Source organism: Streptomyces yongxingensis (assembly GCF_055597465.1).
In genome coordinates this window covers 8,844,301-8,901,971 of the sequence record NZ_CM145717.1, presented here as the reverse complement: position 1 = coordinate 8,901,971, position 57,671 = coordinate 8,844,301, and the positions used below count along the sequence as shown (strand labels likewise).

47 protein-coding genes and 2 pseudogenes (1 of these 49 running past the window's edge) are annotated in these 57,671 nt (G+C 70.6%); 27 read left to right on the top strand and 22 right to left on the bottom strand.

Annotation, left to right across the window (positions count from 1 at the left end):
* Together ACZ6TD_RS38195 and ACZ6TD_RS38190 are read right to left on the bottom strand one after the other, a co-directional pair.
* Positions 1–188, bottom strand: the 5' portion of a protein-coding gene (locus ACZ6TD_RS38195) for an SDR family NAD(P)-dependent oxidoreductase (protein WP_471345433.1). It extends 661 nt beyond the left edge of the window; 188 of the gene's 849 nt are visible here — the first part of the coding sequence; the start codon lies at positions 186–188; the stop codon falls past the left edge of the window.
* On the bottom strand, positions 185–814 hold the full coding sequence (locus ACZ6TD_RS38190; RefSeq protein WP_471345432.1) for a TetR/AcrR family transcriptional regulator: 630 nt from the start codon (positions 812–814) through the stop codon (positions 185–187). The genes ACZ6TD_RS38195 and ACZ6TD_RS38190 overlap by 4 nt, the downstream gene beginning before the upstream one ends.
* Before the next feature lie 305 nt (positions 815–1,119).
* Between ACZ6TD_RS38190 and ACZ6TD_RS38185 the strand changes: the two genes are divergently transcribed.
* On the top strand, positions 1,120–2,175 hold the full coding sequence (locus ACZ6TD_RS38185; RefSeq protein ID WP_471345430.1) for an LLM class flavin-dependent oxidoreductase: 1,056 nt from the start codon (positions 1,120–1,122) through the stop codon (positions 2,173–2,175).
* A 98-nt stretch (positions 2,176–2,273) separates the two neighbouring features.
* Here the strand turns inward: ACZ6TD_RS38185 and ACZ6TD_RS38180 are convergent, their stop codons facing one another.
* The 4 genes from ACZ6TD_RS38180 to ACZ6TD_RS38165 form a co-directional block, all read right to left on the bottom strand.
* Positions 2,274–3,200 (bottom strand): endo-beta-N-acetylglucosaminidase H, encoded by a 927-nt coding sequence (locus ACZ6TD_RS38180; RefSeq protein WP_471345428.1) that lies wholly within the window; start codon positions 3,198–3,200, stop codon positions 2,274–2,276.
* A gap of 286 nt (positions 3,201–3,486) precedes the next feature.
* Positions 3,487–3,759, bottom strand: a complete 273-nt coding sequence (locus ACZ6TD_RS38175; protein WP_471345426.1) for a hypothetical protein — start codon at positions 3,757–3,759, stop codon at positions 3,487–3,489.
* Between the two features lie 9 nt (positions 3,760–3,768).
* On the bottom strand, positions 3,769–4,239 hold the full coding sequence (locus ACZ6TD_RS38170) for a hypothetical protein (protein WP_471345424.1): 471 nt from the start codon (positions 4,237–4,239) through the stop codon (positions 3,769–3,771).
* Between the two features lie 8 nt (positions 4,240–4,247).
* Complete coding sequence (locus ACZ6TD_RS38165; RefSeq protein WP_471345423.1) at positions 4,248–4,634, bottom strand: SLC13 family permease; 387 nt, start codon at positions 4,632–4,634, stop codon at positions 4,248–4,250.
* A 318-nt stretch (positions 4,635–4,952) separates the two neighbouring features.
* On the opposite strand from ACZ6TD_RS38165, the gene ACZ6TD_RS38160 reads away from it, so the two are divergent.
* The 10 genes from ACZ6TD_RS38160 to ACZ6TD_RS38115 all read left to right on the top strand — a co-directional run bounded on the left by ACZ6TD_RS38160 (position 4,953) and on the right by ACZ6TD_RS38115 (position 12,973).
* Positions 4,953–5,669, top strand: coding sequence for a FadR/GntR family transcriptional regulator (locus ACZ6TD_RS38160; protein ID WP_471345421.1), 717 nt, complete (start codon positions 4,953–4,955; stop codon positions 5,667–5,669).
* Between the two features lie 235 nt (positions 5,670–5,904).
* A complete protein-coding gene (locus ACZ6TD_RS38155; protein ID WP_471345419.1) occupies positions 5,905–6,597 on the top strand; it encodes an aspartate/glutamate racemase family protein in 693 nt (230 codons plus the stop codon).
* Positions 6,594–7,430, top strand: coding sequence for a sugar phosphate isomerase/epimerase family protein (locus tag ACZ6TD_RS38150; protein WP_471345418.1), 837 nt, complete (start codon positions 6,594–6,596; stop codon positions 7,428–7,430). The genes ACZ6TD_RS38155 and ACZ6TD_RS38150 overlap by 4 nt, the downstream gene beginning before the upstream one ends.
* A gap of 37 nt (positions 7,431–7,467) precedes the next feature.
* Positions 7,468–8,553 (top strand): isocitrate/isopropylmalate dehydrogenase family protein, encoded by a 1,086-nt coding sequence (locus ACZ6TD_RS38145; protein WP_471345416.1) that lies wholly within the window; start codon positions 7,468–7,470, stop codon positions 8,551–8,553.
* 89 nt (positions 8,554–8,642) lie between these two features.
* Complete coding sequence (gene otnK, locus ACZ6TD_RS38140; protein ID WP_471345414.1) at positions 8,643–9,905, top strand: 3-oxo-tetronate kinase; 1,263 nt, start codon at positions 8,643–8,645, stop codon at positions 9,903–9,905.
* Entirely contained in the window at positions 9,905–10,540 is a 636-nt protein-coding gene (gene otnC, locus ACZ6TD_RS38135; RefSeq protein WP_471345412.1) for a 3-oxo-tetronate 4-phosphate decarboxylase, read from the top strand. The genes otnK and otnC overlap by 1 nt, the downstream gene beginning before the upstream one ends.
* A 123-nt stretch (positions 10,541–10,663) precedes the next feature.
* On the top strand, positions 10,664–10,792 hold the full coding sequence (locus ACZ6TD_RS38130; RefSeq protein ID WP_471345411.1) for a hypothetical protein: 129 nt from the start codon (positions 10,664–10,666) through the stop codon (positions 10,790–10,792).
* Positions 10,792–12,165 carry an NAD-dependent succinate-semialdehyde dehydrogenase gene (locus ACZ6TD_RS38125; RefSeq protein ID WP_471345409.1) on the top strand — a complete coding sequence of 458 codons (1,374 nt, stop codon included), beginning with the start codon at positions 10,792–10,794 and terminating at the stop codon, positions 12,163–12,165. The genes ACZ6TD_RS38130 and ACZ6TD_RS38125 overlap by 1 nt, the downstream gene beginning before the upstream one ends.
* A 26-nt stretch (positions 12,166–12,191) precedes the next feature.
* Positions 12,192–12,659 (top strand): cupin domain-containing protein, encoded by a 468-nt coding sequence (locus ACZ6TD_RS38120; RefSeq protein ID WP_471345407.1) that lies wholly within the window; start codon positions 12,192–12,194, stop codon positions 12,657–12,659.
* Between the two features lie 20 nt (positions 12,660–12,679).
* Complete coding sequence (locus ACZ6TD_RS38115) at positions 12,680–12,973, top strand: antibiotic biosynthesis monooxygenase family protein (RefSeq protein ID WP_471345405.1); 294 nt, start codon at positions 12,680–12,682, stop codon at positions 12,971–12,973.
* Between the two features lie 187 nt (positions 12,974–13,160).
* On the opposite strand, the gene ACZ6TD_RS38110 is transcribed toward ACZ6TD_RS38115, so the two are convergent.
* The 6 genes from ACZ6TD_RS38110 to ACZ6TD_RS38085 all read right to left on the bottom strand — a co-directional run bounded on the left by ACZ6TD_RS38110 (position 13,161) and on the right by ACZ6TD_RS38085 (position 19,332).
* The gene (locus ACZ6TD_RS38110) at positions 13,161–13,370 is read right to left on the bottom strand and encodes a hypothetical protein (RefSeq protein ID WP_471345403.1); all 210 of its coding nucleotides are present in this window, start codon (positions 13,368–13,370) and stop codon (positions 13,161–13,163) included.
* A gap of 81 nt (positions 13,371–13,451) precedes the next feature.
* A complete protein-coding gene (locus ACZ6TD_RS38105) occupies positions 13,452–14,480 on the bottom strand; it encodes an NADP-dependent oxidoreductase (protein WP_471345402.1) in 1,029 nt (342 codons plus the stop codon).
* A 121-nt stretch (positions 14,481–14,601) separates the two neighbouring features.
* On the bottom strand, positions 14,602–16,557 hold the full coding sequence (locus ACZ6TD_RS38100) for an oxidoreductase (RefSeq protein ID WP_471345400.1): 1,956 nt from the start codon (positions 16,555–16,557) through the stop codon (positions 14,602–14,604).
* 29 nt (positions 16,558–16,586) lie between these two features.
* Positions 16,587–18,233 carry a GMC family oxidoreductase gene (locus ACZ6TD_RS38095; protein ID WP_471345398.1) on the bottom strand — a complete coding sequence of 549 codons (1,647 nt, stop codon included), beginning with the start codon at positions 18,231–18,233 and terminating at the stop codon, positions 16,587–16,589.
* Complete coding sequence (locus ACZ6TD_RS38090) at positions 18,230–18,391, bottom strand: hypothetical protein (RefSeq protein ID WP_471345397.1); 162 nt, start codon at positions 18,389–18,391, stop codon at positions 18,230–18,232. Before ACZ6TD_RS38090 ends, ACZ6TD_RS38095 begins: the two co-directional genes overlap by 4 nt.
* Positions 18,392–18,627: 236 nt before the next feature.
* Complete coding sequence (locus ACZ6TD_RS38085; RefSeq protein ID WP_471345395.1) at positions 18,628–19,332, bottom strand: NTP transferase domain-containing protein; 705 nt, start codon at positions 19,330–19,332, stop codon at positions 18,628–18,630.
* Positions 19,333–19,615: 283 nt separating this feature from the next.
* Between ACZ6TD_RS38085 and ACZ6TD_RS38080 the strand changes: the two genes are divergently transcribed.
* The 4 genes from ACZ6TD_RS38080 (at position 19,616) to ACZ6TD_RS38065 (ending at position 35,565) form a co-directional block, all read left to right on the top strand.
* On the top strand, positions 19,616–20,821 hold the full coding sequence (locus ACZ6TD_RS38080) for a glycosyltransferase (RefSeq protein WP_471345393.1): 1,206 nt from the start codon (positions 19,616–19,618) through the stop codon (positions 20,819–20,821).
* Positions 20,822–21,455: 634 nt separating this feature from the next.
* The gene (locus ACZ6TD_RS38075; RefSeq protein ID WP_471345391.1) at positions 21,456–25,364 is read left to right on the top strand and encodes a non-ribosomal peptide synthetase; all 3,909 of its coding nucleotides are present in this window, start codon (positions 21,456–21,458) and stop codon (positions 25,362–25,364) included.
* Complete coding sequence (locus tag ACZ6TD_RS38070; protein WP_471345390.1) at positions 25,361–34,663, top strand: amino acid adenylation domain-containing protein; 9,303 nt, start codon at positions 25,361–25,363, stop codon at positions 34,661–34,663. The genes ACZ6TD_RS38075 and ACZ6TD_RS38070 overlap by 4 nt, the downstream gene beginning before the upstream one ends.
* Positions 34,664–34,692: 29 nt before the next feature.
* A complete protein-coding gene (locus ACZ6TD_RS38065) occupies positions 34,693–35,565 on the top strand; it encodes a TauD/TfdA dioxygenase family protein (protein WP_471345388.1) in 873 nt (290 codons plus the stop codon).
* Positions 35,566–35,604: 39 nt separating this feature from the next.
* Here ACZ6TD_RS38065 and ACZ6TD_RS38060 read toward each other — a convergent pair whose 3' ends face one another.
* The 4 genes and pseudogenes from ACZ6TD_RS38060 to ACZ6TD_RS38045 form a co-directional block, all read right to left on the bottom strand.
* Entirely contained in the window at positions 35,605–36,738 is a 1,134-nt protein-coding gene (locus ACZ6TD_RS38060) for a glycoside hydrolase family 53 protein (protein ID WP_471345387.1), read from the bottom strand.
* On the bottom strand, positions 36,735–39,140 hold the full coding sequence (locus ACZ6TD_RS38055; RefSeq protein ID WP_471345385.1) for a glycoside hydrolase family 44 protein: 2,406 nt from the start codon (positions 39,138–39,140) through the stop codon (positions 36,735–36,737). The genes ACZ6TD_RS38060 and ACZ6TD_RS38055 overlap by 4 nt, the downstream gene beginning before the upstream one ends.
* Positions 39,141–39,402: 262 nt before the next feature.
* Positions 39,403–39,752 (bottom strand): annotated as a pseudogene (locus ACZ6TD_RS38050) (3-keto-alpha-glucoside-1,2-lyase-like domain-containing protein); the annotation flags it as partial.
* A gap of 154 nt (positions 39,753–39,906) precedes the next feature.
* The gene (locus ACZ6TD_RS38045) at positions 39,907–40,944 is read right to left on the bottom strand and encodes an Lrp/AsnC ligand binding domain-containing protein (RefSeq protein WP_471345383.1); all 1,038 of its coding nucleotides are present in this window, start codon (positions 40,942–40,944) and stop codon (positions 39,907–39,909) included.
* Between the two features lie 116 nt (positions 40,945–41,060).
* Between ACZ6TD_RS38045 and ACZ6TD_RS38040 the strand changes: the two genes are divergently transcribed.
* The 7 genes from ACZ6TD_RS38040 to ACZ6TD_RS38010 all read left to right on the top strand — a co-directional run bounded on the left by ACZ6TD_RS38040 (position 41,061) and on the right by ACZ6TD_RS38010 (position 48,149).
* Positions 41,061–42,611 (top strand): AbgT family transporter, encoded by a 1,551-nt coding sequence (locus ACZ6TD_RS38040; protein WP_471345381.1) that lies wholly within the window; start codon positions 41,061–41,063, stop codon positions 42,609–42,611.
* A 33-nt stretch (positions 42,612–42,644) separates the two neighbouring features.
* Positions 42,645–43,799 carry a M20 family metallopeptidase gene (locus tag ACZ6TD_RS38035; protein WP_471345380.1) on the top strand — a complete coding sequence of 385 codons (1,155 nt, stop codon included), beginning with the start codon at positions 42,645–42,647 and terminating at the stop codon, positions 43,797–43,799.
* A gap of 235 nt (positions 43,800–44,034) precedes the next feature.
* The gene (locus tag ACZ6TD_RS38030) at positions 44,035–44,538 is read left to right on the top strand and encodes an RNA polymerase sigma factor (RefSeq protein WP_471358415.1); all 504 of its coding nucleotides are present in this window, start codon (positions 44,035–44,037) and stop codon (positions 44,536–44,538) included.
* Positions 44,535–45,353 carry a zf-HC2 domain-containing protein gene (locus tag ACZ6TD_RS38025; RefSeq protein ID WP_471345378.1) on the top strand — a complete coding sequence of 273 codons (819 nt, stop codon included), beginning with the start codon at positions 44,535–44,537 and terminating at the stop codon, positions 45,351–45,353. Before ACZ6TD_RS38030 ends, ACZ6TD_RS38025 begins: the two co-directional genes overlap by 4 nt.
* A 20-nt stretch (positions 45,354–45,373) precedes the next feature.
* On the top strand, positions 45,374–46,183 hold the full coding sequence (locus tag ACZ6TD_RS38020; RefSeq protein ID WP_470009002.1) for an ABC transporter ATP-binding protein: 810 nt from the start codon (positions 45,374–45,376) through the stop codon (positions 46,181–46,183).
* Positions 46,180–47,577, top strand: coding sequence for a hypothetical protein (locus ACZ6TD_RS38015; protein ID WP_471345377.1), 1,398 nt, complete (start codon positions 46,180–46,182; stop codon positions 47,575–47,577). The genes ACZ6TD_RS38020 and ACZ6TD_RS38015 overlap by 4 nt, the downstream gene beginning before the upstream one ends.
* On the top strand, positions 47,574–48,149 hold the full coding sequence (locus tag ACZ6TD_RS38010) for a hypothetical protein (RefSeq protein WP_471345375.1): 576 nt from the start codon (positions 47,574–47,576) through the stop codon (positions 48,147–48,149). The genes ACZ6TD_RS38015 and ACZ6TD_RS38010 overlap by 4 nt, the downstream gene beginning before the upstream one ends.
* A gap of 148 nt (positions 48,150–48,297) precedes the next feature.
* Here the strand turns inward: ACZ6TD_RS38010 and ACZ6TD_RS38005 are convergent, their stop codons facing one another.
* Positions 48,298–49,035 carry an NADPH-dependent F420 reductase gene (locus ACZ6TD_RS38005; protein ID WP_471345373.1) on the bottom strand — a complete coding sequence of 246 codons (738 nt, stop codon included), beginning with the start codon at positions 49,033–49,035 and terminating at the stop codon, positions 48,298–48,300.
* Between the two features lie 149 nt (positions 49,036–49,184).
* Between ACZ6TD_RS38005 and ACZ6TD_RS38000 the strand changes: the two genes are divergently transcribed.
* Positions 49,185–50,033, top strand: coding sequence for a LysR family transcriptional regulator (locus ACZ6TD_RS38000; RefSeq protein ID WP_471345371.1), 849 nt, complete (start codon positions 49,185–49,187; stop codon positions 50,031–50,033).
* Between the two features lie 115 nt (positions 50,034–50,148).
* On the opposite strand, the gene ACZ6TD_RS37995 is transcribed toward ACZ6TD_RS38000, so the two are convergent.
* Both ACZ6TD_RS37995 and ACZ6TD_RS37990 read right to left on the bottom strand, forming a co-directional pair.
* Complete coding sequence (locus ACZ6TD_RS37995; RefSeq protein WP_471345369.1) at positions 50,149–51,645, bottom strand: sensor histidine kinase; 1,497 nt, start codon at positions 51,643–51,645, stop codon at positions 50,149–50,151.
* Positions 51,632–52,312 (bottom strand): response regulator transcription factor, encoded by a 681-nt coding sequence (locus ACZ6TD_RS37990; protein ID WP_471345367.1) that lies wholly within the window; start codon positions 52,310–52,312, stop codon positions 51,632–51,634. Before ACZ6TD_RS37990 ends, ACZ6TD_RS37995 begins: the two co-directional genes overlap by 14 nt.
* 127 nt (positions 52,313–52,439) lie before the next feature.
* Between ACZ6TD_RS37990 and ACZ6TD_RS37985 the strand changes: the two genes are divergently transcribed.
* From ACZ6TD_RS37985 to ACZ6TD_RS37975, 3 genes are all read left to right on the top strand, one after another.
* On the top strand, positions 52,440–53,969 hold the full coding sequence (locus tag ACZ6TD_RS37985; protein ID WP_471345365.1) for a glycosyltransferase family 39 protein: 1,530 nt from the start codon (positions 52,440–52,442) through the stop codon (positions 53,967–53,969).
* 316 nt (positions 53,970–54,285) lie between these two features.
* Positions 54,286–54,606, top strand: a complete 321-nt coding sequence (locus ACZ6TD_RS37980; RefSeq protein ID WP_471345363.1) for a hypothetical protein — start codon at positions 54,286–54,288, stop codon at positions 54,604–54,606.
* 92 nt (positions 54,607–54,698) lie between these two features.
* Positions 54,699–55,076: a nuclear transport factor 2 family protein gene (locus ACZ6TD_RS37975; protein ID WP_471345361.1), complete on the top strand. Its 378-nt coding sequence runs from the start codon at positions 54,699–54,701 to the stop codon at positions 55,074–55,076.
* Positions 55,077–55,148: 72 nt separating this feature from the next.
* Here ACZ6TD_RS37975 and ACZ6TD_RS37970 read toward each other — a convergent pair.
* Both ACZ6TD_RS37970 and ACZ6TD_RS37965 read right to left on the bottom strand, forming a co-directional pair.
* Positions 55,149–55,915: pseudogene (locus ACZ6TD_RS37970) on the bottom strand (helix-turn-helix domain-containing protein).
* 226 nt (positions 55,916–56,141) lie between these two features.
* The gene (locus ACZ6TD_RS37965; RefSeq protein WP_471358412.1) at positions 56,142–56,786 is read right to left on the bottom strand and encodes a dihydrofolate reductase family protein; all 645 of its coding nucleotides are present in this window, start codon (positions 56,784–56,786) and stop codon (positions 56,142–56,144) included.
* Positions 56,787–56,928: 142 nt separating this feature from the next.
* Here ACZ6TD_RS37965 and ACZ6TD_RS37960 point away from each other — a divergent pair, with 142 nt between their 5' ends.
* The gene (locus ACZ6TD_RS37960; RefSeq protein WP_471358861.1) at positions 56,929–57,066 is read left to right on the top strand and encodes a hypothetical protein; all 138 of its coding nucleotides are present in this window, start codon (positions 56,929–56,931) and stop codon (positions 57,064–57,066) included.
* Here ACZ6TD_RS37960 and ACZ6TD_RS37955 read toward each other — a convergent pair.
* Positions 57,041–57,640: a hypothetical protein gene (locus ACZ6TD_RS37955; RefSeq protein ID WP_471345360.1), complete on the bottom strand. Its 600-nt coding sequence runs from the start codon at positions 57,638–57,640 to the stop codon at positions 57,041–57,043. The two genes, ACZ6TD_RS37960 and ACZ6TD_RS37955, sit on opposite strands and share 26 nt — an antisense overlap.
* Positions 57,641–57,671: the final 31 nt, after the last annotated feature.

The window sequence follows — 57,671 nt, the reverse complement described above, 5'->3', positions numbered from 1 at the left end:
AGGTCGGCGGTCGCGGTGACAGGTGCGGTGGCGCCGGACTTGAGGATCTCGGCGATGAGCCGTTCGAGCTTGGCGGGGTCGCGGCCGTGCAGGACGAGTCGGACGTCGTCTTCGGTCGCGAGGCGCAGGGCGAGGGCGCGGCCGAGGCCGTCGGTGGCGCCGGTGATCGCGATGGTCGTGGTGGTCATGCCGGTCCTTCCCGCACGGGACTGTGGGTGAGGAGGTTGATGAGGGCATCGACGAGGACCCGATGGGGCTCGCCGGTGGGATTCGCTCCGAGCGGCGGAGGCTCGGCGAGTACCTCGTACCAGAGGAGGCCGAAGACGATCCGAGCGTCGAGTGCCGGTGAACGGCCAGTCGGGAAATCCCCCCGCTCGACGGCGCGGTCCGCCAGGACCTCGAAGGCGGCGCGGCGGCGGGCGAGGAACCGTTCGCGGAAGCCCGCGCCGAATTCCGGGTCGATCTGGGCCTGGGCCATCAGCGTGCGCATCACGCGCATGATCGAGGGGTCGAGGGCCAGCGCGAACGACCGGTCGAGGAACTGGCGGAGGTCGGCCGCGTAGCTGCCGTGATCGTCGAGCCCGATCTGGATATCGGCCTTGAGTACCAGCGCGTCGAGCAGCACGTCGGCCTTTGACGGCCACCAGCGGTACACGGTCTGCTTGCCGGTGCCCGCCCGCGCGGCGATCCCCTGCACCGTCAGTCCCGGGTAGCCGAGCTCGACCGTGAGTTCCCAGGCGGCGGCGAGAATCGCGGTGCGGCTGTCCTCACTGCGCTTGCGGCCGGGTCGGACCGGTTCAGGTGCGGGCGGCATGGCTCCGAGGCTACATGAATCGAATCGAGACGCACCGTTTTAAAATGAGGCGTCCGCGGATCGCCACCGGCCAAGTCGGCCAGCCCACCTGGGCGGACCCGCCCGCTCCGGCACCCGGCGGATGGTCGCGGCACCGGGCGCGATACGCACCGCGCAGGCGTCGGCGACCCCAACGGTGCTTCGTTGCGTCAGGCACGGCCATCCGGTCTGCGCCGGTACGAGATCACGCGACTCCGCAACGGGCCTGCGCCGGGAACTGCCATGCTGAGCATGCTCGATCCCATCCGCACACCTTGGAGGTCTTGATGCGTACGGGCGTCATTGTCGCCGCGCACCCCGGTGTGGAGGACCTCGCCCTGCGGGCCGAGGAGATGGGCTTGCACAGCTTCTGGGTCTACGACACCCCGATGGTCCACGGTGACCCCTTCGTCGCCTTGAGCCTGTGCGCGAAGGCCACCAGCCGCATCAGGCTCGGCATCGGCGTGACCTCACCGGCGCTGCGCTCGGCCCCGGCCGCCGCGAGCGCGCTGGCCAGCCTCAACGCCCTGGCACCGGGCCGGATCATCTGCGGGGTCGGCACCGGAAACACCGCCCGGCGCACCCTGGGCATGCGGCCGACCACGGCGGCCAGGCTGGAGAACTTCACCGCCGCGCTGCAGGACCTGTGCGCCGGACGTTCGACGGAGTACCGCGAAGGTGACCGGGTCCGCGACATCCGGTTCCTGCACACCCGGGCGCATGTGAACACCGCCGACCCGATCGAGTTCGTCGTGGCCGCGCTGCTCGGACCCAAGGCCGCCGCCGTCGCCGGCCGCCGCGGCACCGGCCTCATCTCCTTCGGCCTGCTGGACCCCACCGCCTGGCACGCGATGCACGACGCCCGCCGTCACGCCGCCCAGGCCACACCCCATGACCCCGACTCCCACGCGGACTCCTACGTGGTCACCTCGCTCCACCTCCTCGACGAGGACGAGGACCCCCACGGCGCCCCGGCCCGGGACGCCACAGGCCACCTCGTCATGTCGCTACTGGCCTTCGCCGCCGACACACCCGCCTTCGCCGAGCAACTCGGCCCTGAGGAAGGCGAGGCGGTGCGGCGGCTCCTTGACCGGCGCGGCACCACCTCCACCGCACCGGACCGGCACACCAAGCTCTACCCCAACTACCTCGGACGCATCGCGCCGCAGGACCGCGACCTGGTCCTGCCCTCGTTGATGAACACCCTGGCCCTGGTCGGCACCCGCGACGACCTCCTCACCCGCATCACCGCCCTGGAACAGGCCGGCATCGACGAACTCCTCATCCAGCCGGTGATCGACCCGCCCACCGAGATGGCCCAGCTCGCCAAACTCCTCAGCTGAGCGGACCCGCCCGCCGCACGTCCATGACGTGCACACCTGCGCCGCCTGCCTGGGGAAACGGGCCGGCCGAGGCACGCGCGCCGGGGCGTGCGGTCGCCTCACGGCGTGTAGACGGCATCGCTGCCGTACAGCTCCCTGGTGAACGCGGAGACATCGGCGCTGCGATCGGCGCCGTCGAGGTTGTACGTCAGATAGACACCGTACCCCTCGCTGACGGTGCGGCGGGCGAGGCCGGCGGCCGTGCTCTGCGCGGTCCTGCCGATCTCGACAGCCGCCGGCGACAGCTTCGACTTGGGCAGTGCCACGCGGGGAACCTGCCAGGTGCCGTAGTACGGGTTCCAGGCGTAGTCGAACTTGGACGAGACGTCGACGCCGCCGTAGGAGAGGCGCGACGCGGCCGGGCCGATGTTGTAGAGGCTGATGATCTTGTCCGGCATGTTCGCGCGCAGTGCCGTCACCAGGTGCACGAACGAGCTGTCGTTGGGCTGGCCTGTGCCGTTGTTGCCGTAATCCGCGTACTCGTCGTCGAAGTCGATGCCGTCGAGGCCGTACTTGGCCACGGTGTCCGACAGTTTTTTCGCGAACGCCGAAGCCTCTTGCTGGGAAGGGAAGTTGGCGAAGCCCGCGCCCTGATGGTTGCCGAGCACCGAGAGGACGACCTTGATGCCCTTCTGCTGCAACGGCCGTATCTCCGTGGCGGCGTTGTCGAGGACGCGCTGCACGTTCTCGTTGAAGTGCAGATACGCCGCCTTCGTACCCGTGTCGTAGTTGATGTTCGCCGCGAAGACCACGGCGACGTCGAAGACGTTGCCGCCGCCCTTGGCGAGGGTGTACTTGCCGACGTTCAGCATGCTGTTGTTGTTCACCTCGACGTACGCCACCGAGGTCGGCCCCTGTTTCGCGGGAGCGGGGGCCGCTGCCGCGCCGGTCGTGGCGTTCGCCGCGGTCCCGCCGAAGGCGAGGGCCGCGACCGCCGAGAGCGCGAACGCGGCCGTCCGTACTCTGCTCCGTACCAGAGTGAACATCGTTGACCGGTCTCCCCTCGCATGGGTCGGCGCCCGACCTGTTCGAAAGCGCCGAGTGAGCCCTCCAAGTCTTCCGCTCCCGTAACCGAATCCCGAGAATCGCGCGAGAACTCTTCACGACTCCCACGCACATCACGCCGCACCCCGGCGCCTGGGCAAGGAAGTTGGTGCGTCCAGATCCCAGGATCCGGACCATTCTCGGGCCAGTAAGGGCACTTCCAGTGCCCGTAGAGGACAGCGTTGGGGACGGGGCGCCGCGCGGCCGGCCCTCAACGCGCCCGCACTCCTAGGCGATGGTGATGGCGCCGGTGACGAGCGCGAACACGATGTAGGCGAGCGAGACGGGCACGCCCCAGCGCATGGCGACCTTTTGGAAGTCCCCGAGGTCCGCCTTGACCAGGCCGAGGAGGACCCACAGCGGCGCGGAGGTGGGGCCCATACTGTGGAGGATCTGACCGATGGCGCCGACGCGGGCGATCTCGTTGGCGTGGATGCCGTAGTGGCTCGCGGATTCGGCCAGGCCAGGTACGACGCCGAACCAGTAGGCGTCGTTCGACATGAAGAAGCCTCACGGCAGGGCGAGAACGGCCGTGAAGAGGGGGACGAGGTTGCCCCAGGTGTCGGGGACGATCGACAGGGCCGCGTTCGCCATGGCCTTGATCATTCCGGCGTCGGTCATGATGCCGGTGAAGATGCCGGCGGCCAGGACGAGCATCATGACGGGCACGGCGTTGGCGGCCTGCCGCTTGATGAGTTCCTGCTGCTTCTCGATGGACGGGATGTTGAGGAGCAGCGCGATGACGAAGGCGACCATGAACAGGACGACCAACTCGGCGACTTCGAGGATGAGAAGGGCCATCAGGAGCACGGTGAGGGCGGCGTTGGCCCACATGCGCCATGTGACCTCGACCCTCGGGATCGCTTCACCGGAGGCGACCTCGAGCTGGTAGGCGGCCAGCTTTTCGGGGGCGAGCTTGCGGCGTTCACCCAGGCCGAGCCAGTAGGCGACGGCGATGATGGCCAGGCAGGTGAGCGCCATGGGGCCGATTAGATCGGCAGGAACGCCGAGCAGACGATCATGTAGCTGGTCGTGCCGTCGCCATCGAGCGCGACGAGGAGCGTGAGCACGGCGGTGCCGACGACGATCTTGACCGGATCGCCCTTGGAGGCGCGGATGATGAACGCCGAAATCGGGTCGAAGAGCTTGGCCTCCATCATCAGGCCGAAGTAGAGGACGGCGAACAGGAGCAGGGCCGCCGTGGGGGCGACGGTGTCCAGGCCGTTGATGATCATGTCGCCGAGCTTGGCACCCTTGCCGGCGGTGACGGCGGCGGCGATGGGCGTGAGCATGATGGCGGTGAACGCGGAGAGGTGCTTGCGCATCACGAGCAGCATGAAGCTGCCCGGTGTGGCGAAGCCGAGGACGGCGAGCATCGTTGCTCCTTGAGGCGGGACCGAGGCCACCGTCGAAGGCGGCCGGGTACGGCGCGAATCCGCGCGGGGCTGATGACCGGGCGTGCGGGAGGGCGAACCTGCGGGGGCGGCTCAGGGTTCGTGCGGCACGGCCAGTGGCGGCTAACCGGTTTACCGGTCGGCCGGTAGGTAACTAGACTCCTGGCTGATTCGTCAATACCGAAGTCCTGTCCACGTGCCGCCGACGTCCCGTGAAGACCCTCATGGGGGTGCCACCGAAGCCCTTCAGGACACCGCCGCCGGCCCGTCCCGGACCTGCCCGCCGAAGCGAGGAATGTCATGGCCGAACTCTCGAGGATCACGGTCGAGCCGCGGGAACCGCTGGCCGCCGAGGTCTCGCGCCGCCTCATCGAGTACCTGATGTCCGGCGCGGTCCAGCCCGGCGACCGCATCCCGTCGGAGCGCCGGCTCACCGAGATGCTCGGGGTCAACCGGCCGACCGTGCGCGAGGCCATCAAATCGCTCGGGTTCCTGGGCCTGCTGGAGATCCGGCAGTCCAGCGGCACCTACTTCCGCGGCACCGACTCCGACGTCCTCTACCGGCTCTTCGAACTCGGCCTGGTGCTCGGTGAGCGCGGCGCGAAGGACATGCTCCAGGCGCGCGCCGAACTGGAGGTCGTCGTCGCGGGACTCGCCGCCGAGGCGCGCGACGAGGCGGGCGTGGAGCTGCTGCGCGCCCGGCTCAGGGCGATGCGCGAGTGCCCGGACACGGAGTTCGCCGAAGCCGACACCGCCTTTCACGCAGCCCTGGCCGAGCTGTCCGGCAACTCGGTACTGCGTGACATGCTCAGGGGAATGCGCGCGATGATCCAGCGCGGCTGGGTCGAGCGCACCGGGGCCGTACGGACGCGCGAGGTCGCCTACGACGACCACGTGCCGATCTTCCAGGCGGTCGAGAAGGGCGACGGACAGGCCGCCCGGGAGGCCATGTCCCGGCACATGCGGGGCGCGTCCCGCCGTCTGCGCGAAGCGCTGGAGCAGCGCGCCGAGGACTGACCGGCGCGGGCCCCGGCCCGGCACCGTCCGGCACGGCCCGGCCCTCACCAGCACAGTCCGGCCCGGCCCGACGGGGCTCGCCTTCCCAGGGGTGACCTTGGAGGCGGCTCCCCGCACGCTCATCCGGTTAACCGGTTGACCGGTGAATCGGATGTGCTTAGAGTGGCGCCGCGGCACCGAATCAAGCAGTGCCGCCAACCGGAAGAGCCGGACGAACCGGTAGAGGGGAACCCCGGTGCACCACCCACCCCTGATCGCCATGATTCACGCCGTTCCGGATGCCGCCCGGATCGCCGAGGACACCTTCGCCCGGGAGTTTCCCGAGGCCCTGCTCTGGAACCTGCTGGACGACCGGCTTCTGGACGACGCCCGCGAGGCCGGCGGTCTCATCCCCGCCCTGCGCCGCCGCATGCTGCGCCTCATCGGCCACGCCGTCGAGGGCGGCGCCCAGGGCATCCTGCTGACCTGCTCCTCGTACGGCGAAGTCGTCGACGCGGCCCGCACATTGTGGGAGATCCCCGTCCTGAAGTCGGACGAATCGATGTTCCGTGCCGCACTCACCGGGCCCTACGGCCGGCTCGCCGTCGCCGCCTCCACTCCCCCGGCCGTTCCGGCCGCTGTCGCTCAACTCGACTCCCTGACCGCCCGGTTGAGGCCGGACCGCCCGGCCCGGATCACCGCCGTGCTGAGCGAGACGGCCACCACCGCCGCGACGCCGCGGGACGCGGCCCGCCACCTCGTGGACGCGCTGCGCACCTCCGGCGCGGACGGCGTCGAGGCCGTGCTGCTCGCGCAGTACTCCCTGGCCCCGGCAGGGCCCGCCCTGTCGGAATTTCTTGGCCTGCCGGTCCTGGACGGGGCCGGCGCCGCCGCCCGGGAACTGCGCGCAGCCCTGCTACCCGAGATGCCCGCGCAGGTCGCGCCGTGACCCGCCGGCTCGACGCCCTGCCCTGGCCGTTGGCGTACACCGTCTCGTCCGACGACTGCCGTACGCCGATGCCGCTCGGTTTCGACGCGCCGCTCGCCGAGGCAGCCCGCCAACTGGCCGAGCTCGGCTACGACGGCGTGGAGGTCCAGGTGCGGGACGTCGGCGCCCGTGACGCGGACCGGCTGCTCGCGGCGGTCGGTCCCACCGGGCTGCGGATCACTGCTCTGGGCACCGGACCGGTCACCGCGCAGGACGGTCTGAGCCTCACCGACCCGGCTCCCGACGTGCGCCGGCACGCGCTGGACCGGCTGCTCGGCGCGGCCCGGCTGGCCGCCGCGCTCGGTGTCCCGGTCACTCTCGGCCAGTCCCGCGGCACGTTTCTGCCGGGCCTGGAGAAACCGCAGCGGCACTGGGCGGAGCAGGCGGTGCGGCGTCTCGCCGCCGAGGCCGGCGCGCTGGGCACCCGGCTGCTGATCGAACCGCAGGCCCGGACCAACACGTCGCTGTGGCACACCCCGGACGAGGCACTCGCCTTCACCGCCACCCTCGACGGGCCCACCGGACTCGTCCTGGACACGCACCACCTGGAGGCCGAGGGCCTCGACCCGGTGGCCGCCGTCGCCGAGCACGTGACGACGACCGGCTGTGTGCAGCTCGCCTCCGCCGCCGGGCGCGGCCCGCTCACCGTCGGCGACCCCCGGCTGCCAGCCCTCCTGCGGGCGCTGCACAACGGCGGCTTCACGGGCTGGCTGACCTTCGAGCACGTACAGGACGGCGCCAGCGCCCGCGCGGCGGCCCGCTCCTGGACCGCCCTGCACGACGCCGCCCTCTGACATCACCGGACACCGACTCACCGCAAAGGAAACCCACATGAGCACCACCTACCGCCTCGGCGTCCTGGAGGGCGACGGCATCGGCCCCGAGATCGTCCCGTCCGCCGTGGAGATCGCCACCGCCGCGGCCCGCGCCACCGGCACCATGATCGACTGGGTCACGCTGCCCCTCGGCTCGTCCTCGATCGAGACCCACGGCACCCCGGTCCCGAACGAGACCACCTCCGCCCTCGCGGACCTCGACGGCTGGTACCTGGGCCCGCACGACTCGGTGTCCTACCCCGAGCCGCACAAGTCCGCGCTCAACCCCTCGGGCACCCTGCGCAAGCACTTCCAGCTCTTCGCCAACATCCGCCCGGCGAAGTCGTTCCCGGGCGCCAAGGCCGTCTGCGACAACGCCGATCTGGTCATCGTTCGCGAGAACACCGAGGGCTTCTACGCCGACCGCAACACCTTCGCGGGAACGGGTGAGTTCATGCCCACCCCCGACACAGCGATCATGCTGGGCATCATCACCCGCGAGGCCACCGAGCGCGTCGCCCGCGTCGCCTTCGAGCTGGCCCGCTCACGCCGCAAGAGGCTGACGATCGTCCACAAGGCCAACGTCCTGAAGCTGACGACCGGCCTGTTCCGGACCGTCTGCCGGGAAGTGGCGAAGGAGTACCCGGACGTCACGGTCGACGACTTCCACATCGACGCCATGACCGTCCACCTGGTGCGCCGCGCCCAGGACTTCGACGTCATCGTCACCGAGAACATGTTCGGCGACATCCTCTCCGACCTCGCCGGCGAGATCTCCGGCTCGCTCGGCACCGCCCCGTCCATCAACGCCTCCGCGGACCGCGCCATGGCCCAGGCGTCGCACGGCTCGGCCCCCGACATCGCCGGGCAGAACATCGCCAACCCGGTCGCCATGATCCTCTCCGCCGCGATGCTCTTCGAGTGGCTGGCCGCCCGCCACGAGGACCCTGCCCCGGCCCAGGTCGCCAAGATCATCGAGGCGGGTGTGGCGCAGGCCATCGCATCGGGCACCTCCACGCGTGACCTGGGCGGTTCCGCGTCCACGACCGAGTTCACCGCCGCCGCCGTCAAGGCGATCGAGGCGGGCGCGGGTCAGCACTGACCTCCCCCGACCGTGGGGCGGGCGCCCTCACCGCCCTGACCGGCGCCCTCCCCCGCACTGCTTCCCCCTGTGCCAGAGGAGCCCTACCCATGACCCTGCGCATCGGCTGCATAGCCGACGACTTCACCGGCGGCACCGATGTCGCAGCCGCCTTCCGACGCGCGGGCCTGCGCACCGCCCTCGTCTTCGGCGTGCCCGACGCCAGCACCCCGCTGCCCGCCGACTGCGACGCCGCGGTGATCGCCCTCAAGTCCCGCTCCACACCCGCCGACGAGGCCGTCACCGAGTCGCTGGACGTCCAGCGCTGGCTGTGGTCGAAGGGCGCGGCGCAGATCTACTTCAAGTACTGCTCCACCTTCGACTCGACGTCCGAGGGCAATATCGGTCCGGTCACCGACGCCCTCCTTGACGCCGCGGGGGCGCCGCTCACCTTGGCCTGCCCGGCCTCCCCGCCCAACGGGCGCACGGTCTACCAGGGCCACCTGTTCGTCCACGACCAGCTGCTCTCCGACTCGCCGCTGCGCCACCACCCGCTCAACCCGATGACGGACTCGTCGCTGCCGCGCCTGCTCGCCGCGCAGACCGAGCACCGCGTCGGCCTCGTCCCGCTGACCACGGTCCGGGCCGGCGTCGACGCCGTCCGCGAGGCACTGCTCGCCCATGAGCGCGGCGGCGTACGGCATGTGATCGCGGACGCGCTCACCGACGACGACCTCGCGGTCCTGGGCGCCGCCTCGCTCGAACTGCCCGTCGTCACCGGCGCCGCGGGCCTGGCCGAAGGACTCGGCCACGGCTACCCGGCCTCGGGCACGGCCGTCACCGAACCGCTCCCGGCCGGGGGCCGGTCCGCCGTCCTGGCAGGCAGCTGCTCGGCCCGCACGCTGGAGCAGATCGCCGACTTCTACGCCGCCGGACTGCCCTGTCTCCACCTGGACGTGCTCGCGGCCGCCGCCGGACGCGACGTCGTCACGGAGGCGCTCGACTGGTACGACGCCCAGGACCCGGGGCTGCCCGTCCTCGTGTACGCCTCCGCCTCACCCGACGAACTCGCCGCTGTCCAGAGGCAGTTGGGGGTATCCGAGGCCGCCGCCCAGGTGGAGGCGCTGCTCGGTGCGCTCGCCGCCCAGCTCGTCGAACGGGGCGTGCGCCGCCTCCTCGTCGCCGGCGGCGAGACCTCTGGTGCCGTGACCACCGCCCTGGCCATCCGTACCGTCCTGGTCGCGGACGAAGCGGACCCGGGCGTCCCGTGGACCCGCGCCACGACGCCCCACGGCGACCTCGCCCTGATGCTCAAGTCGGGCAACTTCGGCGCCCCGGACCTGTTCGTCCGCGCCCTGAAGGGGACCTCCTGATGTCCCCGTACGCCGATGAAGCGGCGGTTCGCTCCCTGATCGTGCGCACGGCCCGCTCCCTGTTCGCCCGCGGCCTCACCCACGGCTCCACCGGCAACCTCTCGGTCCGCCTCGCCGACGGCACCCTGCTCCTCACGCCGACCGGGTCGAGCCTGGGCAACCTCACGGAGGACGGCCTGTCGCGCACGGACGTGCGGGCCCGCCACCTCGACGGCCCGCGGCCGACGAAGGAAGCCTTCCTGCACGCCGCGTTCTACCGCGCCAGGCCCACCGCCCACGCCGTGGTCCACACGCACTCGACGCACGCGGCGGCGGTCTCCTGCCTCGCGGACGTCGACCCCACGGACGCCCTCCCGCCCCTGACCGCGTACTACGCGATGCGCATCGGGACGCTGCCGCTGCTGCCGTACCACGCACCCGGCGACGACCGCCTCGAACCGCTCGCGGAGCGGACGGCCCGCACCCACCACGCGGTGCTGCTCGCCAACCACGGCCCGGTCGTCGCCGGAGCCGGCCTCGAACAAGCCGCCGACGCCACCGAGGAACTGGAGGAGACCGCCCGGCTCCACCTCCTCCTCCGCGGCCACCGCACCCGCCCCCTCACCCCCGAACAGGCTGCCGCGCTCGCACCCTGAGGAGGGTGCGCCGTCTCCTGCCACGAGGACAACGGCCTGCTGCGCGACCTGGTCGTTCCGCTCCTCCGCCACCGCGACGGCGACGACCGCCTCGCCCGCGCCGCCGCCCTCGTCACCGGCGCCGTGGAGAGCGTCCTGGACAACCCGGCCACCCGCACCCGCGACATCGGCGGCACCCTCGACACCGCCGCCTTCGCCGCCGAGATCCGCCGCACCATCGACACCCTCGCGCACACCGGAGACAGCCTCTGATGATCACCTCCCACAACCCGGCCACCGACGCCGAACTCGCCCACTACGCCCCGCAGTCCGCGCGGGAGGTCGACGGCATCCTCGAAGCCGCCGCCACCGCCCAGGCCGCCTGGCGCCGCCACACGGTCGCCGGACGCACCCCGCTCCTCCGGGAGATGGCCCGCGTCCTGCGCGAGGGCCGCGACACCTACGCCGCCCTCATCACCGCCGAGATGGGCAAGCCGATCACCGAGGCGCGCGCCGAGATCGGCAAGTGCGCGCTCACCTGCGAGTACTACGCGGACCACGCCCCAGCCCAGCTCGCCGACCGTCCCGTCGCCTCGAACGCCACCGAGAGCGCCGTCGTCCACGACCCGCTGGGCGTGGTCCTCGCGGTGATGCCGTGGAACTACCCGTTCTGGCAGTTCTTCCGGTTCGCCGCACCCGCCCTGGCCGCGGGCAACGGCGCCCTGCTCAAGCACGCCAACAACGTGCCGCAGTGCGCCCTCGCCGTCGAGGGGGTCGTCCGCAAGGCCGGCGCCCCCGAGGGTCTGTGCCGGACCCTGCTCATCGACGTCGACCAGGTCGCCGGGATCATCGCCGACCCGCGCGTCGCCGCCGTCACCCTCACCGGGTCCACCGAGGTCGGCTCGATCGTCGCCGCGCAGGCCGCGGCCGTACTGAAGAAGCAGGTGCTCGAACTCGGCGGCTCCGACCCGTTCGTCGTCCTCGCCGACGCCGACATCCCGCAGGCCGCCGCGACCGCCGTCAAGGCCCGGTACGTCAACGTCGGCCAGTCCTGCGTGAACGCCAAGCGGTTCATCGTGGAGAACGCGGTGGCCGACGCGTTCGTGGCCGCGTTCACCGAGGGGGCGGCCGCGCTCACCGTGGGCGACCCGACCGACCCGGACACCGCGATCGGCCCGATGGCCCGCGCGAACCTCCGCGCCACCCTGCACGACCAGGTCGAACGCACCGTCGCCGCGGGCGCCGTCCTCAAGACGGGCGGGCGGATCCCCGACGGGCCCGGCTGCTACTACCCGCCCACCGTCCTCGACCGCGTCCGCCCCGGCATGGCCGCCTTCGACGAGGAGACCTTCGGCCCCGTCGCCGCCATCACCCGCGCCGCGGACGCCGACGAGGCCATCGCCCTCGCCAACCGCACCGAGTACGGTCTGGGCGCCGCGCTGTGGACCTCCGACCTGGACCGCGCCCGCCACCTGGCGAGGGTCCTCGACGCCGGCGCCGTCTTCATCAACGGCATGGTCGCCTCCGACCCCCGCCTGCCCTTCGGCGGCATCAAGCGCTCCGGATATGGCCGCGAGCTCGGCGCCGAGGGCATCCGCGAATTCACCAACACCAAGACGGTCTGGATCGGCCCCGCGGCCGACTGAGCACACCGGAAACGGAGCACCACCTCATGAGCACCACCGACACTCCCGACGACGCCGACCAGCCCTGCTGCGGCGCCTTCCCGCCCGCCGTCCTGCGCCCCGCCGAACTGCCCGCCTTCAGCCGCGGCGGCGGCGCCCGCACCATCCCCCTGGTCACCCAGGCGGTCGGCGCCGAGGTCTTCCTCACCGGCCAGACCCTCTTCGAGGGCGGCGCCGGCATCCCGCCGCACACCCACAACTGCCCCGAGAGCGTGACCATCCTCGAAGGCGACGCCATCGTCGAGATCGACGGGGTCGAGCACGAGGTGACCCGCTTCGACACCACTTACGTCGCGGCGGGCACCCCGCACCGCTTCCGCAACGCCTCCGCCACCGAGCCCATGCGGATCCTGTGGATCTACGCTTCGGTCGACGCCACCCGCACCCTCGTGGAGACGGGTGTCACCGCGCGCGTCGACGCCGAGCACAACAAGGCTGTATCGGCGCGCAGTTGAGAGAAGGGACAGACCACACCGTGATCATCGAGATCGCCCAGATAGAGATCCTCCCCGGCCACGAGGACGACTTCGAGAGGGCCTTCGCCGAAGCCCGCCCCCACTTCCTCGGCGCCGAAGGCTGCCACGGCGTCGAGCTGCACCGCAGCGTCGAACACCCCACCCGCTACCGCCTCATGGTCCGGTGGGAGACGGTCGAGCACCACACCGTCACCTTCCGCGGCTCCGACGGCTTCGCCCAGTGGCGGGCGCTCGCCGGGCCGCACTTCGCGGCTCCGCCGCAGGTCGAACACGTGTACTCCGTCGCTCCATGACGTCGGCGGCCGGGACCGGCTCCGGTCCCGGCCGACCCCGGCACCCTCGCGGAGGCACGCACCATGGCCCCGGACTCCGGGCCCACTCCTCTGACGCGCCGCACGGCGGCCCGCATCGTGGAGCACATCGCGACCGGTCAGCCGCCCGTCGGCACCCGCCTGGTCGAGCGCGCGCTCGCCGAGCAGCTCAAGCTAACCGATGCTCACCTCGCTCGACGCCTACCAGGACGGCTACCGCTTCCGCCTGGCCATCGAGCCCGCCGCCGTCCTCGAACCCGGCTTCGTCCTGGACCGCGACGCCGTAGAAGCGGTCCGCGCCCAGCAACAGCGCCTGGTCGACGGTGATATCCGCACCATCGGCAACGCCCAGCCGTACGACCTCAACAGCCGCTTCCACGAAACCGTCATGGCGTACTGCCGCAACACCTTCTTCATCGACGCGCTGCGCCGCGTCGACCGCCCCAGTCCCCCCATCGAGTCAGCCGAGGCTGACGAGCGTCTTTCCAGCCGTCCGGCCGGCGATCATCTCCGTCAGCGCATGCGGAGCCGACTCCAGACCCGCGAAAACCGTCTCGCGATAATCCAGCTCGCCGCTGCGCAGCCACCCGGTCATCCGGCGTCGCATCTGCCCCATGAGATGCAGGTTGCTGCTCCCGCGGAACCCACGAAGGGTCAGGTCCTTGGACACCGCGAGGAACAGGTTCCGCGGCCCGGCCGAGCCGGACTCGTACTCCGAGATCGAGCCACACATCGCTACCCGCCCACCCCTCCTCAAGTGGGACAGGGCGGCCTCGAGGTGGGTCCCTCCGACGGAGTCGAAATAGACGTCGATTCCGTCGGGCGCGATGTCGCCCAGCCTCGCCTCGATGTCCCCCACCCGGTAGTTGAAGGCGTCGGCGCCCAGGCGGTCGCGCAGCCAGTCGACCTTGTCGTCGGTGCCCGCGCTGGCCACGACCCGGTTGCCCATGAGCCGTGCGATCTGCACGGCCAGGCTGCCCACCGCCCCCGCGGCAGCCGAGACCCAGACCGTTTCCCCACCGCGCAACGCGTCAACGACGTGCAGACCGGCGTAGGCCGTCAGACCCATACCGCCCAGCGGGCCGAGATACCACCGTGGCTCGCATTCATCGACGTCCAGGCGTGTCAGGGTGCCGAGTCCGCTGAGCTGCTCGGCACCCGCGTCCACGACGGCGTACTCGCGCCAGCCCTGGGCGTGCCACACCACGTCACCCGGGGCGAAGCCCTCGGCCCGGGACTCCACCACCTCCCCCACTGTCATGATGCCGTCCATGGCGCGGCCGAGAGCGAAGGCGGCGAAATAGCCGGAGGGCGCGTCGGGACGCAGCCGCAGCCGAAGGCCGGGGTCCACCGATGTCCATGTGTTGCGTACGAGCACCTGCCCCGGCCCGGGCCGGGCCACGGGGACCTCGACCACCTCGAAGTCGTCCGGGCTGACGCCGCCGACCGGGTACGTCCTGACCCGGATCTCCCGCCCAGTACGCATCATGCCGGTACCACCGTGAGCTTCGACATCGCTCCGAGAATCACGACCTTCTCGCTGTCATCGTTCATGCATATGAGTGAACCACATTGAACCAATATCAGTTTGGTTCGATCGGGCGCAATGGTCAAGCACGTCTGCGCGGCATACGGTGTCGTACGGCGGTGGCGACCGTGACTGCGGCCTCCCGCCCCTCGGCGATCGCGTGCGCCACACGTCGCGGAACCACGGCGTCGCCAACCGTCAGTACCAGGGGGGCGGCGCAGTCCAGGGCGCCGTGCGGGCGGCGCTCCCCCACCACGACGACCCGGTCCGCGGGCACGGTGGTGGTCCCTCCGGAGGTGCGGTGAGCGACGGTGACGCCCTCGGGGCTGATGCCGGTCGCCGTGCACAGCGGCAGGATCTCGAGTTCGCAGGTGCCCGACAGACGTTCCAGCAACTGGACGCGGCTCTCGGGCGGGATCGCCCCGGCGAAGGCCGTTCCCGGGGTGACGAATGTGATGCGGGGAACCCCTGCGGCCACGGCCAGTTCTACGACGTCGCACCCCGGCCACCAGCCGAACCCGTCGTCGGCCACGAGCACCTGCGCGGCACCTGCCAGCGACGGAACTCCCCGCGCCAACGCGACCGACGAGGCCATGGCACCGGCCGCCAGCAGCGGCGATGTCTCCACCGCGCCCGTGGCCAGCACCACGGCGTCGAATCCTTCGAGTTCGGCGCCCGGCTCCACGGTCTGCCCCAGACGTACGTCGACACCCGCGGCGGACAGCCCCCGTTCGTAGAAGCCGAGCAGCGCGGCCCAACCGGTGCGGTGGGGCGCCAGAGCCGCCGTGGCGAGCTGCCCGCCCAGCCGGTCGGCGGCCTCGAAGAGAACGACATCCGCCACCCCGGCGTGGGCGAGACTCAGCGCGCACTCCAGGCCCGCGGGCCCCGCCCCCACGACGGCGACGCGCTGTGCGGTTGCCAGTGCCGGATCCCACGCGCGCACCAGCGGTGCGGCGGGCCGCCGCGGTTCGCCGGGCGGCGCGAGGTCCGGGTTGACCACGCACAGCAGCACCGGGTCGAACGTCCGGCAGTCCTCGTTGCAGGCCACGCAGGGCCGGACCTCCGCCGCACGGCCGGTGAGCACCTTGCGCGGCAGGTCCGGATCGGCGATGAGTGCGCGCGCCATCCCCACCAGATCGGCTCCGGCCGCCAGGGCGTCGCCGATCGAGGCCGCGGTGCGGAAGGCGTGGGACGCCACGAGCGGCCGGGTGACAAGTGGCCGCAGACGCGCCAGATCGTCCAGGACCGGGGGGCGTTCGGTGGCCATGTCACGGACGTACGTGGTTCGCACCCCGACGGTGACGTTGACGTAGTCGACCAGCGGATCCACGGCCGGCAGCAGCGCGGCCAGCTCGTCCGGCGTCAGCGCCACGTCCTCCGAGGCGTCGACGCTGAAACGGATGCCCAGCAATGCGTCGGCCGACAGCCCTCGAATCGCGGCGATCACCCGCTCCAGTACCTCGAGCCCGTCCCGGCGCGGGTTCGTGCGCGGCGAGAGGAACTGCTCCAGCAGATAGGCGTGAGCGGCGTGCAATTCGATGCCGTCGAACCCCGCCTCCAGAGCGTGGGCGGACGATACCCGGAACGCCTCCACCACCTCGTCGATCTCGCTGCCCAGCAGAGCACGCGGCGCCGTCGGCTCACGGGGAGAGCGCACGGCCGCGGGCGCGACCGGTGCGTAGTACGACTGCGCTCCGAGCGTCTCCCGGCCGAGGTGAACGAGTTGGCAGACGGCGACCGCGCCTTCGGCGTGCATGGCCTCCACCCGCTCCCGCAGCGGACCCACCGCCTCCGGACGATGGAGCTGAAGGATGTTCCCCTGCCGCGGCGCGGACTCCGGCGCCACCGTCGTACCGCCGCAGACCAGCAGCGCCGCGCCACCGGCCGCCAGACGGCCCCAGTACTCGGCGTCGCCGCCAACCGGCAGCCCGTCCCGTACGAAACCGCTGGCGTGGGCCGTGGCGACCAGCCGGTTCCGCAGCGTCGACGAACCGATGACCAGCGGTGCGGCGGCCAAGGGAAGATGTGATGCGGCCATGAGCCCTCCGGCATCGGTCGTGATCGTGACTACGCCGGGGTGACGGCGCTCTCGCCCGCGACGGGGCCGGCGAGGCGTCCGCGGATGAGGTCCGACAGCCGTTCCGCGGCGGCGATGGTCGGCAGGTTCGTGTTGGCCCGCGGCACCTCCGGGAACACGGAGGCGTCGGCGACCCAGAGCCCGTCGAGGCCGAGGACGCGGCCGGACGGATCGACCACCGCCCGGGGGTCGTCGGGCGCGCCCATGCGGCAGGTTCCGCAGATGTGGCCGGTGTCGCCGATGGTCTCCATCAGCCAGCGGTCGACCGTCGCGTCGTCGGACAGCGCGTCGAGGCCCCGGCCGGTGATGTCGATGGCGATGTGCTCGAAGGCGGTGTCGAACGGTCCGCTGCGCAGCAACTCCACGCAGTGCCTGACGCCGTCGCGCATCCGGACGAGGTCCGAACGGTGGCTCAGCAGATCCTGGTCCATCACCGGATGCACGTCGGGGTCCGCGGAGGCCAGGCGCAGCACACCGCGCGAGAACTGCTGGTTCGCCCACAGACAGAGCAGGCCAGGACCGCCCGCCGTGTGGCCGCCGCCTGCGCCGCCCCAGGTTCCGCCGGTGCCTTCCGCGACGAGATGCGAGTCGCCGAGGTCCGGAAGGGCGAGCGTCTGGTTGATCGAGACGATCATCATGTCGTTCTCACCCGCTCCCTCCAGTCCGGAGGAGTAGCGCAGACAGCAGTTGGTCTGCCGGGCATCGACGTCGGGATGGATCCCGGGCCGGGCGTACAGCCAGAACAGCGCCAGGGGATGTTCCTGCATCCCCTCACCGACCGGGAGCGCCGCCACCGGGCCGTCCGGCCCGATGCCGGACCGCAGCAGGATCGCCGGAGAGTGCACCGCTCCGGCGCACAGGACAACCCGCTGGGCACGGACTTCCGTCCAGTCGTTCCCCCGGCGCACTCGCACCCCAACGGCCCTGCCGCCCTCGATGAGCACCGTGTCCACCGTCGCGCCGCCGAACACCCGCAGGTTGGGGCGCTGTCGGGCCGGCTCGAGGTAACCGTCGTTGGTCGTGACCCGCGCGCCGTCGCGGGAGCTGATGGCGTACGGCGAGACACCGGTCCCCGTCGGCCCGTTGTGGTCGTCGCACCAGGGATGGCCACGTCCCAGCGCGGCCTCGGCGAGCGCGTGGTCGGCAGGGCCCCAGTCCTCGCGGCCGAGCCGCTGCACCGGTACGGGTCCGTGATCGCCGTGGTGAGGGCGGTCGCCGAAGTCCGCGTCGCTCTCCATGCGTCGCAGGTACGGCAGCATGTCCGCGTACGACCAGCCGGGACAGCCGTACGCCGCCCACCGGTCGTAGTCGTCCGGCATGGCCCGGAAGGCGATCATGCCGTTGACCGACGACGAACCGCCGAGGCCCCGTCCGCGCACATGCGGCCGCGGCGCCTGGGCGCGGCTGCGCCGTGACGTAAGACCTGGCCACTGGAACTCCGCGCAGGCCGTCTCGTCCAACGCCCGCCAGCCGTTCATACTGCGCAACTGCGGTGGAGCGTCGGCGGACCGCCAGTCGCGCCCGGCCTCCAGCAGCACGACCTCGCTGGCCGGATCCTCGCTCAGACGCGCCGCCAGCACGCTCCCGGCGCTGCCGCCACCGACGACCACCCAGTCGGCTTCCACTGTCGGCGTCATGGTGCTCCCACCTCGCTCCGCACGCTGGGCATCGTCGCCTCTTCGAGCGAGGCGACGGTCTCACTGGTGATGACGTGGCCGAAGAGCGGCCGTCGTAGACGCCTCGCCGCGGACTCGGACAGGCGGTACAGCGAAGGATCCGTCAGCTGGGTGGACATGTGCGGCTCCCCTCGGCGCGATGCCGCGCGTGGTCGGTCGGGTCGGACAGCCGTGAGGGTCGTCGTCCCACGGCGACCCGGGCGCCGGGTCGCGCACGAAAGACGGAGGTTGAACCAACTTCAATTCTGCGGGGAGCGTACTGCCCCGAAGGGAAGAGCGGCAAGACTCATGACGGACACACGACATCGCGCGTGCGCAGTGCCGACCGCGGACGAACTCGTCGGCGCCCGGGAAGTCAGCCCGTGGGGGTGTTGTAGTTGACGATCCCCTCCACCATGAGGGCGACCGCACCGGCCAAGGGGTTGGCCGTTCCCACGCCTACGACGTCGGGCAGCTTGTGCGCCTCGCTCTCGGTGACCGCCACCATGCCCCAGAACGCGTTGAAGCCCGAGGGATCCACCGGCTTGTCGGTGGCCGCCCCCACGGTCAGGACGCCTCCCACCTCGGCCACGGCCAACGCGCCCATCTGCCGCAGCGTGTCGTGATCCCGCTCCTCGGCGGCCACTACGCTCCAGCCCGCCACCTCCACCTGCCGTAAGGCGTCAAGGAGCGTGCCCAGCGCATCCGACCCCGCGACAACGATGTCAGGAAGGACGAGGGCCACCGGCCCCCGTGTCATCGACAGGGCGGACCGGATCGCCCCGTCGAGGCCAGGCCCGAACGACTCGTCCTGGTAGACGAAGACCATCTGGAAGATGTCGGCATAGCGAGCGAGATAACTCACCGTGTCCAGCTTGTGTGGTGCGAACACGACGACCAGGCGCACGTTGAGTCCGCTCTTGGCGAGTTCGACGACGGCTTCCAGGCTGCGGTCCAGCACGGTGACCCCAGGAGCCAGACAGTGCAACTCCTTCGGGTAGGGCGCCCCGAAGCGTGTTCCGTGTCCGGCGCAGGGCAGGATGACCGAGACATCAGGTACGGGTGTGGACGAACTCTGCATCGCGTAGCACTCCGGTTGTGTGGACGATGGGGGATCTTGCACACCTCGCCGAGCACAGACTGCCCAGAGCCGGTCGGCGCCGAACCTCCGGCCCACGCGGGCCGGCGCGCACCGTAGCCACTGAGACGGCTGTTCCCAGTAACTCCCGAAGGCACAAATCCGCTGCGAAACAGCCGAGTTGACCGACGCGACCAAGCACGATGACGAGAGGCGACCATCGCCCACCCTGGTCGACACGCGACCTACACTGCTGCCGATCATTCCCGACGAAAGAGGACGCTGAATGCGGCTGCTGTTGTCTACATACGGGACACGTGGCGACGTCGAACCGCTGGTGGCACTCGCGGTGCGACTACGGGCTCTCGGCGCGGCGGTGAGGATGTGCGCCCCGCCGGACGAGGAGTTCGCCAAGCGGCTCGCAGGAATCGGAGTGCGGCTGGTGCCGGTCGGGCCACCTGTCAGGGAGGTGATGCGCGGGAAGACCCTGCCCTCGGCGACGGACCTGGCCCGCTACAGGAACGAGTTGGTCGAGACGCAGTTCGACACCTTCCCTGCGGCGTTCGACGGATGTGACGTGGTGGTGGCGGCAGGTCTGGGGCAAGTCGCGGCGCGATCCGTGGCCGAGGCCGCGGGTATCTCCTACGTGTACGTGAGCTATGCGGCGGTCCACCTGCCGTCGCCGCACCACGCGCCACCGCCGCGGCCCGGCTGGCCGGAGCCTGAGGCCGCCGACAACCGGACACTGTGGGAGTTGGACGCCCAGAACGTCAACGCGCAGTTCGGCGAGGCACTCAACAGGCACCGGGCAGCGCTCGGTCTGCCGCTGGTGAACAACGTGCGCGATCACATCCTCACCGACCGTCCATGGTTGGCGGCGGACCCGGTCCTGGGATCGTGGCAGGAGACCCCCGGCCTCGACGTCGTACAGACAGGCGCATGGACCCATCCGGACGAACGCCCCCTCCCGGCGGACTTGGCGAGGTTCCTGGACACGGGCACCCCGCCGGTCTATGTGGGCTTCGGCAGTCTGTCCCCGGCCGAAGGCATCGGCGGCATGGCCGTCGAGGCGATCCGCGCACAGGGGCACCGCGTGCTCGTGTCCCGCGGTTGGGCGAACCTGGATCTCGTCGACGACGGGGACGACTGCTTCGCCATCGGCGAGGTCAACCATCAGAATCTGTTCGGCAAGGTGGCCGCCGTGGTCCACCACGGCGGCGCGGGTACGACGCTGACGGCGGCCCGGGCGGGCGTGCCACAAGTGGTGATACCTCTCCAACTGTCGGACAACTCGTACTGGGCCGGCCGGGTGGCGGCATTGGGCCTCGGCGCGGCCCCCGATGCCCCGACCACCACCGTCGAATCCCTGGGCATCGCGCTCAAGACCGCTCTGTCACCCGAGACCCGGGCGCGTGCGAAGTCCCTGGGAAGCCGACTCCGCACCGACGGAGCGGAGGTGGCCGCGCGCCGGTTGGTTGACGGGGCGCGGTGAACGACGCCGGCCCGTAGCGCTCGAACTGATCCGGGCGAAAGGCCCCAGGGCAGGGTGAACCCGTCCGGGACAGGACGTTTCCGCAAACAGCGTTCCATCGCCGAATGGGTGTGGCGTTGGTCACGGTTGACCACCCAATCGGAGCACATTTAGCATCAACGGAAATGAGCCACCCCCCGGGCGGCTGAATAAACCGAAGCGTCCGCAACCGCTGCTCCGCATACACCTCGCGCAAACTTTATGCAGTTTTGGTAGACAGATAGCGATTTTCAGAAGCTTGCACGAGGCGCCGCCAAGTCCGTGAAAGTCCCGTTCGAAATCCGGAACGGCCCGCCCTCCATGCTGTTCACACAGCAGCGCGACGAGCCGTTGACCAGGCCGGACAGCCGATCGCCCCAGTCGGGGTCCCGCCAAGAACCCAGACCGCAGGCGTTGTTTTCAGATCGCACTTTGGGTGCAATGTACATATTCCGGACGTCAGTCTGACACTCCGGGAACGCCGGAACCGGTTTCCGCCGCGTTCTCTTCTCGTGAAGGGTAATCCGTGCCTTTACCCCGAATCGCAGTCAGTAATCATTCCGGCGAAGAGACAGAATCCGCGCCATTGTCACTGGCGCAGGAGCGTCTGTGGGTCATGGCGCGCATGGACGGAGACGCCAGCGCCGCCTACAACGAGCCGATGCCCTTCGACATCCGGGGACCGCTGGACCGGGACCTGCTCATCAAGGCGCTGCATTTGCTCACGACCCGGCACGAGGCCCTGCGCACGCGGCTGGTCCCCTCCGAGGGTTCGGCTCTTCAAGTCGTCGATCCGCCGGACACGGGGCTCCCGGTGACCTTCGAGGATCTGACGGGACTGCCGGACGCGGCCGAACGGTTCACGCGGATACGGTCGGAGGTGGAGGGCACCCCGTTCCGCCTGGGCGAGGAGCCCATGGCGCGCGGCTGCCTGATAGCGCTCCAACCGCATCATCACGTACTGGTCCTGGTCGCGCATCACATCATCTTCGACGGCTGGTCCCGCTCCCTGCTGCTGAGAGAGCTGGGCCTGGTGTACTCCGCGCTCCAGCAGGGGCAGGACGTCTCGCTGCCCGAACTGACCTGGCAGTACAGCGATTACACACGCTGGCAGTGGGAGTGGATGTCAGGAGACGAGCCCGCCGCGCACGCCGACTACTGGACCACCGCACTGGCCGACACCCCGGCCGTGATCTCCCTGCCCACCGATCGGCCCCGCCCGCCCGAACAGGACTTCCACGGCGACCGGTTGCCCGTGACCGTCGACGAGGACCTGACGCGGGCCCTGCGCGCGCTGGCCGCAGACAACGATGTCTCCCTCTACGCGACCGTCCTCACCGGCTGGTCCGTACTGCTGTCCCTGCTCTCCGGGCAGGACGACATCGTTGTCGGCGCCCCCACGTCGAACCGCCGACGCGGGGACGTCGAGGGCCTGATCGGCTTCTTCGTCAACACCCTCGCCCTGCGCGCGGACCTCTCCGGCTCGCCCAGTGTCAGGGATGCCCTGAAGCGCGTGAACCAGCGGATCCGTGACGCCCTCGAGCACGTCGACCTCCCTTTCGAGCGAGTCGTCGAACTGGTCAACCCACCGCGGAGCCCCGCCTGCACAGCCCTGTTCCAGACCATGTTCGCCTGGGTCCCCTCCATGCGGAGGGAACTCGAACTTCCCGGTCTGGAGGTCGAGTTGCGGGAAGACGCCGCCCACGTACCCGCGAAGTTCGACATGGTCCTGGCCCTGGCCGATGAGGGTCGGCACCTCACCGGGGAGATCGACTACGCGGTGGCGCTCTTCGACCGGGCGACCATCGAACGGTACATACGTCAATTCCTCCGCGTGCTGCGTCTGATGGCCGAGCAGCCCGATGCCGGGATCGCCGACCTGACGCTGCTCGACGCGGACGAGCAGCGGGCACTCCTCGCCACCTTCAGCACAGGGCCCGCCGTGACCGACCCGGCACCGGCGGGCGTGCTGGAGCGCTTCGCCGCGCAGGTCCGCGAACGACCCGGGCAGTGCGCGGTGGTGGCCGATGACGCGGAACTGGACTACGCGACACTCGACCGCCGGGCCAACCGCCTCGCCCATGCGCTGATCGCCCGCGGTGCCGGTCCCGATCGTGTGGTGGGTCTGCACGCCGGACGTACGGCCGAACTCGTCATCGGTGTGCTCGGGATCCTCAAGTCCGGAGCCGCCTACCTGCCCCTCGACCCCGGCCAGCCCCCGGAGCGGCTCACCGCCATGGTGAGCGACGCCGCACCGGTCCTCGTGCTGACCGACCAGAGGGACACCGCGGACGACGACGGACGGCTGTGGGAGCACCTGGCGAAGGTGGAGGCAGAGGGGACGCACGACGAGGCGCCGGCCATCGACACCAACCAGACTCGGCTCGCCTACGTCATCTACACCTCGGGATCGACCGGCCGCCCCAAGGGCGTGGCGGTGACGCACGGCAGCGTCGTCAATCTCTTCGACCACTGGCGCGAACTCATGGGAGATACCCCCGGCGAGGCGTCCTCGGCCTGGTCGAGCATCGGCTTCGACGCGTCGGTGCACGAACTCCTCGTCCCGTTGACCACCGGCGCCGTGCTCCACCTGGTTCCCGACGAACTCCGTGGTGACCCCCGGGCATTGCTGGACTGGATGCGCGAACGCAAGGTCACCCAGGCGTTTCTGCCCCCGTCCTACGTCCTGTGGATCGGCGAGGATCCGGCCACCCGCCTGGCCGGGTCGAGCCTGCGCCAGCTGCTCACCGGAGTGGAATCCCTGCCTGAGAGCACCCTGCACCGCATGCGTGAGCTGCTGCCCGGCCTGCGCGTCTGCTTCGGCTACGGTCCGACCGAGGCCACGCTCTACTCCACCGCCTACACCGACCCACAGCCGTACGAGCGGTCGTGCCCCATCGGGCGGCCGCTGCGTGGGACACGCCTGTACCTGCTCGACGACCGAATGCGCCCGGTACCCGTGGGAGTTCCCGGAGAGGTCTACCTCGGCGGAGCGAGTCTGGCCCGTGGATATCTGAACCGCCCCGACCTCACCGACGAACTCTTCGTGCCCGACCCGTTCGTCCCCGGTGAACGCCTCTACCGCACCGGCGACTGGGCGCGCTGGCTGCCGGACGGCAACGCCGAGTACGTCGGCCGGCGCGACGACCAGCTCAAGCTGCGCGGCTTCCGTATCGAACCCGGCGAGGTCGAGGCGGCGCTGCTGACAGTCCCCGGGGTGCGGGAGGCCGTCGTCCTGGCCGATCGCGACACACCCGGCGGCCCCCACCTGGTCGCCGGCGTGGGGTGTGACGCCGATGCCACGCGGATGCCGTACGAGTGGCGTGCGGCTCTCGAGGACCGCCTGCCGGACTACATGATCCCCGCCGTGGTGGTCGAGTTCCCGCGACTGCCGTTGAACCGCAGCGGCAAGGTGGACCGGACAGAGGTGCTGCGCGCCGCGGCGGGAACCCGCGCGGGGCGGGTCAACACGGCCGCGCCCCGCGACCATGTGGAGATGGCGCTGTACCGGGTCTGGCGCGGGGTGCTGCTGCACCCGGACATCGGAATCGGTGACAACTTCTTCGACGTGGGAGGCACGTCGATATCGGCGATCAAGATGGCGTCCGCCGTCCAGGAGGAACTCGGCGTCGCCCTGCCCGTCCGGGACGTCATGCTGCACCCCACCATCGAGGCGCTCGCCGAGCGGGTGCGCGGCAACCGCGGCGATGCCGCGCGGTCCGCGGAACTCAGCAGCCTGGTCGAATTCCGTGCGGGCGGCGACCGACAGCGCGTGGTGTGTGTGCACCCCGCCGGCGGCACCGCGTTCTGCTACCTGCCACTGTCCGCCGAACTGGCCGACGACATCGGCGTGGTGGGGCTTCAGGCGCCCGGCATCAATCCCGGCGAGTCCACCCTGCCCGGTGTCGAGGAGATGGCCGAGGAGTATCTGCGGCTCGTCGGTCCCCGCGCCGACGAGGCACTGGTGCTGTGCGGGCTCTCCTTCGGCGGTCTGATCGCGTACGAGATGGGCCGCCGCCTGATGGCGGCCGGACACGAGAAGGTGAGCGTGGTCCTCCTCGACACCCACGGTGCCCAGGACGACGGGCAGCGCGCCGCGATCGCGCCGGTCGGCATGGCGGAGTTCCGGGAGAAGCTGGTGCGCTTCAACGGCATGTACCCGGGTATCGACGACGACCAGGTGGCCCGGTACCGATACGTCTACAACCACCATCGCGAGACGGCGCGCGACTACGCCGTACCCGAGTCGCCCGCCCGTGTCGTGCTGATGCAGGCGACGGCGGTGGAGGACGAAGACGCGGACGTCGAGGATGCCGCCGCTCGTCTACGCGCGTTCTGGCGGCATCGCGTCAGCGGTGAGTTCGTGGTCGAGCCGGTTGCCTGCGGTCACTGGGACATGTTGGAGAGCGACGAACTGCCCCGCGTCGCCGCCGTCCTCACCGCCGAACTGCACCGGCTGACATCCGCCCCCGGCCAGGGAGAGACGGAGCGGACAACACCTTCAGGCACGTCGGAGGCACGATGAAACCACGCGTCGAAACGTCCCCCACCGACGTGGCCGAGGACCCCGGCGCCCCGGCCGGGACAGCCCTTGAGATTCACCGCCGAGCCCTTCGCACACCACACGCTGAGGCAGTCGTCGACGGCGAAGTCAGCCTTGACTACGCGACGTTGAACGTGGCAGCCGCCACCGTCGCCCAGGAGCTGGGGCGCCAGGGCGTCACCGCGGGGCAGGCCGTGGCGGTGGCGCTGCCGCGGTCCTGGCGCCTGGTCTGCGTGATGCTGGGCATTCTGCGGCTGGGGGCGCAGGTCGTGCCCCTCGACACGCAGAGCCCCGCCGACCGCCGTCGCTTCATCCTCCGGGACTCCGCTGCGGTCGCCCTGGTGCACGAGGCGATCGAAAGCGTCACCGAGCTCCCGCCGGACGTGCGGGCGCTCGCCGCGGACGCCCTTCTGCCCGGGCTTCCGGACGCCGCTGCCGCCGCAGAGGCGCCGTCCGCCCCCGGCGATGTGTCCTTCCTGTTCTACACCTCCGGAACGACGGGGCAGCCCAAGGGGGTCGAGGTCCGTGACGCCGGGGTCCGGCGGCTGGCACAACCCGGCTACATCCGCGTCGAGCCCGGTCTGCGCTATGCCTGCCTGGCCAATCCGGCGTTCGACGCGCTGAGTTTCGAAGTCTGGGTGCCCCTGCTGACCGGTGGCTGCTGCGTGGTCCTGAGCGACGCGGACGTGCGGACTCCCGAGCGGCTCGCCGCGGCGCTGCGGCATGAGCGCGTGGACACCGTCTTCATCACCACGGCACTGTTCAACGCGGTGGTCACGGCTGTACCGGACTGCTTCGCCGCGGCCGGCGAGGTTCTGGTGGGCGGTGAGCAGCTCAACCCCCGGGTGATGCGCCGCTGGTACCGGGACAACGCCGACAGCGGCACCCGTCTGTTCAACATATACGGGCCGACGGAGTCCACCACCTTCGCCCTGTGCCATCCGATCCCGCGGGACTTCGACGGGGACGTGGTGCCGATCGGCCGGCCCCTGCCGCAGACCGGTGCGGTCCTGGCCGTACCGGGCCAGGAGCGGGTCGCCGCGCCCGGTGAGGTCGGCGAACTCCTGCTGAGCGGAGCCGGACTCGCCGTCGGATACCGCGACCTTCCCGAGGAGACCGAGCGGCGTTTCGTGCGGCTACCGTGGCTCGACGGTGGCGAGGAGCGGTACTACCGCACCGGTGACCTCGTACGGGCCGACAACGAGGGTCTGGTGGAGTACGTCGGACGAACCGACCGCCAGGTCAAGGTCCGCGGCTTCAGGATCGAGCCCGGCGAGGTGGAACGGCGCGTTCTCACCCACCCGGCGGTCCAGCGTGCCTACGTGTGCACGCGCCGCGCGGGCCAGGAGGGGCCCAACGAACTGCTGGCGTTCGTCGCCCTCCGTCAGGACCTGTCCTACGAGGAGTTCGACCGCCACCTGGCGACCCACCTGCCCGCCTACATGCGCCCCCACCAGATCCATCGCGTGGCTGAGCTGCCGCTCAACGCCAACGGCAAGGTCGACCAGGCCGCCCTGCTGCGGCAGGCCGACCGGCCTTGGCGGCCCGCCGCCTCCGACTCCGACGGACCGGCCGGGACGGAGACGGAGCGCCGGGTCGTCGAACTGGCCGAGGAGATACTCGGCACCACCGGTCTCGGGCTCGGCGACCGGTGGATCGCCAGCGGCGGTGACTCGTTGAAGGCGCTTCGGTTCTGCTTCGCCGTACGACAGCGATGGGGCCGCGAGCTGACTCAGGCGGCAGTCCTTCACGGCGACCTGGCCGCCGTCGCCCGGTCCCTCACCACGGTCCGCCCCAACGAGGAGAGCGCCTTGCCGGCACCGGTGGTCTCCGGCGCCCGCTCGGCGCCCGCCACCAGCGAACAGCAGCGGCTGTGGCTGGTGCAGCGCCGCACCCCGGGCTCCCGGGCCTACTCCGTCAACCAGTCCTTCCGCGTGGACGGACCCGTCGACACCACTGCCCTCCGGCGAGCGCTGCGCGGCCTGGTGGTACGTCACAGCGCGCTGCGGACGAGCTTCGGCCTCGGGCCGGACGGCCTGGAGCAGACCGTCGGCGAGCCGTACGACCCCTGGCACGAGCCGGGCCCCCAGCCGGCCTGGGACGAGGAAGAAGCGCACGCATTCGCCGACACCTTCTTCGCCGAGCCCTTCGACCTCGCCGTCCCCCGCATGCTCCGAGCCTGCTGGCTGCCGCGTGACGGCGGCGGCACGCTCCTGCTGCACCTGCACCACATCGCCGTGGACGGCTGGTCGTTGAGCATCCTGCTGCACGACCTGTCGGCCGCCTACGCCGGAAGCGGCCGGCACGAGGCACCCGCTCCGACCCCCCTGGACTTCGCCGTCTGGCAGAGCGACCGGTTCGCGAGCACGGCCTACCACGTGCGGCGCGATGAACTCCTCGGGTTCTACCGGGGTTTGGAGGAGCCGCAGGAGCCGCTGCCCGCCCAGGACGCGGATCCGGCACCGCGGGCGCGCCTGCTGCACACGTCGCTCGACGTCGTTCGGCGGGCCCAAGTGGACGAGGTGGGCGTCGCGTTCGGACTGACCCGGTTCCAGGTCCTGCTGAGCGTGTTCTCCTGGTGCCTGTACGGCGTGACCGGCCTGGTCCGCCCGCGCATCGCCGCCCCGGTCGCGGGCCGCCCGGTGCGCGAGTTCGAGAACAGCGCGGGCATGATGGCGAACACCGTGCTGCTGCCCCTGACCGTCGCGCCCGGTGAGGACCTGCGCTCACACCTCGCCCGCACCAGGACCGGCACAGGGCAGGTACTGGGACGCCAGGACGTGGCGCTCACAGACGTCCTGACCGGCTGGGAGGCCGTCGGCGACAGCACACCGTTCGACTTCCTGTTCGTCCTGGAGAACACCGACTTCGGGGCGCTGCGGCTGCCCGGCTGCGCCCAGCGCCCCCTGTGGTGGGCGGCACCGGAGGCCAAGTGCCCGATGACGGTCTCCGTGGTCGAGCATGCGGACGGACTCGACGTGCTGTGGGAGTACGCCGAGGACCGGTTCACCGGCGAGGACGTCGAGGCGATGGCGGAGCTCTTCCGGCGGGGCGTGGACGCGCTCGCGGCCGGTGGCCGCTCCACCGCTCGTGAACTCGTCGTGCCGTACCGGCGGTCCCTTCCCGAGCACGGGCGCGGACCCGACCCGGAACCCGGCTTCACCACGATCGCCGAAGGTTTCGGCCGGCAGGTCGCCCGCACTCCGGACGCCCCCGCCGTCGTCACGGCCAACGGCGGCACCCTGAGCTACGCGGCCCTCGACGCCCGTGCCGCGGCCCTCGCCGCGGAACTGGCCGACCGCTACCCGATCCCGGCCGACAGCAGCCCCTGCCGGGCGGCCCTGTACCTGGATCCCTCCGCTGAACACGTGGTGGCGCTGCTGGCACTGGCGAGGCTGAACGTCACCGCCGTCCCCCTCGACCCCTCCTACCCGGCCGACGTGCTGCGCCGCGTCCTGGAACAGATCGACCCGCTGTGCGTCCTGGCCACGCAGGACAGCTCGCCAACGCTGGACACGCTGCTCCCGGACGGTGTGGTGCGCCACCTCGTCGCACCGGCGGACCCGGCGCCACGGAAGGGCGACGGCACGAGTGCGTCGTACGACGGGCACACGTACGACCGACGCACGGTCGACGCGCCGACACACGACGGCACCCGCCCCCTGTACACACTGTTCACCTCCGGCTCCACCGGCGTCCCCAAGGGCGTGCAGATCCACGACCGCGTACTGTGCGACCTGATCAGGTGGCAGTCCGGTCCCGGTGGCCTGACCGCCCCCGCGGCCACCCAGCAGTTCTCGATGCTGGCGTTCGACGTGTCCTTCCAGGAGATCTTCGGGACACTGTGCACAGGCGGCAGCCTCCAGCTCATACGTCCCGAGTGGCGTCAGGACGCGCCCGCGCTCCTGGACCGGCTGGACTCCGCGGGCACCGAGCGGATCTTCATGCCCTACGTGGCCCTGCAATTGCTCGCCGAGTACGCCGTCCGCCTGAACAGGTATCCCTCCCGGCTGCGCGAAGTGGTCACCGCGGGCGAGCAGCTGGTGTGCACCGACAGCATCCGGCGCTGGTTCGCCGGGCTTCCCGGCGCGCGCCTGTTCAACCACTACGGGCCGACCGAGACCCACGTGGTCAGCGCCCTGTGCCTGGAGGGAGATCCTGGGCGATGGCCCGAGCGGCCCGCCATCGGACGCCCGGTGGCCGGCGCCGATCTGCGTATGGTGGACGCCCAGGGCGACCCGGTCCCGACCGGGTGCACCGGCGAGCTGCTGATCGGCGGGACCATGACCACCCGCTGCTACCTCGACGAACCCTCACTCGACGACACCCGCTTCGTCGAAGTCCCCGGCGCGGGCCTGTTCTACCGCAGCGGTGACCGGGCGTTCTTCGACCGTGCGGGCCTGCTGCACTACGCGGGCCGCGACGACCAGCAGATCAAAATGAGCGGGCACCGGCTTGAACTCGGCTCCGTCGAGGCGGCCCTGCTGCGCCATCCGGCGGTGGTCAACGCCGTCGTCGCACGTGATGGCGACCGGCTGACGGCCGGCCTGGAAGTCCGTGGCGAAACACCATCCGCCGACGACCTGACCGCGCATCTGTCCGCCCTTCTGCCCTCCTACGTACGTGTGGACCGCTTCCGCAGGCTGGAGAGACTGCCCCGCACACCCAGCGGCAAGCTGGACCGGCAGGCGGTCGTCCGGGCACCGGGGGAGGAAATACGTCGCTCCCGAATCGCCCGCACGGACCTGTCGGCCGAGGAGGAACGCATCACCGCCGCCTTCGAGGAGGTCACCGGGTGGACGATCCCACCGGACCAGACCTTCTTCGAGGCGGGAGCCTCCAGTCTCGCTCTGATGCGCTTCCACCTGCGCTGCACCACGGCACTCGGTTTGCGCTTCAGCGTCGCGGACCTGTTCGAGCACGTCACCGTCCGCTCCCTGGCCCGCCACCTCACCGCCCCGCGGCCACTCACCCCGTCGGCCGCGAAGACTGACGGGGCCCCCGGGCCCGGCGAGCCGATCGCGGTCGTCGGCATGGCGGTACGGGTGCCCGGCGCCCCGGACCTGGCCGCCTTCTGGGAGCTGGTGGTCTCCGGCGGCACCGGCATCCGCCGCATCGACGCGCCGGAAGGAGTCGTCGGCGCGCACAGCACGCTCGACGGCATGCTCGACTTCGACCCGGGCCACTTCGGCATCAGCCCCCAAGAGGCACGTCTGATGGACCCCCAGCAGCGTCACCTGCTGATGGCCGGCGTGCAGGCCCTGGCGCACGCCGGAGTGGCGGACACCTCGGCCACCCGGGTGGGCCTGGTGGCCGGTGCGGGGGAGAACACCTACTTCCAGTCCCTGCTGCGCGAGGCAGACCCCGACCGACTGCCTGACGGCTTCCAGCTCGCCCTGCACCATGAGAAGGACTTCCTGGCCACCAAGGTGGCGTACCACCTCGGGCTGACCGGCCCCGCCTTCAGCGCCCAGACGGCCTGCTCCAGCTCTCTGGTCGCCGTGCACCTCGCCGCCGGTCTGCTCCGGCAGGGCGAAGCCGACGTGATGCTCGCCGGAGGAGTACTCGTCGACCCCGGGCTGACCGGCGGCTACCGCTACCGCCCGCAGCACATCTTCTCCGCGGCCGGCGACTGCCGGCCCTTCAGCGACGACGCCACCGGCACGGTCGGCGCGAGCGGCGTCGGCGTCGTGGTGCTCAAAACGCTCCGGCAGGCACGGCGCGACGGCGACACCGTCTACGCACTCATCACAGGCTCCGCGATCAACAACGACGGCGCGGCGAAGATGAGTTACACCGCGCCGTCCCTGGCCGGACAGCGGGAGGTGATCCGGACCGCCCTGTCCCGCGCCGGACGCACCGGCGCCGACCTCGGCTATGTAGAGGCCCACGGCACCGGCACCCGGCTGGGCGACCCGGTCGAAGTGCAGGCGCTGCGGCAGGCGTTCGACGTGAGTGAGTCCGGCCGCTGCGCTCTGAGCTCCGTCAAGAGCCAGCTCGGCCACATGGGCGCGGCCGCCGGTGTGGTGGGCCTCGTACGCGCGGTCCTCGCCGTGCACCACGGGACGCTTCCGCCCAACCTCAACTTCCGTGCCTTCAACCCGGAGATCGGCCCCGATCCCGCTCCCTTCTACGTCCCGGCCGAAGCCACGCCCTGGCCCGAGGGACGCGAACGGGTGGCCGCGGTCAGCAGCTTCGGGATCGGCGGCACCAACGCCCACGTCATCGTGGAGCAGGACACCGCGCCCGGACCGGTGGCGACCCGCGAGGTACCCAAGTGCCTCGTGCTGTCCGCCTCCAGCGCGGACGCCCTCGCCGCCGACGCCGCTCTGATCGCCGACTACCTCCACCTGCGCCCGGAGCGCCACGAGCTCGTGCTGCGTCATCTCCAGGCCGGGCGGGTCGCTCGCCGCCTGCGGACCGCGGCACCCGTGACGGACGCCGCCGCGGCCGAGCACTGGTTGCGCGCGGTGGCAACAGGAGCGGTGCCGCTCGGTACCGCGGACCCGGACGCCGCAACGGTCTCCGCGGCCGGCCGCACGGCCCACGACCTCGCTGAGGACTGGGCCGCCGGACACCCGGTCGACTGGGGGGCAGGCTCCGCCCCGGCGCCCTGGGACTTCCCGCCCCCGTCCTTCTCCCTCTCGGAATACGACTTCGGCCGACTGCCCGAGGACCCGCGCGAGGCCCCGGCCGCCACCCCCCGGCGGCTGCCCCAGGAGAACTGGCTGCACCAGCCGCACTGGGTCCGGCTGCGCCATGCCGCCGTCACGGACACCGCCGTGCCCGACGGCCGCGCGTCCGCCGTGGTCGTCGTGGCCTCCGAGAACACTCCGCGGACAGCGCTCGCGCCCTTCAAGGCGGTGGCGTCGCGAGTGATACGGGTGCACCCGGCCGACGCCTTCGCCCGCAGAGGACCGGACGCCTACGACGCGGACCCCGCCGATCCGGCGTCTCTGCGCCGGCTGCTCGATGCGCTGTCCGAGGACGGCGCTCCGGCCTCCATCCACATGGAGTGGGTGCACGCCCTGCCTCTCGACGTGACGGGGCCGGTCGGTCCCGGCAGCCTGGAACACGCCCGTCACACCTGCATGGACAGCACGGCGGCCCTGGCCCAGGCGCTGACCGGGCGAAACGGCTCCCCACGTGTGTGGTGGCTGTCGTACGGCGCCAGGCCCGTGGCGGGAGCGGTGGACAGACCTGAACTGGCGCTCCTCGCCGGGCTGGTCGAGGTCGCCCACCAGGAGTCCGCCCTGAACGGCCACTGGCTCGACCTCCCCGACGGCGACCTCGACCGCTGGGCCGGACACGTGGCCTCGGTCGTCGCCGAAACACCTGAGGCCGGTCACCCCGACGGACCGGCCCTACCGCGCCAGCTCGCGCTGCGGCAGGGTTACTGGTGGCGGCCGGGCACCATACCCGTACCGGAGCCGGAGGGTACGCAGTCCCTCGTACCGGCCGGAGCGGACACCGTCCACCTGGTGCTCGGCGGCACGGGCGGCCTAGGCCGCGCCATCGCCGCCTGGCTGCTCGAACACACCCGCGGTCGGGTCCTGTTGCTGTCGAGAAACCCGCGGCTGCCCGAGGAGTTGAACGGATGGGCCAACCGCATCGGCCTCGTTTCGGCGGATCTCGCGACCATGCCCGTTCACGAAGTGGCGGCGGCCGTCGGCGACCACACACCACGGCTGGACGGCGTCGTCCACGCGGCCGGTCTCGGACACGGCGGGCTGCTCGTACGACGTGACGCCACTGCGATGCGCGACGCCGCCGCGGTCCGCGAGAGTGGCGCACTCGTCGTCGAGCACCTGATCGGAGCCTTCCGCCCGGAGATCGCGGTCTACTGCTCCTCGATGTCCGCCTTGCTCGGCGGTGTCGGCCAGAGCGACTACGCGGCCGGCGCAAGCCTCCTCGACGGCTTCGCCCACCACCGGGCCACCGAGACGGAGACGACCGTCCGGATCGGCATCGACTGGGACATCTGGAGCGAGACCGGAATGGCGACCCGGGTCCTGAACACGGACAGCCGCCATCAGGCCCATCTGGCGGTCGGCCTGACCGTCCAGGAGGGCAAAGCGGTCTTCACCCATGCCCTCGCCCTGCGGCTGCCTCAACTCCTCGTGTCCACAACCGACATCGAGGTCTCCCGAGCCTTCTACGCTCCCGCCGAGATCGCGGATCGCCCCGGACCGGTGCACCCGGCGGACGGAAAGGAGGAAGCCCGCGACGCCGGCAGTGCCGGAGAGCGAGCGGACGCCATGGCCCGGGTGATCCAGGATCTGCTGGGCGTGGACGAACTGGACCCCGAGGACTCCCTCTACGACCTGGGCGCCGACTCGCTGACCCTGATCAGCCTGATCGCCCAGATCGAGGACGACTACGGCGTCGAGTTCGATCTGGCCTCCTTCAGCCACCGCGTCAGCCTCACGGAGATCCTGAAACACATCGAGGCGGCCCTCACCTCCGCCGAGCCCACCACCGAGGCGGCGGCAAGCACCTCCCCGGTCGTCCTCGACATCTGGCAGGAGGGCACCGGTCCGGCCGTCCTGTGCCTGGTACACCCGGTGGGCGGAGACATCCAGGCATACCGCTCCCTGGTGGCAGCGCTCGGACCCGCGCCGACGGTGTGCCTCATCGCCGACCCGGCACTCCGCGACACCGAGATGCCCGCATGGTCACTGGCCGAGCGGGCCCATCACTACGACGCGGAACTACGTGAGCGCTTCGGCGGACCGGACCACCGGCTTCACCTGGCCGGATGGTCCTACGGCGCCCGTGTGGCGATGGAGATGGCGGGCCTCGCCGAGTCGGCCGGCCGGCCACTGGAAGCGCTCTACCTTCTGGATCCGCCACCGCCCCAGGCACAAGCGCTGGTCGCCGCCTACGACGAGGCTCACCTGGAAAAGGTGTTCGCCGCCGAACTCGGCACCACAGACGCCTCGTTGCCGACCGAGCACGCACAGGCGTACGCCGAGCGGCTGGCCCGCTGCTGCCGCGCGAACCTGCGCAGCCTCGGGGAACATCGCGTACGGCCGCTCGTCTCCGTCCCTACGTATCTGTGGCTGGCCGAACACCCCACGGCGGGCATGCCCATCCCCGCGGACCCTTGGGAGCCGGACCGGCAGTGGAACACCTGCCTGCCCCCGTCCGCCGAACTCAGGTATCTGCCCACGGACCACTACGGCATCGTCGTGGCACCCCACGTGGACACGGTGGCCGAGACCATCAGGGCGTCGCTGGCCTCCCCGGGTGCCGGTGCCCGCAGGACCGCTGACCTGTAAAGCCCGCCTTCTTCCCTTTGGAGATTGACATGGAGTCATACGAACGCGAAGCACTGGAAGCGGTGACCACGCGCCCCGCGTACCCCTACCGCACGCTCACCGTCGAACGGATCACCCCCGTTCTGGGGGCGGAAGTCTCAGGCGTCGACCTGTCGCAGGAGATCCCGGCGGGGCAACTGGAAGAGATCCGGACCGCCTTCCGCGACTACCATGTCCTCGTCTTCCGCGATCAGACGATCACCGCCGAGCATCACAAGCGCTTCGCCGCCGCCTTCGGCGAACTGCGCCCCGTCAACCCGCCGCCACCCACGGGCGATCCCTACATCCTGGAGATCCGCACGACGCCGGCCGCGGCGGACGTGGCGGGCAACGGCTGGCATGCGGACGGCACCGCCGACGCCGAACCGTCGCTGGGGTCGATGCTCTACATCACCGAGGTACCCGAGCCGGGGTGCGGCGGCGACACCCTCTTCGCCAACATGCACCTCGCCTACGACATGCTCTCACCGGCCATGCGCGCGGTGCTGGACCCGCTGACCGCGATACACGACGGCGCGCAGGCCCTGGCGGGATACACACCGCCCGCGGACTACGTCATCCCCAAGAGCGAACACCCGCTCATCGCCCGGCACCCCGAGACCGACCGCAAACTGCTGTACGTCAACAAGGCATACACCAGCCGCATCCCGCAGCTCTCCGCCGACGAGAGCCGGGCCCTGCTCGACCTGCTCTTCGACCTCGTCGCCCGCAGGCCGGTCCTGCACTGCCGCGTCCGCTGGACCCCGGGCACGCTCGTCTTCTGGGACAACCGGTGCGTCCAGCACCATGCGACGTACGACTACTACCCCTACGCACGCTACGGCCAGCGCGTCGCCATCAACGGCGGTCCCATCAAGGGCTGATGTCCTGAACAGGTGAGACGTCGTGCACGGGCCCCGGTGCTATGCGGTCCATCTGATCGTGGGGTTCAGTCGCCCGGTCCAGTTGAAGACGGCCATGTTGTCCCAGCCGTCCCCGCTGTTGTCGATGTCGGCCGGATCCCAGCCGTTGCCCGGGACCGCGTACCAGGTGGGCTCCCAGTAGAAGACGCCGATCGCACCGGCGTTGCGGGCGGTGTTCTGTACGTCGGTGAAGTTGGCGGCCTGGCCCGTCCAGGTGAGCGGATAGCCCGAGCAGCCGGAGGTGACCGAGTTGCCGGTGCTGTCGGCGTTCGCCGTGGTGAAGGGGTACGCGGTCTCGGCGATGACCACGTCCTTGCCGTACCGGGACCTCATGTCGGCGACGACGTCGTACAGGGTGGACAGCGTGCCGTGCCACATGCAGTAGTACGACAGCCCGGTGATGTCCCAGCTGACGCCCTTCGCCTTGATCCCGTCGTAGAACCAGCGCGCATGGGCGTCGCTGTCCGCGTTCGCGGTGTGGATGATCACCTTGGTGCCGCCGTTGCACGCCTTGGTGGCGTCTGCGCCCGCCTTGAGCAGGAGGCTGAGGTTGGTGAAGTCGTTGTTGACCACCTTGCCGTCGTTCCACAGCATGCCCACGTTGATCTCGTTGCCGATCTGCACGCTGTCCGGGGCGGTGCCCTGGGCCTTGAGGCTGTTGCAGACGTCGTACGTGTAGTTGTAGACGTCGGTCTGCAACGGGCCGATGCCATGGCTCGCCCAGGCCGCGGGCTTGCGCTGATTGCCCGGGTCGGCCCAGGTGTCCGAGTAGTGGAAGTCGACCAGCAGCTTGAGGCCCTTGGCCTTGACCGTCTTCGCGTAGGCCAGCACCTTGGCCTTGTTGTTGTAGCCGCTGGCGGGGTTGTTCCAGACGCGCAGGCGGACGTAGTTCACCCCGGCGCCCTTGAGGATGTCGAGCGGGTCCGCGGCGTTGCCGTTCGCGTCGTAGTACGTGGCGCCGAGGTCGAGGGCCCGCTGCGCGGTCGACACATCGGCGCCGCGCATGCTGAGCGCGTTCGCGGCGGACGCTTCGGCCGGCCCGGTGAGCAGGGCCGCCACCAGGGCGATCACGGTGGCGAGCAGGGCGATCCCGAGTGTGCACAGGCGCCCGGGGCCGGGTCGGCACACGGTCACCGCGTCCTCCTCCGATGCGGCACCGCGGCCGCGCCGGGCGCGTGGCCGACCGGGGCCGCGATATGGGCGGCGGCCACGGTGCCGGGGGCGGTGCAGGGCTTGCCGTTCAGGGTGAAGTCCCGCGGCGCGGGGTTGCCGCCGGTGTAGGCGCCGTTGAAGCCGACGGTGGTGGAGCCGCCGGTGGCCAGGGTGGCGTTCCAGCCCGCGTCGTCGACGGTGACCGCGGTGGCGTTCTGGCGCCAGGTGCCGTTCCAGCCGGCTGCCACCTTCTGGTTACCGGTGAAGGAGAAGGCGAGACGCCAGCCGTTCAGCGCGGGGCCCTTGTTGGTGATCGTGAGGGTGGACGTGAAGCCGGTGCCCCAGTCGTTGCCCACCGCGTAGCCGACCGTGCAGGTGGCCGCCGGGGCATCGGCGGTGGTCACCCTGACCGGCGCCGATGGCGGGGAGCTGCGGCCCGCGGTGTCCTTGGCCACGACGCGGAAGGTGTAGGCGGTGGCCGGGGACAGTCCCGTGACGGTGGCGCTGGTGGCGGGGGCGTCGACCGTGGCGACCGGGGCTCCCGTGGTGTCGCCGGAGTACACCTGGTAGCTCGCCACCGGGGACGATCCGGCGGTGGACGAGCCCCAGGTGAGGGTGGCCCGGTCGGAACCGACGGCGGTGGCGGCCGGGGCGCCGGGCGCGGTGGGCGGCTTCGCCTCGGAGGATCCGGCGGGCAGGACGTACTCGGTGATGGAGTAGGCCGGGAAAGTGGCGGTGAAACCGCCGTCGGTCAGCGGCTGATCGGCCAGGTGCTCGATCGCGGTGACATCGTCCTGGCCGTACCGGTAGACCTGCGCCGAACCGCCCGGCGCGGTACTGCCGGTGACGGACACCGGGGCGGTCAGATCACCGGTGGTCTTGTTGACCACGATCACGGTCAGCGCCTTGTCGCCGCTGCGCTGGGCCGCGTAGACCGCGAGCTTGTCCTGGTCGGCGCTGGCGGCGTGGACCGCGGTGTCGCCGAAGGAGCCGCCGTTCCCGTCGTAGTTGCGGAACATGCGGAAGGCGAAGGCGCCGGGCTCGGTGGACGTCGGCGGATCCCACAGGGTGGCGAGGTCCAGCCCCTCCCGTCCGAAGATGCCGAGCACATCGGCCTGGGCGAGGGCCCCGTTGATGTGGTCCAGCGCGCCCCAGTTGTACTCGGTGATGGCGAGCTTGGTGCCCGGATAGTTCTCGTCGACCAGGGAGCGCATGCGCGGGATGAACTGGACGGGCTGGTCGATCCAGCTCTCGTCCACGTACGTGGGGTCCCACAGCTGCCGCGTGGAGCGCAGCCGCAGGGCCTGGGTGGCCGCGTCCACGTTGCCGCCGAACACCCCGGTCTGCTGGGGGTAGATGTGCTCGTCGAAGTAGTCCAGGATGCGGCGGTCGTGCGTCTGCTCGTACGCCTTCATCTGCTGGAGGTACCAGGGGGCGAACAGCTGTCCGCCGTGGGCGGCCCGGTCGGGCGGGTTGGACCAGCAGTCGCCGCCCTTCTCGTTGCAGGTCTTCTGGTCCAGGCCGGAGTAGACCAGGGAGTTGAAGCCCCAGCCGACCGGGCCGAGGGTCTTCGCCCCGGGGTCGGCGTCCTTGATGGCGGCGGCGGTGGCGTAGGTGCTGTCGCGCATCTCGTCGTAGCCCGTGCCCTCCGGGTGGACGTCCCGGTGGGTGCTCCACCACAGGTCGGGCTCGTTGTCGAGGTTGTAGAAGCGGACGCCGCCGCCGTCCGCGGCGCCGTAGGTGCGGTTCAGGTACTGCACCCAGCCCTTGGTGAACTCCGGACCGGCGGGGACGCTGGTTTCGGCCGGGTCGTTGCCGGTGACGTTCGTACCGTCGGTCTTCACACCGTTGCCGCAGTCCGGGCGCCACTGGGCGTCATTCGCCTTCTGGGGGCCGTACTTGGCGATGCTGAAGCCGCAGGCGGCGTTGCGCGCCGCGGTCGTCCAGCCGCTCATCGGCACGGTCAGCACGGTGTCGGTGCCGGTGCGGCGGTTCTGCTCGACGAACTTGTCGGCCTCCGAACCGTTCGGCAGGTCCGCGGTGCCGTTCTCGTAGTACAGGTTCTCGAAGTACCAGTCGGCGCCCGCGTTGTACGCGTCGAGCTTGTAGTTGTAGCGGGTGGTGGCGTTGCCGCCCCACCGGCGGACCGGCAGGCGCAGTTCCTTGGCCAGTGCCTCGTCGGCGAAGTTGATCCCGTAGATGTGAGGGTCGATCGCCTTGCGGCCGGTGGTGGTGTCGACGCTGAGGGCGGGGCCTTCCGGGGCGGCGGAGGAGGCGGCGGGCCGCGCTCCCCCGCCCGGTAAGGCGCTCGCCTGGTCGGGACCGGCCAGACCGGCGGCGGCCACCAGCAGCACGACGGCCGCCGGCGCGGCTCTCGGAGTCATGCGCCTGGGTCTCGGAGTCATGCGCGTGGGTCTCCTTCTCAACAGCCGTGCCGACGACGGGGACAGGACGACGGGAACAGGGGTGGGAGCGCTCCCACCCTGCGCATCGTCAGTGAGCCCCGCGAGAGTGTCAACCGTCTCGACCGAAAACCCTGCGACCCCTTGCCCCCCCACGTGTCACGGTCGCGCCTCCTCGCCTCGCGACCCGCACGCACCCTCCGGGGCAAGGATGTGGTCAGTCCAGCGGTTCGGTCCAGAGGTTCTTGGCGTCATCGGTCTTCCGGTCCGCGGTGTCGAAACGGGCCGCGCGGAAAACGATGTCGTACGCCTGCCATGGAGGTAGATGCCGCTGTTCCCGCGGTCTTGCCCGGTGACATCGTCCGGCAGCTTCGGCACCCGGAATTCGGCGTGCAGCCTGAAGTCACCGAAGGCCAGTTTGGTGCGGATGGCGCCGCAGCACACCTCGATGGCGTCCTCGGCGGAGTGCGGCCATTCGACGCCGCGGCCGTCTGGGTGCTGCCAGGTGGTGGAGACGCTGCCGCCGGAGAACAGGTCGATCCGGCTGCCGGGTCTGCGCACCTCGATCATGTCGAGGTTGACGTGGCCGGTGTCCGCGGGGTGCAGAAGCCGTCGGCGAAGCCGCCGCCGGTGTAGCCGGCGTGCTCGGTGTCGATGTCGGCTCCGCCGGTCAGGCGTGCCGGGCCGTGTGGCGGCTGCGGATGGGTGAGGCGGTGGGCGAGGTAGCGCTCGCCCTGAGCCGACCTCGTTATCGGGTCTTCGGCGACAGGATGTCGTGGGCCCGGTGTCCCAGTACGAGGTCGTCGTCGCGGTCGATCCACTGGCGGCGCACGACGGACAGGGCGATCAAGGTGTTGAGGCCGTTGAGGCCGGGGAGTGCGCCGAGGTCGTCGGTGACGAACCTGGACAGGTGGTCCTCGTCGGTGAATACGCCGTGGTGGAGGATCGAGGCCGGTCCGGCGGTCATGACGGTGAACCGCGCGCAGGAGTGCTCACCGAGCGCGGTCAGCACGGCGGGGATGTGCCGCGGCTGGACGTCGAGGGTGAACAGCGCGGTGATCGGGAACCCGAGGACGGCCGGTTCGATCTCCACCCGAGGGCGGACGGCACCCGATTCCAGGAGCGACTGGATCGTCCGGTAGGCGGTGGATCGGCTGACGTCGAGTTCGCGGGCGACCTGCGCCGCGGAGATCCGGCTGTCCTCGACCAGCAGCTTGAGGGTCCGGAACTCGATCTCGTTGAGGGGCCCGACGCTGGTGGGGGCCGCACCGGGGAGGGCGTCGGCCTGCTGGAGCAGCTCCTCCGTCTGCCGGGGGGTGAGCCGGTCGAGCCGCCAGGTGAACGCTTCGCGGGCGGAGCGCAGTACCAGGTGCGACTGGATGGACGCGATGCCGGGGATCTCGGGCAGCGTCCGGGTCAGCAGGCGGCGCGGGTCCGTGCCGGGCAAGGGATAGAGCGTGCAGTAGATGTCCGAGTCGCCAGTGGTGGTCATGAGCGACTGCGCCTGCGGCACCTTCTGAATGGCCGTCGCGACGTCGACCGTGGCGCCCGGCCGGCACTTGATCCACACCACGTAGGGATTGCCGGTGGTGAGGAGCGACCAGTGCACGGTGCCGATGAAGCGCAGGAGCCGGAGCTGCTGCAGCCGCTGGATGCGCCGCCCCGCGGTGCTGGCCGAGGTTCCCAGGATCTCGGCGACCATGTTCAGCGGCGCTCGGGGCGCGATCTGCAACGCAGCCACCAGATCGAGGTCCGCGTCGTCGATCCCATGCTCCATCTCTCGCATGCGGACAGCCTACACAGAGCGATTTTGTCGTCAGGCATTTCATGCTTGACACAAAGAAGCATCACACTGTCTGATGACGAGCCATATCGCCACTGATCAGCAGCGGGAGGGCTCTCATGACCGAGGTGACGACGAAACGACGGCGTTCGCCGACGACGGTGATCCTGCGTGTGCTGGACTTCGTGGACCGAGCGGGGAACAAACTGCCGCACCCGTTCTGGCTGTTCGTGATCCTGAGCGGGCTGATCGTGGCGGTGAGCTGGCTGCTGGCCACGCTCGACGCCTCGGTGGTCTCACCTGCGGACGGCAAGGTCATCGAGGTCAAGAGCATCGTGTCCGACGCCGGCGTGAAGATGGTCCTCGGCGACCTGATCACGAACTTCGTGAACTTCCCGCCGCTGGGGCTGATCGTCGTGGTCATGCTCGGCGTCGCGATCGCGGACGGCACGGGGCTGCTCCCCGCGCTGATGCGCGCCGCGCTCACCCGGGTCCCGGCCAAAATGGTGACCTTCGCCGTGGCGCTGACCAGCATGTTCTCCCACGTGGCCGGAGACGCCGCGTTCGTGGTGATGATCCCGCTCGGCATGATCGCGTTCCGCGCGGTGGGCCGCAGCCCGATCATCGGTGCGGTGGTGTCGTACGTAGCCGTGGGCGGTGCGAGCAGCGTCAGCCCGGTGATCGAAGGATCCGACGCGATCTTCGCCGGCCTGACCACCTCGGCGGCACACACCATCGACCCGTCCTACTCGGTCACCCCAGTGTCGAACTGGTACTTCTCCGCAGCGTCCTGCCTGTTGCTCGCGGTCGTGATCACGCTCGTCACCGAAGCCGTCGTCGCGCGCCGGGTCGCCGCGATGAACGCCACCGAGCCGGAGCTGACCGACGTCGACGAGCTGCCCGACATGTCCCTGTCCCCCGACGAGCGCAAGGGTGTACGCCGGGCGATCGCCGCCGGAGCGCTCTACGTGGCCGCGGTGGCCCTCGCGATGCTGCCCGTCGGCTCGCCCCTGCGCGGCGACGGCGGTTCCATCGTGGAATCGCCGCTGCTCGACAACGTCGCCGTGGTGCTGATGGTGTTCTTCATGGTCATCGGCATCGTGTACGGACTGACCGTGCGCACCATCACCGCCGCGCAGGACGTCCCGGACCTGATGGCACGAGGGCTGCGCGAACTGGTCCCGGTCCTGGTGCTGTTCTTCGCGGTCTCGCAGTTCCTCGGCTACTTCAAGTGGACCAACCTCGGACAGGTCATCGCGATCAGCGGCGCCCGGGTGCTCGAATCGCTCGGCGCGCAACCCGTGGTGATCTTCGTCTGCGCGGTGCTGCTGATCAGTCTGCTCAACCTGTTCCTCACCAGCGGTTCGGCGATGTGGTCGCTGGTCGCGCCGGTCCTGGTGCCGATGCTGATGCTGCTGAGCATCCGGCCGGAGACCACCCAGGCGCTGTTCCGCATCGCCGACGCGCCCACCAACAGTCTCAGCCCGATGAGCCCGTACTTCGTCATCGCGCTGGGGTTCATCCGCCGCTACCGGCCGTCCGCGGGGATCGGCACGTTGATGTCCCTGGTCCTGCCGCTGGCCGTGGTCAACCTCGTCGTATGGCTGGCGATGTTCCTCGCCTGGTACGCGTTGGGCATACCGCTCGGCCCCGGCGTCTCCATCCGGTAACTCCCCTCACCCCCACACACATTGGAGCACCCCTTGTCCGCGAAGCCGTTGTCCACCTGGACCCGAACCCACCTCGACGACCTGATCGCCGATCTGTCGGCGCTCGTCGGCCTCGAGTCGCCCAGCACCGACAAGGCGTTGCTGGACACCACCGCCGCCTCGATCAGGTCCTGGGTGGAGGACCGGCTCGGCCCGCCGGCCGAATGGATCCGCCACGAGCAGGTGGAGCACGGTGATGTGCTGACGGCGACGTATCCCGGCACCCCGGGGAAGCCGGTGCTTCTGATCTGCCATTACGACACGGTGTGGCCGGCAGGCACACTGGCCGGGTGGCCCTTCACCGTGGACAACGGGACAGCCAGGGGGCCGGGTGTCTACGACATGAAGGCCGGGCTCGTCACGGGAGTCTGGGCGCTGCGGGCCCTGCGCGCCCTGGGGCTGCCCCACCCGACGGTGACGTTCGTGTTCACCGGTGACGAGGAACTCGGCAGCCCGATGTCGCGGCCCCTCATCGAAGACGCGGCACGCGACTGCGCGGCGGCGCTGGTACTCGAACCCGGAGTCGGCTGGGACGCCAAGACCGAACGCAAGGGCGTCGGCACCTTCACCATCACCACTACCGGCATCGAGTCCCACGCCGGCAACGACCCCGCGGCCGGCGCCAGCGCGGTCCACGCGCTCGCCGAGCTGGTCACCCGGCTCGCCGCGGCGGCGGACCCCGATGCCGGGACCACGATCAACATCGGCACCTTCCAAGGCGGCACCGCCCGTAACGTCGTCGCGGGCCGCGCGCACTGCCTCGTCGACGTCCGCATCAGCCGGCAGGACGAAGCCGACCGTGTCGACGCGGTCCTGGCCGCGCTCCGGCCCAGCGATCCGCGCATCGATGTGCACGTCGGCGGGGAGTGGAACCGCCCGGCGATGCGCCTGACCCCGGCGAGCGAGGCCCTGTTCGGCCTGGCGGACGAGGTCGCCACCGAGCTGCGCGGGCCCCTCGAGCCGATCAGCGTCGGCGGCGGCAGCGACGCGAACTTCATCGCCGCGCTCGGCGTCCCGGTCCTCGACGGGCTCGGCTGCAGCGGCGCGGGCCCCCACGCCCGCCACGAACACGTGATCGTCGACGACATCCCCGACCGGGTCGCGCTCGTGGCGGGCCTTCTGCACCGGATGGCCGCCGCAGCCGTTTGACGCCTCCTCGTGTCCACGGAGCCCTCACTTTCGTCCAACCATCGTCGCGTCGCGGACAGCCACACGGATCTGGGCTCGGTGGACGGCGTTCCTCTGCTCATGTTCTCGCGGGGCCCCGTATGTGACGGGGATCACTCCGGACCGAAAACCTGGCGTCCGTGCTCGACGTCTTGCGGGTGTGAGATCAGGCAGGAAGACATCGGGCGAACTGGACGAGGAGCAGCTCGTCCGGCTGGTGGCCAGAGGCGACCGTGCCGCGTTCGAGGAGCTGTACCGGCGTACGTCGCCGTGGATGGCGGTGCGGCTGCGCCGCCGCTGTGCGGACGAGCAGATCGTCGCCGAGGTCATGCAGGAGACGTATCTGGCGGTGTGGCGCGCGGCGGGTGCGTTCATCGGGGCCGCGGCTGGGGGAACCGCCGTCGGCTGGCTGTGGACGATCGCGGCGCGTCGGCTCGTCGACGCGTTCCGGCGCAGGGCCCACCACGCGGAGCCGCCGCCCACGGCTGCCCCGCAGGCCATGGCGCCCGCCGCCGAGGAGGAGGCGCTCGCGACCACCGTCGGCGGTGAGGTCGGGGACGCGCTGCGGCGCCTCGCGCCGGAGCTCAGACAGGTACTGCAGGCCATGGTGCTCGACGGGCTGTCCGTCCGGGAGACCTCCGTCTTGCTGGGATTGCCCGAGGGCACGGTCAAGACCCGTGCCCGCCGGGCCCGGATCGAGATGCGGAAGGCACTGGCATGAGTGTGGAACACGCGTCGATTCGGATCATCGACGGTTACGCCCGCGGCGACACGGACCTCGCCGCCGACGAGGTTTGGGCCCTGGAAGCCCATCTGGAGGCGTGCCGGGTGTGCCGTGACCGGCTGTCGGCCTCCGTTACGGCGCAGGCGCCCGCCGTTGCGGCGCTGGTCGGCACGGTGTGGTCCGACCTCGAACCCCGGCTCGCCGGCACCGCCCCGGCACCGCGTCGACGGCGCTGGTCGGCGCGGCTGTCGAGGTGGATGACGCCCGTGATGGTGCCGTGGCTGGCCATGGTCGTGGGGGTGACGCTGCTGGCGTTGCTGCTCGACCTGGCCGACACCGGCTCCGGCGAGGTGTCGCTGGTGCTGCTGCTCGCCCCGGTCCTGCCCGTGCTCGGCGTCGCGGCGTCGTGGTCGCGCGGTCTGGACCCGGCGTACGAGCTGACGGCCTCCGCGCCGAGGGCGGGACTGTACCTGGTGCTGCGGCGTACCGCGTCCGTGCTCGCCGTGGTCGTCCCCGCGTTGCTGCTGGGCGGATGGGTGACGGGGGTGACGGCCGCGCAATGGCTGCTGCCCTGTCTGGCCTTCACCTCGACGACCCTGGCGCTCGGCGGTGTCGTCGGTGTGACCCGCGCCGCCGCCTGGCTGGTGGCCGGGTGGGCCGCTGGGGTCGTGGCACCGACCCTGGCCGCCGGCCGTACGACCTTCGCCCTGGCGACGGACGGTCTGCCCGTGTGGGGGCTGATCCTCGCGCTCGGCATCGGTGTCGTGATCGCCCGCAGGGGCGCGTACTCCGTGCTGGGAGCCCATCGTTGACCATCGGAAAGGAACACCACATGATGCCCGCGGTGAGCGCGGCCGACATCGCGCCGACGCCCTACGCCTGGGAGATCCGGGCCACCGGGCTGAAGGTCAGGGTCGGCAGAAACCAGATGGCCGTCGACGGGCTCGACCTGTCGCTGGGCACCGGCGTACACGGCCTCCTCGGCCCCAACGGGGCGGGCAAGAGCACCCTCATCCGGGCTCTGGCCACCGTACTGCGCCCCGCCGAGGGCACCCTGGAACTGCTCGGCGAGTCCGCGGGCGGCATGGGCGAGCACCGTGCGCTGCGCCGACGGATCGGCTACCTGCCGCAGGAGTTCGGCTACTACAAGCGCTTCACGGTCCGCGAGTTCGTCGAGTACATGGCGTGGCTGAAGGAGGTGCCCAAGGCGGACATCCCCGCGGCGGTGCAGCACGCCGTGGAGCGGGTGGGCCTGGCCGACCGTGCCGACAAGCGGATGAAGACCCTGTCCGGCGGCATGGTGCGGCGGGTGGGCATCGCCCAGGCCATCGTCAATGACCCGTCGATCCTGCTGCTGGACGAGCCCACGGCCGGCCTGGACCCGGCGCAACGGCTGCGCTTTCGCGAGCTGCTGCAGGAACTGGGCAAGGACACCTGTGTGGTCGTCTCGACCCACCTCGTGGAGGACGTGGCCGCCGCCTGCACCGACGTGGTGCTCTTCGCCGAGGGCCGACTGGTCTTCCAGGGAACCCCGGACGACCTGGCCGCGGCGGGCGGCCCCGAGCACGTGGGCGACAGCCCGCTGGAGCGCGGCTACTCGGCACTGCTGCTGGGCCCCGGCCAGGGAAGGGGCGCCTGGTGAATACGCGTGTCCTGCGAACCGAGCTGAAGCGCTCCGTCGCCCCCTGGGCCGGCGCCGTGGTCCTGACGAGCGCGCTGGCGTTCCTGTACCTGGTGGACGCCGAATGGCGGAGGGGCACTACGGCGTGGACCGCCCAGTGGACCTCCCTGGCCCTGTGGACCCGCTCCCTGCTGTTCTACCTGTGGCCGCTGGCCGTGGGGCTCGGCGCGTTGCAGGGCCTGCGTGACCACCGCTCGAAGATGTCCGAGCTGCTGACGACCACATCGCGTCCCGCCTGGCACCGCGCCGCCACGCTCGCGGGCACGATGGCGATCACCCTGGCCTCGGCCTTCGCGCTGCTCGTCCTCGTGGGCGCGGTCCAGGTGCTCGCCAACGCCGAGTACACGCACCTCGGATGGCTGCCGATCTCGCTGGTGGGGGCACTCTCACTCGTCGCGGGAGCCGTGCTGGGCATGGGGGTCGGGCGCGCCCTGCCATCCGCGCTCACCCCGCCGCTGCTGGCCATGGGCGCCTTCGCGTTCACGGCCCTCATGCACATGTCGCTCGGCCGGACGGAGACGGACACGGCGACAGGGGTCCCGAGCACCGAGCCGAACCAGGTCTCGCTGCTGTCACCGGCGGTGGACGAGGTGCGTGACGCGCTCGTCACGCTCTCCGCCTCCGTGCACGTCGGGCAGACGATCTGGCTGCTCGGCCTGGCCGCGACGGGCTTCGCGCTGCTGGTCGCCGCGACCCCGCGCACCCGGCTGCTCGCCCTGACGCCCGTCCTGGCGGGCGCGGCCATCGCCCTGCTCGTCCTCCCCTCCGACCCGCGCCGGATGTATGTCCTCGACAAGGCCGCCGCGGAGTTGGTGTGCGATGGCCCGGTATGCGTGACCAGGACCCACCAGGCACGACTCACCGACCTCGCGAGTCACGGCAAAAAGGCGCTGCGCCTGCTGCACGGTGCCCTGGGGGGCCGGGCGCCGGTCTCGGTCCGGGAGAACACCGCCGTACAGCCGGAGGGTTCCACGCCGCGGTGGTCCCGCAAGACCGTCCTCATCGACTTCGACGACGACATCATCGCCACCGCGAAGGGCGAGGAACTGACCTGGGCCCTGATCGCCAAAGGCATGGTGCCAGGGTGCTCCCCCGTCGGCTGGAGCGGCACGGGAGGAGAGGACATCGCGCGAACCGTCGCGGCGGGCTGGGTCCTCGGCGACCTCAGGTCGCTGCCCGGCCAGGAGTCGCCAAACCTGCGCCGCGAGGTCGACCCCCAGGCCCGCGCGGTGTGGAAGGACCTCGACGTGCTGCCACGGGCCAAGCAGCTCTCGCGGATCAACGCGATGCGCGCCGCCGCGCTCTCCTGCAGGGGAGACGCACTCGACGCGCTGACCGGAGGTGCGTACCGATGAGATGGCTGACGCTGTACGCACGCTCGCGTCAGGTACCCGCGGCACTCGCCGCGGTGGTGATCACCACGGTGACGGTGTGGGCACTCGCCCGGGACGGCAGCGGGGGGCCGGGCGATCCGCGGCCGACCGCGCTCGTCCTCGCCGCGGGAGCGATGGCGGTCTCGACCGGGCTCAGCGGGCAGGACCTCGCGCTGGACCGGACGGCCGCGATCCGCTGGGCGCCCCGCAGGGCGGTGCACGTGCTGCTCGCCGGCGCGGTCGTCGCCTTGGTGCTGCTGGCGGTGCAGGCGACGGGGAAGGACCTGGCCACCGCCGCGTTCGTCGTGCGGGACAGCGCGGGCCTGATCGGGCTCGCCGCCTCCGGGGCGGCGGTGTGCGGGGGGCAGTACGCGTGGACGCTGCCGTTCGCCTGGCTCTCGTTCTCGTTCATCGCCCCGCCCCCGACGAGCGTGCCGACGCAGGTGGCGTCCTGGATGCTGCTGCCACCCGGCACGGCGGCGGGCACGTGGACAGCCCTGGTCCTCACGATCGTCGGCACCACGGCCTACGCCGTCGCGGGACCGAGGCGGTAGTCGGTCCGGGCCACCGGACCGGGGCACGGCCATCGTGTGCGCCGCGGACTCGCCGCGGCGCACACGGGGCGATGGTCGGCTGCGGCGGGCCACCAACCGGCCGGGACTCGGGCGCGTCCACGATGGTGAGCACCTCGATCGTCTGTCGCTACATCCGGAAACCTGCGGGGCCGCGTACTGCGGCCGCGGCGAGTTCCTCGACGCGGGCGGCGGGGACGGGGACGGCGTCGGCCTGCTGGGCATAGGCCACGAATTGCTGGGGAGTGAGACCTGGCGGCGGCTGCTCGATATAGGGAAGAACGTACAGCGGGGTGTTGGGTTCGCTGCGCCAGCTCTCGGCCAGCGTGCCGAGGTCCACTGCGTCGAAGCCGAGAACGTCCAGCAGATCGGCCACCTCCTTCTTGGCGGTCGCATCGTCGCCATGCAGCGGCAGTGCGGTGCGGTCGTCGGCTCCGGCGGGGCGGAACATCTCCAGCAACGCCTTGGCGCCGTAGTTGTGCAGAGCCTTCACCACTCGACTGTCCGCGAGGTGGCGCTGCACCAGTTCACTGGAGGTCAGCTCGTTGCTGTCGAGTTCCGGAATCGAGAAGCCGGGATATATCGCGTAGTTCATCGGGTCGATCACGGTCTTGCCGGAAAGCTCTGCTCGGGGCAGGCGCTCATGCTGTGCCAGCGGCACGGCGGCGAGGACCAGATCACCGGCGCTCGCCGCTTCGGCCGGGGTGGCCGCGCGGGCCCGGTCGCCGAGTTCCGCGACCAGATCGGCCAGCGTCTCGGGACCACGGGAGTTGCTCAGGACGACGTGCAGGCCCGCGTCGGCAGCGCGGCGGGCCACCGCGCTGCCGACCATGCCGGTGCCGATGATTCCCAGGGTTACCTGGCTCACTTGTGTATCTCCGTTCATGTCTTTCCACCTCGCGGCAGCCGGTGATCGGGCCGCTGTGGAGGTCTCACATCCATCACAGCGGCGATGGCCCCGGTGAACAACGATCAGAATCCTCCAGCAGCGATCACACAATGTGATAGATCAGAGAGATGGAGCTGAGGGCACTGCGGTACTTCGTGACCGTCGCCGAGGAACTGCACTTCGGGCGGGCGGCACAACGGCTGAGCATCGTGCAGTCAGCGGTGAGCCAGCAGATCACCCGACTCGAACGCGAACTCGGGGTGCGGCTGCTGGAGCGCACCTCGCGGCGGGTGCGGCTCACCCCGGCCGGCGAACGGGTGCTCGCCACCGCCCGTGAGACCCTCGCCGCGGCGGCCCGAGTACGGGTAGTCGCCGGAGAACCAGCCGCGGTGCTGCGGATCGGGACGGCGTCCTGTGCCACCTGGCGGCTCGACCGCGCGTTGGACCGCCTGCGCGTGAGTGAACGCCCTGCCGAGCCGAAGCTGATCGATCTCCCGGTGACCGCGCGCTTGGCCGCGGTCCGCGACGGTGAGCTGGACCTGGCGCTGGTACGAGGCGCGATCGCCTCATCGGCGATGACGGTGGTGCGTGCGTGGTCCGAGCCGGTGCACGCCGTGCTCGCGCGCGACCACCCCGCTGCCGGCACGTCGGCGATCGGCCTGCATCTCCTTGATCCACGCGGGCTGCGGCTCCCCGCCCGCGAGAGCGACCCGCCACTGCACGATGCGCTCCTCGCCGCTCTGCCCGTGGCCCCGCTCCGCCCGCCCGCTGGGGACCTGTCCAACGTGCTGTTCGAGGTGGGCCGTGATCCCGAGGGCTGGACGCTGATGCCGGCCGAGCAGCTCACCGGGCCCCGTTCCGAGCGGTTGCTCCATGTGCCGTTCGATCCGCCCGTGGCCGTCGACGGCCATGTAGTCACCTCACTGGCCACACCGAAGCCGTGCGTGGCGTCGTATGTGGCCGCGTTCGCGGACTGAACTCCCGGCTTCGCGGGCGCGCGATGATGCTGCTGGCCTCGCCAGGTCTTCAGGCGTGCGAAGGCGTGTTCGCAGACGGCTCGTTCGCCGTCGAGGGCTGCCGCGGTGAAGCGCGTCATTCCTCGGCTGGGGTGGAGGCTCGGGGAAGGCGTAGCTGGAAGCATGCTCCGAGGGTCCGGGGGGTGAGGGTGAGGGTGCCCCGGTGGCGGTGGGCCAGGTCGCGGGCGATGGCGAGGCCCAGTCCGGTGCCGCCGTGGTCGCGGGAGCGGGCGTCGTCGAGCCGGACGAAGCGTTCGAAGATCCGCTCGGCGTCCTCGGCGGGCACGCCCGGTCCGTCGTCGTGCACCGTGAGGACGACCCAGTCGTCCTGGTTCCGGATGGTGATCTGGATGCGGTGTGCGGCGTGGCGGGCGGCGTTGTCGATGAGGTTGCGCAGCAGCCGTTCGTATTCGTCGGGGTTTCCGTGTGCGTGTGCGGGGGCGGTGCTGTCGCAGGTGAGAGTCAATGGCCTTTCGGCGAGGGGGTATTCCTCGGTCAGCCGGGAGGCGAGGGCTGTCAGGTCGACGGTTTCGGGGCCGGCTGTGGGGGTGCGGGTATCGAGACGGGCGAGGAGCAGCAGGTCTTCGGCGAGGGACTGGAGGCGGCGGGTCTGTCGTGCGGCGGTGGTGGCCGCGGCGGGCCAGTCGGTGCGTTCCGGGTAGGCGAGCGCGACTTCCAGGCTGGCCAGCAGTGTGGTGAGGGGACTGCGCAGTTCGTGGGCGGCATCCGCGACGAAGCGGCGTTGCTGGGCGGCGGCGTTGTCGAGGCGTTCGAGGGTGGTGTTGATGGTGGTGGCCAGGGCGGTGATCTCGTGTCCCGTGGCGGGGACGGTGACGCGTTCGCGGGGGTCGCTCGCGGTGACCGAAGCGGTGAGGACGCGGATGGCTTCGACCGGCCGCAGCGCGACGCGGACGGTGAAGTAGGCGATGGCGGCGATCAGCACAAGGCCGACGAGACCGGCCCGCAGCAGCAGGTCGTCGGTGGTGCCGGCGATCTCCTCGGCTGTGTCCGGGAGCACCACCACATAGGCCCGCAGCGTGGCGCCAGCGGTGACGCCCAGGGCGGCGGCCTTGTCCTTGCCCAGTTCACCGGCCCAGATGTCGTTGTACAAGACCAAGTAGGTCTTGCCTGCCAAGTCGTATCCGTACTCGGGGTTGTAGTCGCGGCGCTCCGGTATGCGGAGGGGCCGCATCGTATAGCCCCCGCCGTCACCGTCATCCGGTGTCGGGGCGGAGAGCGCGGGTGGGGCGGGCAGCACATGGCGGGCGCGGGGATCGAAGTCCTGCATGGCTCCGCCGGAGGCGACAGCGGTGCGTCGGCCGGTCGCGACGACCTCGTACGGCGCGGCGCTTCTGGGACCGGGAACCGAACCATCCCTCAGCTGATGGACGAGAGCGGCGAGATTCCGCTCGGCACGTTCTTCGGCGATGGTCATGCTCTCGCGGTAGACCTCATGGTGCACCCACCAGCCGATGCCGACCAGGACGACGGCCGCGGCCAGGGTGGCGGCCAGGGCCGTGCGGGCTCGTACCGAACGCGGCCACCAGCGGCGTCGCGGCTCAGTCGCGTTCACGGTCGTCCACCAGTCGGTAGCCGGTACCCCGTACGGTCTGCAGGGACTTCCGGTCAAACGCGGCGTCCACCTTCTTGCGGAGGGCGCTGACGCGCGCCTCCACCAGGTTGGGATCCCATGCTTCGTCGGGCCACGCGTGATAGAGCAGATCCGTTTTGGAGACCGCCTGGCCCGCCCGGCGGGCCAGCAGCTCCAGCACGGCGAACTCCCGGGGTGTGAGTTCCACCCGGACCCCGGCCCGGCGGCATACCCGGCCGGCGACATCCAACGAGAGGTCACCCACGGCAAGGACGGGCGGGGCGACCGTGGCGGCTCGTCTGACCAGGGCCCGCAACCGTGCGACGAGCACCGTGTAGGAGAAGGGTTTGGCCAGGTAGTCATCGGCCCCCGTGTCCAGGGCCTCTGCCTGATCCCACTCCCCGTCCTTGGCGGTGAGTACCAGGATCGGGGTCGCGTTGCCCTCCCGGCGCAACTGGGCGCAGACCTTGTAGCCGTTGAGTCCGGGCAGCATCAAGTCCAGTACGACAAAGGCGTATTCGCCGGTCCGGGCCATCCACAGTCCGTGTCGGCCGTCATGGGCGAGGTCGACGCTGTAGCCCTCGGCGGTCAGACCGGTGTGCAGGGTGTGGGCAAGGTCCACCTCGTCTTCGACCACCAGGATGCGCATGTGGTGCAGCCTCGCACAGCGCGGGCCCGCCTTCCTGATCGGCCGGTCAGGTTGGGTCAGCAACCGGTCAACGAGGTCCCGGCACGCTGGCGGAGTTTTTCGCCACCGCTGAAAGGCCCTGTCGCCGATGTCCCTTGATGAACGTGCCCCCACCATGGTCAGGACGGTTTCCCCTCCCGTACCCGCCCGTCGACAATCACCGGGCCCGGCCAAAGCCGCTGTCGTCATCGCGCCCTTGTCGCTGGCCATCGTTCTGGGGCTCTGGGGTATCCGCAGGCAGAACACCATGTGGGGGGACGAATCCGTCACCTATCAGCTCGCGCACCGCGATCTTTCGCAGATATGGCTCACCGCCCAGCATATTGATCTGGTCCATGCCCTCTACTACGCCGTGATGCATGAGATCTTCGGCCTCTTCGGCGGGGGGCTGCTGACGTTGCGGCTGCCGTCCGTGCTGGCGATGTCCGTGGCGGCGAGCGGAGTCGGGCTTGTGGGGCTACGCCTGGCGGGACCCCGTGCCGGGCTGCTGGCCGGGCTGGTGTTCGCGCTCCTTCCCCAGGTGCAGAAGTACGCGCAGGAAGGCCGCTCGTATGCCATGGTCTGTGCCCTGGTCACCTGGGCCACCTATGCGCTCGTGGTCTGCGTCCCGCATCGCGCCCGGTGGCGGTGGGCGGTCTATGGCTCCACCATGCTGCTGGCCTGTCTGCTCCATGAGTTCGCGGTCCTCGCCCTGGTCGCGCACGGCGTCACACTGGTCATCTCCCGTGTTCCCCGACCGGTGCTGCGGGCATGGAGTGTGACTGCCGCGGGCGTTGTGGCCGGGCTGTTGCCGCTGGCGATCCGTAGCGCGGGGCAGACGGGGCAGGTGTCCTGGATCGGCGGACCGGTGCGGCTCCGTTATCTCCTGGTGGTGGCTGTCGTGGGCGTGACGTGTGCCCGAGCGCCCCTAGGAGGGAGGGGGCCCGTGCGGCTTTCCGCGCTGGCTGTGCCGATCCTTGTGCTTCCGGGCCTGCTGCTGCTGATCACCTCATTGGTCAAGCCCCTCTTCGTCGACCGGTATGTGCTCTACAGCAATATCGGAATCGCCTTGCTGCTGGGCGCCTGGATGGACTACTTCCACCAGCGGCAGCAGTCTTCCCGCAACGCGTGGATCGAGTGGACCGCGGCGGTTGCCGTACTGGCCGCGCTCGTCCAGCCGAGCCTGGCGCTGAGGACGCCCCAGAGCCGGAGCAACGACGTCACCGCCATCGGCGCCGCCGTACGCAAGGAAGGCCGTCCCGGCGACGGGCTGCTCTATCTCTCCGGCCAGCAGCGGATCTTGACTGCGGCCAGCCCCGAGGACACCCGTTTCCTGATGGATCTCGCCCTGGCACAGGACCCCGTTTCCTCGAACACACTTGCAGGTGTCGAGCTTCCCGCCCAGGACATAGCGGCACGCATGCTGGAATTCGACCGGATTGTCGCGGTCCGCGCGGTGGGTGTGCACTCGCCGACCGACTCGCAGGAGGAAGCGAAAACAAGCACCCTGCGGCGCCACTTCCGCGAGTACGGGACAACCCGTGTCAACGGGGCGCGAGTCACCGTCTATGTCCGGGACCACGGCCCGTCTGCGAAGGACGGTCCTCGATCCAACAGCCCGGGAGCGAGCGGTGGGTGATGAGGTGACCGCGACTGGTGCCGGCCCGGCCGGCACCACCGCCGTCACGCTGTCTCGATCCGGAAGCCACGGACCTTGACTTGCCGGTCGCTGCTGCCGTGGGAGGCTGCGGCTGTTCTTGGCCGCTGCCAACTCATCGCGACCGCGGGCGGGCGGCGCCTGCGATTCGCCCGCCACCGGCCATGGACAACCGGCGCCCACCCGATGCGACGAGCGGGCCGCCTCCCGGATGGGGGGTTCTTGGCTTCGGCCGTGAGGTGTTCGGCGGGGCTCCTACGGTTCCCTGAGGGTGTCTGACCGCCGGGGAGGGGAAGGCGTGTCGTCGCTGGAGAAGATCGCAGGTCGCCGGGCTGAGCTGGACGAGCTTGCCGAGTCGCCGGCCAAGCAGTTGGCCGAGGTGGACGCTGAGCAGGAGGAACTCACGGTCGCGGAGCGGGTACTCCGCCGGCTGCACGAACAGGAGGCGGAGGCCGCCGGACAGGACGCCGGTTCGCCGCAGCAGGCGCAGATCGTCCACGCAGACCCTCACCTTCCTGACCGGGCTGCTGTCCGCCCAGCTGAAGAAGATCCGCTCGCGATGGCGCAAGCGTCCGGCCGGGACGATCGCGGTGATCGTGCTGGCCGCGCTGCGGCATGACCAGCGGCTAGTGCTGTGACCGGGATGGTTCACCGTGATCGGAAGGCGGCTCGCGGGACGAGCGCACCCGAAACGCCTGGTATTACTGGGGCATGCAGGAAGAAATTGCACGCTCCGCGATCGACACGTTCATCTCCGCGTTCAACGCCTCGGACGACAGCTATGTGACCGCCCTGCTCTCCCAGGCTCTGACCTCAGACGTGGTCTTCTGGGGGCCGTTGGGTCGCAGCGAAGGAATCGCGGCGGTCGAGCGGTTCGTGCTGGACATCCGGCGCCACCCGGCGGGGACCGGCACGATGGTGCGCTGCTCGGCGGTGGACATGCCTGACGAGTGGGCCCGGTACCAGTGGGTCTTTACCACGCCGGATGGAGGTCCCCGCCTGGCGGGAACGGACGTCGTCCATCTGCGGCGGAGCCTCATCGACCAGGTCATCGTCTTTGCGGGGGAGATCGAACCGTCCGCCCCCTGAGTCATCCTTCTGTCGCTGTCCTTCTCCTGAACTTGCCCCCTTCGGCGCTCGGGGGCTGCGGTTCGCGGTTGGTCAGGCTGCGGTGTTGAGGGGGCGCCCGCCCCAGCGGATGCCCTTCTCGCTGCGGACGCGGGCGCGTTCCTTGCGTTGGGCGGTGAGCACGTCGGGGTGGCGGGCGTTGGTATTGCGCCAGCGCAGGTAGCGGTGCAGTGCCTGGGTGTGCGCGGGGTGGCTGCGGTGGTGGGAGTTGGCCAGGGTGAACTGCCGCAGCGGGCCGAAGTGGGCCTCGATCGGATTGGCCCAGGAAGCGTAGGTCGGGGTGAAGCACAACTCGACCTTGTTCGCCCACGGAGTAGCAGCCGTGGAAGTAGGTGACGCCGTGAGTGCGGCGGTAGGTCGCCGGCAGCCGGTTTGGCTTGCCCTGCTTCGCCCAGCAGGAGCCCGCGGTGGGCCGGATCCCCAGGGGCCCGAAGGTAGGCGGCGAGATTGCGGATCGATCAGCGGGTGAAGGGTTGGCCGAGCCTGGTGGGGCGAGTGGTGGCCGTCCGGCTGACGAAGTCCTCGTCCTCACGACTGAGCAGGCGGGGACGGCCTCCCGCCCACTGAGAGTCCAGGCAGGCCAGGCCGATCTCGTTGAAGCGATGGATCACATCGCGCACGGTGTCCTCGTCGGCCTGGACCAGCTGGACGATCACCGGCACCCGGTTCCCGCCCGCCGAGGCGAGCAGCATCATCGCGCGCCGGTAGCGCACCGAACTCGTGCTGCCCCTGCGCATGATCTGCTGCAGCTTCTGCCCCTCCTGGTCGGTCAGTCTGCGTACACGGACAGGCTCGGCCACCGGGCCTCCAGCGATCGGATCGGACGTCGCTGCACATCCAATCGCCACGACCGCCAACCCGGTGAACCTATGCGGTCACAGCACTAGCCGACCTGGCCGGCGGCAACGGCCTCTCGCGCACCACCGTGGACCGGTGGGGAGACGATCGACCTGCTGGCCGCGCGGGCCCCCAGGCTGGGCGGACACCCCCTCGCAGTCCCAGCCTGAACTCGAGTGGGCCCTCGCGTCACCTTCGCCAGAACAGGTGGTGCGTCACGCCGCTCGGGCTGGGCACGACCTCCAGGTGGAACCGGTCGAGCAGCTCATCGGGTGACTCCCAGAGCCGTAGTCCGGACCCGAGCTTTACCGGCGAGACCGCCACATGCATGGTGTCGACGAGGTCAGCGTCAAGGAACTGCCGGATGGTGGTGACCCCGCCGCCGAGTCGGACGTCCTTGCCCCGCGCCGCTTCCCGCGCCCGTTGGAGGATCGTGGCCGGGTCGCCGCCGACGAAGTGGAACGTGGTGTCGGAGAGCGTGAACGACGGACGCTTGTGGTGGGTCACGACGAACACCGGCGTGCCGAACGGGGGCTCCTCCCCCCACCAGCCGCGCCACTCATGATCCTTCCAGGGCCCGCGCTGAGGCCCGAACTTGTTGCGGCCCATGATCTCGGCACCGATGTTGCGTGCGAAGTCTCGCGTGAAGTAGTCGTCGAGGCCCCGGCTTCCCCCGGGATCCGTGCGCATGGGCCAGCTCGCCGTGGCTCCGGCCCAGGCGAACAGCCTCTCGGGATGGTCGAGGCCGAACGGCCGCTCGAGACTCTGGTGCTCACCGGCACCGATTCCGTCACTCGAGACGTTGAAGTTCATGACTCTCAGCAGTTGATCCACGGGTTTCCTCGTCAGGTCCTGTCGCGTCATGTGTGGCGAGGCGCCGCACATCATCACGTCGAACGGGGCATGGCCGGATCGACAGCGGCCCACAACCTTTTTCCGAGGCGCGTCAGGAAGCGGCCCCGCTGGCGGTGTGGCCGTGGCGGACGCGAACGGCATCGGGGTGGCCGGGGTGGCCCGCTACCGGGTGGCCCAGTGGGGGAATCTCGGCCCGGCTGTAACCGGGCACATCGTCCTCGGCGGAGCGGTCATCACACCCGCCCAAAGGCTGACGTAGTACAGGCGATCGCAAGGACCTGCCGGCGGACCTGCCGCCGGAGCGGAGGGCGTTCGCCGCAGTCCTGCGCCAGACGTTCTTCGATCCGATGAAGGTGCGCGGTTACGACTACCGGGAGATCGGCCAGCGGCTCCGGCGGCTGGGGCGGGGGTTCAGCGAAGCGACGCTGAGCAGGATCGCCAGTGGTGAGCGGCTGCCCGAGCGTCCCGCACTCTACGCGATCTTGGATCTGGTGGAGGAGATCGCGGGGGATCTCCTGACTCAGCCCGTGCGCGACCATGTGATGGAGATCGGCATCGCTCACCGACTGGCATGCGCCGCCGCGGTCAGCGACAGGACCACGAAGTCGTCGCAGTACCTCACCCAGCACCCCCAGCCGACGGCCCTCGTCCTGCCATACCTCGTCGAGGACGTGCAAGGCGATGTTGGCCAGCAGCGGGGAGATCGGTGAGCCCCGCGGGGTTCCCGCCCCGGTCGGGGAGGTCACCCCGCCCGCCAGGACTCCCATCCGCAGCCAGGTCCGGATCAGTTTCAGCATCGGTCGGTCCACGACATGCCGGGCCACCTGGACCATGAGCGCATCGTGGTCGATCGTTCCGAAGCAG

Bases quoted from the DNA above. Each gene is read 5' to 3' on its own strand.
- ACZ6TD_RS38190 (WP_471345432.1), bottom strand. From the start codon at position 814: ATGCCGCCCGCACCTGAACCGGTCCGACCCGGCCGCAAGCGCAGTGAG.
- ACZ6TD_RS38185 (WP_471345430.1), top strand. From the start codon at position 1,120: ATGCGTACGGGCGTCATTGTCGCCGCGCACCCCGGTGTGGAGGACCTC.
- ACZ6TD_RS38180 (WP_471345428.1), bottom strand. From the start codon at position 3,200: ATGTTCACTCTGGTACGGAGCAGAGTACGGACGGCCGCGTTCGCGCTC.
- ACZ6TD_RS38175 (WP_471345426.1), bottom strand. From the start codon at position 3,759: ATGTCGAACGACGCCTACTGGTTCGGCGTCGTACCTGGCCTGGCCGAA.
- ACZ6TD_RS38170 (WP_471345424.1), bottom strand. From the start codon at position 4,239: ATGGCGCTCACCTGCCTGGCCATCATCGCCGTCGCCTACTGGCTCGGC.
- ACZ6TD_RS38165 (WP_471345423.1), bottom strand. From the start codon at position 4,634: ATGCTCGCCGTCCTCGGCTTCGCCACACCGGGCAGCTTCATGCTGCTC.
- ACZ6TD_RS38160 (WP_471345421.1), top strand. From the start codon at position 4,953: ATGGCCGAACTCTCGAGGATCACGGTCGAGCCGCGGGAACCGCTGGCC.
- ACZ6TD_RS38145 (WP_471345416.1), top strand. From the start codon at position 7,468: ATGAGCACCACCTACCGCCTCGGCGTCCTGGAGGGCGACGGCATCGGC.
- otnK (WP_471345414.1), top strand. From the start codon at position 8,643: ATGACCCTGCGCATCGGCTGCATAGCCGACGACTTCACCGGCGGCACC.
- otnC (WP_471345412.1), top strand. From the start codon at position 9,905: ATGTCCCCGTACGCCGATGAAGCGGCGGTTCGCTCCCTGATCGTGCGC.
- ACZ6TD_RS38125 (WP_471345409.1), top strand. From the start codon at position 10,792: ATGATCACCTCCCACAACCCGGCCACCGACGCCGAACTCGCCCACTAC.
- ACZ6TD_RS38120 (WP_471345407.1), top strand. From the start codon at position 12,192: ATGAGCACCACCGACACTCCCGACGACGCCGACCAGCCCTGCTGCGGC.
- ACZ6TD_RS38105 (WP_471345402.1), bottom strand. From the start codon at position 14,480: ATGATGCGTACTGGGCGGGAGATCCGGGTCAGGACGTACCCGGTCGGC.
- ACZ6TD_RS38100 (WP_471345400.1), bottom strand. From the start codon at position 16,557: ATGGCCGCATCACATCTTCCCTTGGCCGCCGCACCGCTGGTCATCGGT.
- ACZ6TD_RS38095 (WP_471345398.1), bottom strand. From the start codon at position 18,233: ATGACGCCGACAGTGGAAGCCGACTGGGTGGTCGTCGGTGGCGGCAGC.
- ACZ6TD_RS38090 (WP_471345397.1), bottom strand. From the start codon at position 18,391: ATGTCCACCCAGCTGACGGATCCTTCGCTGTACCGCCTGTCCGAGTCC.
- ACZ6TD_RS38085 (WP_471345395.1), bottom strand. From the start codon at position 19,332: ATGCAGAGTTCGTCCACACCCGTACCTGATGTCTCGGTCATCCTGCCC.
- ACZ6TD_RS38080 (WP_471345393.1), top strand. From the start codon at position 19,616: ATGCGGCTGCTGTTGTCTACATACGGGACACGTGGCGACGTCGAACCG.
- ACZ6TD_RS38075 (WP_471345391.1), top strand. From the start codon at position 21,456: ATGGCGCGCATGGACGGAGACGCCAGCGCCGCCTACAACGAGCCGATG.
- ACZ6TD_RS38070 (WP_471345390.1), top strand. From the start codon at position 25,361: ATGAAACCACGCGTCGAAACGTCCCCCACCGACGTGGCCGAGGACCCC.
- ACZ6TD_RS38065 (WP_471345388.1), top strand. From the start codon at position 34,693: ATGGAGTCATACGAACGCGAAGCACTGGAAGCGGTGACCACGCGCCCC.
- ACZ6TD_RS38055 (WP_471345385.1), bottom strand. From the start codon at position 39,140: ATGACTCCGAGAGCCGCGCCGGCGGCCGTCGTGCTGCTGGTGGCCGCC.
- ACZ6TD_RS38045 (WP_471345383.1), bottom strand. From the start codon at position 40,944: ATGCGAGAGATGGAGCATGGGATCGACGACGCGGACCTCGATCTGGTG.
- ACZ6TD_RS38040 (WP_471345381.1), top strand. From the start codon at position 41,061: ATGACCGAGGTGACGACGAAACGACGGCGTTCGCCGACGACGGTGATC.
- ACZ6TD_RS38025 (WP_471345378.1), top strand. From the start codon at position 44,535: ATGAGTGTGGAACACGCGTCGATTCGGATCATCGACGGTTACGCCCGC.
- ACZ6TD_RS38020 (WP_470009002.1), top strand. From the start codon at position 45,374: ATGATGCCCGCGGTGAGCGCGGCCGACATCGCGCCGACGCCCTACGCC.
- ACZ6TD_RS38010 (WP_471345375.1), top strand. From the start codon at position 47,574: ATGAGATGGCTGACGCTGTACGCACGCTCGCGTCAGGTACCCGCGGCA.
- ACZ6TD_RS38000 (WP_471345371.1), top strand. From the start codon at position 49,185: ATGGAGCTGAGGGCACTGCGGTACTTCGTGACCGTCGCCGAGGAACTG.
- ACZ6TD_RS37990 (WP_471345367.1), bottom strand. From the start codon at position 52,312: ATGCGCATCCTGGTGGTCGAAGACGAGGTGGACCTTGCCCACACCCTG.
- ACZ6TD_RS37985 (WP_471345365.1), top strand. From the start codon at position 52,440: ATGTCCCTTGATGAACGTGCCCCCACCATGGTCAGGACGGTTTCCCCT.
- ACZ6TD_RS37975 (WP_471345361.1), top strand. From the start codon at position 54,699: ATGCAGGAAGAAATTGCACGCTCCGCGATCGACACGTTCATCTCCGCG.
- ACZ6TD_RS37955 (WP_471345360.1), bottom strand. From the start codon at position 57,640: ATGGTCCAGGTGGCCCGGCATGTCGTGGACCGACCGATGCTGAAACTG.